At 72.7% G+C, this 57,671-nt stretch carries 37 protein-coding genes and 4 pseudogenes (1 of these 41 running past the window's edge); 13 read left to right on the forward strand and 28 right to left on the reverse strand.

Going from position 1 to position 57,671, the window contains the following annotated elements; translation table 11 throughout:
• Nucleotides 1-92 precede the first annotated feature (92 nt).
• Entirely contained in the window at nucleotides 93-1,403 is a 1,311-nt protein-coding gene (locus ABZ172_RS22650; protein WP_356885752.1) for a DUF2637 domain-containing protein, read from the reverse strand.
• A 158-nt stretch (nucleotides 1,404-1,561) separates the two neighbouring features.
• Here ABZ172_RS22650 and ABZ172_RS22655 point away from each other — a divergent pair, with 158 nt between their 5' ends.
• Together ABZ172_RS22655 and ABZ172_RS22660 are read left to right on the forward strand one after the other, a co-directional pair.
• Nucleotides 1,562-2,392: a hypothetical protein gene (locus ABZ172_RS22655; RefSeq protein ID WP_356885754.1), complete on the forward strand. Its 831-nt coding sequence runs from the start codon at nucleotides 1,562-1,564 to the stop codon at nucleotides 2,390-2,392.
• Nucleotides 2,389-2,715 (forward strand): hypothetical protein, encoded by a 327-nt coding sequence (locus tag ABZ172_RS22660; RefSeq protein ID WP_356885756.1) that lies wholly within the window; start codon nucleotides 2,389-2,391, stop codon nucleotides 2,713-2,715. Before ABZ172_RS22655 ends, ABZ172_RS22660 begins: the two co-directional genes overlap by 4 nt.
• A 370-nt stretch (nucleotides 2,716-3,085) precedes the next feature.
• On the opposite strand, the gene ABZ172_RS22665 is transcribed toward ABZ172_RS22660, so the two are convergent.
• On the reverse strand, nucleotides 3,086-3,958 hold the full coding sequence (locus tag ABZ172_RS22665) for a 2-dehydropantoate 2-reductase N-terminal domain-containing protein (protein ID WP_356885758.1): 873 nt from the start codon (nucleotides 3,956-3,958) through the stop codon (nucleotides 3,086-3,088).
• 65 nt (nucleotides 3,959-4,023) lie between these two features.
• Here ABZ172_RS22665 and ABZ172_RS22670 point away from each other — a divergent pair, with 65 nt between their 5' ends.
• Nucleotides 4,024-4,653, forward strand: a complete 630-nt coding sequence (locus tag ABZ172_RS22670) for a TetR/AcrR family transcriptional regulator (protein WP_356885760.1) — start codon at nucleotides 4,024-4,026, stop codon at nucleotides 4,651-4,653.
• 37 nt (nucleotides 4,654-4,690) lie between these two features.
• Here the strand turns inward: ABZ172_RS22670 and ABZ172_RS22675 are convergent.
• The 3 genes and pseudogenes from ABZ172_RS22675 to ABZ172_RS22685 form a co-directional block, all read right to left on the reverse strand.
• A pseudogene (locus tag ABZ172_RS22675) lies at nucleotides 4,691-4,870 on the reverse strand (hypothetical protein); the annotation flags it as partial.
• Between the two features lie 171 nt (nucleotides 4,871-5,041).
• Nucleotides 5,042-5,157: pseudogene (locus ABZ172_RS22680) on the reverse strand (TetR/AcrR family transcriptional regulator); the annotation flags it as partial.
• Between the two features lie 14 nt (nucleotides 5,158-5,171).
• A complete protein-coding gene (locus tag ABZ172_RS22685) occupies nucleotides 5,172-5,651 on the reverse strand; it encodes a CGNR zinc finger domain-containing protein (RefSeq protein WP_356885762.1) in 480 nt (159 codons plus the stop codon).
• 107 nt (nucleotides 5,652-5,758) lie between these two features.
• On the opposite strand from ABZ172_RS22685, the gene ABZ172_RS22690 reads away from it, so the two are divergent.
• The 3 genes and pseudogenes from ABZ172_RS22690 to ABZ172_RS22700 all read left to right on the forward strand — a co-directional run bounded on the left by ABZ172_RS22690 (nucleotide 5,759) and on the right by ABZ172_RS22700 (nucleotide 7,812).
• Entirely contained in the window at nucleotides 5,759-6,625 is an 867-nt protein-coding gene (locus ABZ172_RS22690; protein ID WP_356885764.1) for an alpha/beta hydrolase, read from the forward strand.
• A gap of 46 nt (nucleotides 6,626-6,671) precedes the next feature.
• Nucleotides 6,672-6,868 (forward strand): annotated as a pseudogene (locus tag ABZ172_RS22695) (transposase); the annotation flags it as partial.
• 653 nt (nucleotides 6,869-7,521) lie between these two features.
• A complete protein-coding gene (locus ABZ172_RS22700; protein WP_356885766.1) occupies nucleotides 7,522-7,812 on the forward strand; it encodes a hypothetical protein in 291 nt (96 codons plus the stop codon).
• 208 nt (nucleotides 7,813-8,020) lie between these two features.
• Here ABZ172_RS22700 and ABZ172_RS22705 read toward each other — a convergent pair whose 3' ends face one another.
• The 7 genes and pseudogenes from ABZ172_RS22705 to ABZ172_RS22735 all read right to left on the reverse strand — a co-directional run bounded on the left by ABZ172_RS22705 (nucleotide 8,021) and on the right by ABZ172_RS22735 (nucleotide 16,290).
• On the reverse strand, nucleotides 8,021-8,314 hold the full coding sequence (locus ABZ172_RS22705; protein ID WP_356885768.1) for a hypothetical protein: 294 nt from the start codon (nucleotides 8,312-8,314) through the stop codon (nucleotides 8,021-8,023).
• A gap of 59 nt (nucleotides 8,315-8,373) precedes the next feature.
• Nucleotides 8,374-9,465 (reverse strand): zinc-binding dehydrogenase, encoded by a 1,092-nt coding sequence (locus ABZ172_RS22710; RefSeq protein WP_356885770.1) that lies wholly within the window; start codon nucleotides 9,463-9,465, stop codon nucleotides 8,374-8,376.
• Between the two features lie 119 nt (nucleotides 9,466-9,584).
• Nucleotides 9,585-9,842 carry a hypothetical protein gene (locus tag ABZ172_RS22715; protein ID WP_356885772.1) on the reverse strand — a complete coding sequence of 86 codons (258 nt, stop codon included), beginning with the start codon at nucleotides 9,840-9,842 and terminating at the stop codon, nucleotides 9,585-9,587.
• Between the two features lie 947 nt (nucleotides 9,843-10,789).
• Nucleotides 10,790-11,081 (reverse strand): annotated as a pseudogene (locus ABZ172_RS22720) (class I SAM-dependent methyltransferase); the annotation flags it as partial.
• A gap of 390 nt (nucleotides 11,082-11,471) precedes the next feature.
• A complete protein-coding gene (locus ABZ172_RS22725; RefSeq protein WP_356885774.1) occupies nucleotides 11,472-12,986 on the reverse strand; it encodes an FMN-binding glutamate synthase family protein in 1,515 nt (504 codons plus the stop codon).
• Nucleotides 12,987-13,018: 32 nt separating this feature from the next.
• Nucleotides 13,019-14,890 carry an acetolactate synthase large subunit gene (locus ABZ172_RS22730; RefSeq protein ID WP_356885776.1) on the reverse strand — a complete coding sequence of 624 codons (1,872 nt, stop codon included), beginning with the start codon at nucleotides 14,888-14,890 and terminating at the stop codon, nucleotides 13,019-13,021.
• Between the two features lie 1,082 nt (nucleotides 14,891-15,972).
• Entirely contained in the window at nucleotides 15,973-16,290 is a 318-nt protein-coding gene (locus ABZ172_RS22735) for a YrhK family protein (protein WP_356885778.1), read from the reverse strand.
• A gap of 67 nt (nucleotides 16,291-16,357) precedes the next feature.
• Between ABZ172_RS22735 and ABZ172_RS22740 the strand changes: the two genes are divergently transcribed.
• On the forward strand, nucleotides 16,358-16,573 hold the full coding sequence (locus tag ABZ172_RS22740; protein WP_356885780.1) for a hypothetical protein: 216 nt from the start codon (nucleotides 16,358-16,360) through the stop codon (nucleotides 16,571-16,573).
• A 365-nt stretch (nucleotides 16,574-16,938) separates the two neighbouring features.
• Here ABZ172_RS22740 and ABZ172_RS22745 read toward each other — a convergent pair whose 3' ends face one another.
• Nucleotides 16,939-18,207 carry a cation:proton antiporter gene (locus tag ABZ172_RS22745; protein ID WP_356885782.1) on the reverse strand — a complete coding sequence of 423 codons (1,269 nt, stop codon included), beginning with the start codon at nucleotides 18,205-18,207 and terminating at the stop codon, nucleotides 16,939-16,941.
• Nucleotides 18,208-19,978: 1,771 nt separating this feature from the next.
• On the opposite strand from ABZ172_RS22745, the gene ABZ172_RS22750 reads away from it, so the two are divergent.
• Nucleotides 19,979-22,486 (forward strand): LuxR C-terminal-related transcriptional regulator, encoded by a 2,508-nt coding sequence (locus ABZ172_RS22750; RefSeq protein WP_356885784.1) that lies wholly within the window; start codon nucleotides 19,979-19,981, stop codon nucleotides 22,484-22,486.
• 387 nt (nucleotides 22,487-22,873) lie between these two features.
• Here the strand turns inward: ABZ172_RS22750 and ABZ172_RS22755 are convergent, their stop codons facing one another.
• Together ABZ172_RS22755 and ABZ172_RS22760 are read right to left on the reverse strand one after the other, a co-directional pair.
• Complete coding sequence (locus ABZ172_RS22755) at nucleotides 22,874-25,108, reverse strand: pyridoxal-phosphate dependent enzyme (protein ID WP_356885786.1); 2,235 nt, start codon at nucleotides 25,106-25,108, stop codon at nucleotides 22,874-22,876.
• A 25-nt stretch (nucleotides 25,109-25,133) separates the two neighbouring features.
• Nucleotides 25,134-25,340 (reverse strand): MbtH family protein, encoded by a 207-nt coding sequence (locus ABZ172_RS22760; RefSeq protein WP_356885788.1) that lies wholly within the window; start codon nucleotides 25,338-25,340, stop codon nucleotides 25,134-25,136.
• Nucleotides 25,341-25,665: 325 nt separating this feature from the next.
• Here ABZ172_RS22760 and ABZ172_RS22765 point away from each other — a divergent pair, with 325 nt between their 5' ends.
• The 5 genes from ABZ172_RS22765 (at nucleotide 25,666) to ABZ172_RS22785 (ending at nucleotide 34,387) form a co-directional block, all read left to right on the forward strand.
• Entirely contained in the window at nucleotides 25,666-26,292 is a 627-nt protein-coding gene (locus ABZ172_RS22765; RefSeq protein WP_356885790.1) for a TetR family transcriptional regulator, read from the forward strand.
• A gap of 122 nt (nucleotides 26,293-26,414) precedes the next feature.
• Nucleotides 26,415-29,150, forward strand: a complete 2,736-nt coding sequence (locus ABZ172_RS22770) for an AAA family ATPase (RefSeq protein WP_356885792.1) — start codon at nucleotides 26,415-26,417, stop codon at nucleotides 29,148-29,150.
• A gap of 145 nt (nucleotides 29,151-29,295) precedes the next feature.
• Entirely contained in the window at nucleotides 29,296-32,154 is a 2,859-nt protein-coding gene (locus ABZ172_RS22775) for a LuxR family transcriptional regulator (RefSeq protein WP_356885830.1), read from the forward strand.
• Between the two features lie 238 nt (nucleotides 32,155-32,392).
• A complete protein-coding gene (locus ABZ172_RS22780) occupies nucleotides 32,393-32,764 on the forward strand; it encodes a nuclear transport factor 2 family protein (protein WP_356885794.1) in 372 nt (123 codons plus the stop codon).
• A gap of 180 nt (nucleotides 32,765-32,944) precedes the next feature.
• A complete protein-coding gene (locus ABZ172_RS22785; RefSeq protein WP_356885796.1) occupies nucleotides 32,945-34,387 on the forward strand; it encodes a tryptophan 7-halogenase in 1,443 nt (480 codons plus the stop codon).
• Between the two features lie 22 nt (nucleotides 34,388-34,409).
• On the opposite strand, the gene ABZ172_RS22790 is transcribed toward ABZ172_RS22785, so the two are convergent.
• From ABZ172_RS22790 to ABZ172_RS22850, 13 genes are all read right to left on the reverse strand, one after another.
• Nucleotides 34,410-35,315, reverse strand: a complete 906-nt coding sequence (locus ABZ172_RS22790) for a kinase (protein WP_356885798.1) — start codon at nucleotides 35,313-35,315, stop codon at nucleotides 34,410-34,412.
• Complete coding sequence (locus tag ABZ172_RS22795; protein ID WP_356885800.1) at nucleotides 35,312-36,799, reverse strand: lyase family protein; 1,488 nt, start codon at nucleotides 36,797-36,799, stop codon at nucleotides 35,312-35,314. The genes ABZ172_RS22790 and ABZ172_RS22795 overlap by 4 nt, the downstream gene beginning before the upstream one ends.
• The gene (locus ABZ172_RS22800; protein ID WP_356885802.1) at nucleotides 36,790-38,418 is read right to left on the reverse strand and encodes a condensation domain-containing protein; all 1,629 of its coding nucleotides are present in this window, start codon (nucleotides 38,416-38,418) and stop codon (nucleotides 36,790-36,792) included. Before ABZ172_RS22800 ends, ABZ172_RS22795 begins: the two co-directional genes overlap by 10 nt.
• Nucleotides 38,415-41,618, reverse strand: coding sequence for an amino acid adenylation domain-containing protein (locus tag ABZ172_RS22805; RefSeq protein WP_356885804.1), 3,204 nt, complete (start codon nucleotides 41,616-41,618; stop codon nucleotides 38,415-38,417). Before ABZ172_RS22805 ends, ABZ172_RS22800 begins: the two co-directional genes overlap by 4 nt.
• Nucleotides 41,619-41,667: 49 nt before the next feature.
• Complete coding sequence (locus ABZ172_RS22810; protein WP_356885806.1) at nucleotides 41,668-42,816, reverse strand: glycine amidinotransferase; 1,149 nt, start codon at nucleotides 42,814-42,816, stop codon at nucleotides 41,668-41,670.
• Between the two features lie 58 nt (nucleotides 42,817-42,874).
• Nucleotides 42,875-44,176: a PLP-dependent aminotransferase family protein gene (locus tag ABZ172_RS22815; protein ID WP_356885808.1), complete on the reverse strand. Its 1,302-nt coding sequence runs from the start codon at nucleotides 44,174-44,176 to the stop codon at nucleotides 42,875-42,877.
• A complete protein-coding gene (gene dpgC, locus ABZ172_RS22820; protein WP_356885810.1) occupies nucleotides 44,173-45,558 on the reverse strand; it encodes a (3,5-dihydroxyphenyl)acetyl-CoA 1,2-dioxygenase DpgC in 1,386 nt (461 codons plus the stop codon). The genes ABZ172_RS22815 and dpgC overlap by 4 nt, the downstream gene beginning before the upstream one ends.
• Nucleotides 45,555-46,271, reverse strand: coding sequence for an enoyl-CoA-hydratase DpgB (gene dpgB, locus ABZ172_RS22825; RefSeq protein ID WP_356885812.1), 717 nt, complete (start codon nucleotides 46,269-46,271; stop codon nucleotides 45,555-45,557). Before dpgB ends, dpgC begins: the two co-directional genes overlap by 4 nt.
• Before the next feature lie 20 nt (nucleotides 46,272-46,291).
• Nucleotides 46,292-47,341 carry a 3,5-dihydroxyphenylacetyl-CoA synthase DpgA gene (gene dpgA / locus ABZ172_RS22830; protein ID WP_356885832.1) on the reverse strand — a complete coding sequence of 350 codons (1,050 nt, stop codon included), beginning with the start codon at nucleotides 47,339-47,341 and terminating at the stop codon, nucleotides 46,292-46,294.
• 200 nt (nucleotides 47,342-47,541) lie between these two features.
• Entirely contained in the window at nucleotides 47,542-48,441 is a 900-nt protein-coding gene (locus tag ABZ172_RS22835) for a TauD/TfdA family dioxygenase (RefSeq protein WP_356885814.1), read from the reverse strand.
• 86 nt (nucleotides 48,442-48,527) lie between these two features.
• Nucleotides 48,528-49,457: a sulfotransferase domain-containing protein gene (locus ABZ172_RS22840; protein WP_356885816.1), complete on the reverse strand. Its 930-nt coding sequence runs from the start codon at nucleotides 49,455-49,457 to the stop codon at nucleotides 48,528-48,530.
• A 90-nt stretch (nucleotides 49,458-49,547) separates the two neighbouring features.
• Nucleotides 49,548-50,759, reverse strand: coding sequence for a cytochrome P450 (locus ABZ172_RS22845; RefSeq protein ID WP_356885818.1), 1,212 nt, complete (start codon nucleotides 50,757-50,759; stop codon nucleotides 49,548-49,550).
• A gap of 44 nt (nucleotides 50,760-50,803) precedes the next feature.
• Nucleotides 50,804-57,671 carry the final stretch of a non-ribosomal peptide synthase/polyketide synthase gene (locus tag ABZ172_RS22850; RefSeq protein WP_356885820.1) on the reverse strand. 11,948 nt of this gene lie beyond the right edge of the window, so only the last 6,868 of its 18,816 coding nucleotides appear in the window; the start codon falls outside the window, past its right edge — the gene reads right to left on this strand; its stop codon occupies nucleotides 50,804-50,806.

Genomic DNA, 57,671 nt, shown 5'->3' on the forward strand with positions numbered 1-57,671 from the left:
CGGCCCCCCCCGGCCCCCCCCCCTCTCTCACCACACCCCGGGGGGGGCCCCCCCCCCCGGGGGGCCCCCCCCTCCGTCGTCCTGGCGTCGTGTCAGGGGCGGTAGCCGCCTTGGACGAGGCCGAGCGCTGCGGTGCGCAGCTCGCTCGCGGTGGTCCGGCCCACTGACAGTTCCTCCTGGATCGTGGCGAGGGGCACGGCGTCCAGCTGGGTCTCCTGGCCGGCCGGGGTCGCGGCGAGCAGCAGGCGGGCGACGCGGCGTTCGGAGCGCTCGCGGGGGGTGAGGCGGGCGTAGTCCTCGCGCTCCTGGGCGGCGACCTCGATGTGGGCGGCCTGCTCGCGGAGCTGGGCGGTGCGCAGCTCCATCTCGGCGGCCTGGTGCTCGGCCTGGGCCTGCTGGCGGCGTCGGTCGGCGCGCTGGGCGGCGGTGCGCTCCGCTTCCTGCTCGCGGCGCTCCGCCTCGGCGGTGGTGCGGGCCGCTTCCTCGCGGAGGTGTGCGGTGCGGAGCTCGGCTTCGGCGGCCTGTTCCTGGGCCTGGGCGGCGTCGCGGCGGGCGGCGGCGGCTTCCGCCGACTCCAGTGCGTCGGCCTCGGCGCGGGCCTGGCGCTCCGCCGCCGTCTTCTGGAGCTCCGCCCGGGTCCGGGCGGCCTCCGCCTCGGCCTGGGCCTGGGCGGTGGCGGCGGTCGCCTGGGCGGCGGCCGTGCCGGTGCGGGCGGCGACTTGGTGCTCTGCTTCGGCGATGTCGGCCTCGTCGGTCAGGGCGGTGATGCGGTCCCGCTTCGCCTGCTCGCGCTGGCGCTCCGCCTTGAGCCGCTCGCGCTCCGCCTCCTGCTCCGCGCGCTCCTCCGCCTCGGCTTCCCACTTCGACGGGAGGGCGAGCGCCTCCTCCACGGTGTAGCCGTGGGGCGCCATGGTGATCGGGAGGAGCTGGGTCTCGGTGGCCTTGGAGAGGGTGCCTCCGAGCTCGTGGGTGAGCCAGACCTTGTATCCGGCGAGGGCCTGCTCGCGCTCCACCATCTCCGGGTAGGAGGTCACCGCGGCGAGCCGCATGCGCCGGTAGAGGCGTCCCGTGCGGACGGGGGCGAGGACCCAGCGGTGCATGGGGATGCGGTCGCTGGCCGTGCCCTCCTTGATGCGGGCGGCGTGCATGAGCAGCCGCCGGGCCGCTTCCACGCCGAGGACGAACAGGACAGGCATCACGCCGTGGCTGAGGGCCCGCGGGGGGGCCGCCGTGAGGTTGGTTGGGTCCGTGGTGGCCCAGGTCGGATAGCGAGCGCGGCCATGCGGAGCTCGCTCGCGGTGGTCCGGCCGACCAACAGCGCCTCCTGGAGGGTGACCAGGGGCACGGTCCGTTCGCCGGCCTGACCTCGGCTCGCATTTGCCCTGGTCAGAGCCGTTCCCCAAGATTTCGCTTCGTTATTTCGAGAAAAGTTCAAATCACGGGTGACATTTCCAGGATTCGCTCGCACATACCTCGTCTACAACAAGGCGTCTCCAAACACCTTCGCGCGATGAAGAAATCGTCGAGGTTGGCAGGGGGCCAGACCGGAGGGGGTTCTGCCATGAGGGCAGAGGACGAGATCAACGAGATCGTGACCGCGAACCTGGCCGAGGACCGGGCAGCTCGGATCCGCCGCGACGCCGAGCGGATCGAGGAACTGGCCTACCACCGGTTCGAGGGGCGGGACTACAAAGTGTTCGAGGACGAGCTGTACCGGGAGGTGCAGCCGATCCTGCTCGGAATGCTCCGCAAGGGAACGCTCGCCCGGCTCGCCCAGAAGCATTCCGAGCGCCACGGGCGGGGGTTCATCGTGCACCCCGACGACCTGGCCCTGCTGAAGAGCAGCAGCGACGCGCGGGACACGGTCATGGTGGACATGGTGCTGAAGGCGCTGCAGAAGCTTCAGCGCGACCTGAAGAAGGGGCGCGGCTGGAGGGCGGACCACAACGGTCCCCGTGGGGCCAGCTGCCTGACGTCGTACTTCATCACCCTGTGCGTCTGGATGTTCCGTCGGGCGTACGTGGAGTGGGCGAAGGCCCGTGTGGAGTGGGCACGCCTGCACTCCGTCTACGACTTCACGGAGGACGCGGTGGGCATCGGCCGCCTGCTCGCCGCCACCGACTACATGGTGGAGGAAATCTTCGGCACAGCCTTCGAGGAGATCCTCGATGAGCAGACGCCGGCGACTCAGGCCGTCGTGCGGCTGACGGTCATGGGCTTCGGGGGAACGGAGATCGCCGACAAACTGAACATGCCCCACGGGACCGTGCGGAATCGGCTGACGCGCTTCAGGACGGCGCTCTACCAGGCCGCGGCCGATGGCCGTATCTGGATCCCGAGGGAACTGCACACGCGGAAGGCGCCGCGTCAGGCCGAGGAGGTTGCCGCGTGAACTGGCTGATCCGCGCGTGGACGTGGCGTGCCGTCCAGGTGCTGAAGAGTGCGTCGGTATTCGCGCGGCGCCGGTGGACGGCCGCTGATGTATGGGTCCAGGACCACCACGCGGGTGTGGGGGTCACCGTGCTCCTGGTGCTCTGCACGGCTGTGGGGCTCCTGCTGCGGTTCCGGATGGACCAGGTGACCGAACTGGCGAAGCAGTTCGCGCCGGTGTGCACCATCATCTCCATCACAGTCACCGCGATCTTCAGCTGGATCAAGTGGGTCCGGAAGCGCAGGAAGACCCGGCTGGCGACCGCAGGTGCCGCCAGGCCGTGATGAGGGGCGGAGACGCCCTGCCGCACCGTAAGACCGCTCGGCCTGCGCTCCCACCTCGGAGCGCAGGCCGAGGCTGTCCCCGGTCCTGAAGGGTTTCCAGCACATCACGGGCCTTCAGCTGTCCCTCACGGCGCCGCTCTGCGCCAGCGAGTGCCGCCTCAAGCAACGTCTCCCTGTAGTGCCGCGCTATTTGAAGGACCTGACCGCAAGAGAGGAGAAAGCCATCCCAACTCCGAGGGGCGGACGCGTTGTTGCCCAAACGGTCATGAGGTCAGCAGTTGTTGCCGTCTGCTGAGCCAGTGAAGCTGGGTTCGAGGGCTGTGGGACTAACGGTGGTGTGTGAGGTGAGGTTTTCGTCGTCATGGGTCGTTTAGCGGGCTCTCGCAGGGGCGCGGAGCTGTTCGGTCAGCTGCTCGAGTTCGGCTGCCGTGGCAGGCGAGGAGTCGTTGAGTCCGCTGTGCACGGCCGTCGGGCTCTTCAGGAAGCGCCGGAGCGCGGCCACGAGGAGTCCCTGCGGCAGAGCCCGCAACGCGGCGAACGCGCGAGGTACCGGCGGCGTCTCCATCGCGGCGAGGTTCTGCCGTATGAGGTGGAGCATGCCGCGGACCGCGTCCGGGTCGTCGGCCAGCGCTACCGGGCCGCCCGCCGCGTGGACCGCCCGACCGAGCGGCACCTCGAATGCGGCATGCGTCCTGAGCCAGGCGTCCATCCGCGGCTCGGCCTTGGCGTTGATCCCGGCGGTACGGAACGTCTCCACGATCCGTTCCAGTCGCGGGGTGGTGCGGCCGTCGGGCTCGCCGATCGGCATCGCGACCCGCCGGGTGATGAAACTGCTCTTGCGGTAGCGGATCACGTCGCCGTCCATCGTGCCGCCCGTCACGGGGAAGCCGAGTAGCACCCGTTCGTGGCCGATCGCCGCGCCCAGCGTTTCCGGTCCGGCTGCCCAGTTGAGCAGGAACAGCACATCGCCTTGGACGCCGGCGAGTGATTCCAGCACCGCGTCCACCTGGTGGGTGCGGACGAAGACGGTGATCAGGTCGTACTCGCTGCCCGGGTGCTCGATCACCGGTACCGGTACCCGCCGGACGGCTGGGGTGTCTTCCTCGGCGAGCTGCACGCCGTGCCGGCGTAAAGCGGTCAGGCGACCACCCCGGGCGAGGAGCGAGACGTCGTGGCCGGCCTCATGCATGCGGGCGGCGAACAGGCTGCCGCAAACCCCGGCGCCGTACACGAGCAGCTTCATGACAGCCTTCTTTCACTCGATTGAATCATACGTTCGTTTCATTCAAACATATGTAGAGTCCCTGTGTGGCGACCTCAGACACCCGCACCCAGCTCCTCGACGCGGCGGAGCACCTCTTCGCCGAGCACGGATACCGCGGCACCTCGGTCCGCGCGATCACTAAACTCGCCGGAGCGAACCTGGCCGCCGTCGGCTACCACTTCGGGTCGAAGGCGGAGCTGATGGCCGCGGTCGCCCGCCGCGTGATCGAGCCCATCAACGATGCCCAGTGCGCCGGGCTCGACACATTGCTCGCCCGGACCCCCGACCCGCCGGTCGGCGAACTGGTGGAGGCATTCGTGGGCCCGCTGTTCGACGAGATGTCGGCCGGCGCCGAGGGCGGCGCCCGGACGTCCCGGCTGATCGTGACGATCCTCAGCGACCCGGCCGAGGAGGCGCGCAGCTGGACCGGCCCTGGCGAGGACACGGTCCGCGAGCGCTACCTCACAGCCTTCGCGCGCGCACGGCCCGGCCTGTCGCCGGAGGAGCTGTGGTTCCGGATACGGGGGATCCTTGCCGTGGCAGCCGTCGAGCGCCTCGAGGTCCACCAGCAGCCCTCCCCGGGCTGCACGCCCCCGGCAGCGGGCGAGGCGGCCCGGCAATGGGCGATCACGTTCCTGACGGCAGCGATGAGTGCGCCACCGACCCGGACCTGACGACCCGAGACAGGCGCTGGCGGCACGGGTCAGGGGCGTTCGCCCTGTGGACGAGGGCAGTGAGGCACTGATCGGCGGCGTTCTCGTTTCGCCAGGTGATGTAGCGGCGGATCATGCTGCCCTGTTCCTTGCGGGGCGGGTGGTCGGTTCCGTCGAGGGCGAACTGACGCAGGGCCCTGAACTGGGCCTCCATGCGGTTGGGCCAGGAGCGGTGAGTGAGGTTTTGTCCATCCGATGTCTGTTTCGTTCGGTCTCGGTGTCACGCCAGTCGGGGGTGGTCTCGCGGGTGAGGCGGCGGGGCACGGGGTTGATGGCGGTCAGCTGGATCATTGGCGGCTGGATCGGTTGAGGCGGGTGACCGCGCTTCGCTGCGGCCATGGCAGTCACCTCAAGCGGTCAGGCCGGCGCTGGTCAGCCAGATGTGTTCGCACGTCGCCGAGGCGGGGTGGCGCGGGATTCCTGTGAGGCGTGGTAAAAGGTGCGCTCGATCATCCAGCGCAGGGCAGTGCGGGGCGCGGTCAGCGGGTGCGTTCGTAGTGGCGGCGTGCTTTTGCGCGGTTACCGCAGGCAGCCATTGAGCACCAGCGGGCGCGGTTGGCGCGGCTGCGGTCGAGCAGGAACAACTGGCACTCGTCGTTGGCGCAGGGGCGTAGCCGGCCGGGCATGTGCTCCTCAGTGGCGGCCCAGGCGAGGATCACCTCGACGGTCAGCCGGGCGTGTGGGGGAGTCTTGACTGTCCACTGAAGGCCATCCGAAGTGATCTCCGGGGTCTGGTTGACCCCTTTGAGCAGCGGGGTCAAGACAGTGGGCGAGTTTTCTCCGCGCACTACGTCTCGCAGGGCGTCCCGCGCCTCGCGCAGCAGCTCCAATTCCGCGAGGGTGCCTTCGCCGCCGTGCTCCCGTGCCCAGCGCCTGCCTCCGGCCGGGTCGCCGAGCGTGTCCCGTTCCTTGCCGTTGACCAGGGGCCTGCTGTTGAGCAGGTCCAGCAGCGGGCCCATGGACCTCACACTCCACTCTAACCGGATTAGATCACTTGACAGGTTAGCGCACACCATGCTTGCATGGCGAGAAACTAACCGGATCAAACATACGAAGGGGTTAGGATATGAGCTCGGTGCACCACCGGACCGCCACCGTTGACGGCCACGAGGTCTTCTACCGAGAGGCCGGCCCCGCCGACGCCCCCGCGATCGTCCTGCTGCACGGCTACCCGACCAGCTCGTTCATGTTCCGCGAGCTCATCCCGTTGCTGGCCGACAAGTACCACGTCATCGCTCCGGATCATCTCGGCTTCGGTCTCTCCGACGCACCCCTCGTAGAGGAGTTCACCTACACCTTCGAAGCCCTTGCCGACCTCACCTCCGGACTGCTCGAGCAGCTGGGTCTGGACCGCTACGCCCTGTACGTCCAGGATTACGGCGCCCCCATCGGCTGGCGACTCGCGCTCCGGCACCCGGAACGGATCACAGCCATCGTCACCCAGAATGGCAACGGCTACGAGGACGGATTCGTCGAGGCGTTCTGGACCGACGTCTGGGCCTACGGGGCGAACCCCGGTCCCGACACCGAACCCGCCGTCCGCGCCGCGCTGGGCATCGATGCCATCCGCTGGCAGTACCTACACGGTGTGCCCGACACGAGCCTGGTCAGCCCGGACACGTGGGAGCACGACGTTGCCCTCGTCTCTCGCGAGGGCAACGACAAGGTCCAGCTCGCGCTGTTCCGCGACTACCAGAACAACCGCCAGCTGTACCCGCTGCTGCACGAGTTCCTGCGCACCAGCGAGGTCCCGGTGCTCGCTGTGTGGGGCCGCAACGACGAAATCTTCGGCCCGGCCGGCGCGCAGGCCTTCGCCCGCGATGCCAAGGATGCCGAGGTGCACATGCTCAACGGTGGTCACTTCCTGCTGGAGAGTCACCTGGACGTCGTCGCGGGTTACCTGCGCGGCTTCCTCGGACGGGTGCTGGGCTAAGAGCCATCTCATTTGGCCCAAATAGGATGTCTACCGGATGCCACAGCGGCTTGGGCGCCACCGGTGGACTATCGAACGCACCATGTCCTGGCTCGCAGGCTGCCGCCGACTCCACCGACGCGCTACGAGCGCAAAGCCGAGTACTTCCTCGCCTTCACGAGCATCGTCTGCACCCTCATGTGCTACCGCAGACTCACCAGAAGATCTCTCGCAGACCCGATGCCACCCAAATCATCCCGATGAGGACAACAAAAACGCCACCTGCTCTGAGGGTGTTCACGGTGGCCGTTCCGGGGTCCACGAAATCGGAGACACGTTCAAAAAGTCCCCCCGCAAGGTTCCAGAAGTTCCCGAGAAGCGAGACCCCAAAGAACAGGATTGAGGCACCGACTAGAGTTGACAGCATCCGATCTCCTCCCCCAGCGCGATCTGATGCTCGGCTGGCAGAGCGACGAGACCGGTCACGCGACTTCGCGATACAGCAGGACATCCGACAGTAGGGGCGCCCTAGCCACTCGGCCCGGAACTGCGACCGCCCCTGCTGTGCCGGGAAGCACCGCAGATTACCGAGCAACGGCACCGCCAGATGCCCTCAGGTGTCTGCCCGTTGCCGTCGAGAGCCTAACCCAGTCCCCCAACGCCTGTATGACCCTGGACAGCTGCTGGCCAGGCCAAATGAGATGACTTGTTAGAGCAGCTGCGGCATGGATTCGCTCGCGGAACAGATAGACGGGGCCGTTGGCTGCAAGCCCGGTGCCATCCGTGATGCGCTGGAAGTACTCGTCCGCCAGTATTAGTCCGCCAGGGCCGGGTAGGTCCCCAACGCTGGCGATGTACCACCACACGCAACCCAGCGTAGGCATATTCAAAGCAGGCGGAAGTACGAGAAGGACCTTGTGGTGCCGCCCGGCTGGCGCATCACCTGCTTCTTCACCGGGAAGGGCCTCCGCAAGCGCGGCGTCGCGCACACTGCGCTCGGCGGGGCGCTGGCCGAGATCGCCCGTCAGGGCGGTGGCACGGTCGAGGGCTACCCGGAGGAGACCGACGACCGCTCAGTGTCGGGCTCGTTCCTGCACACCGGCCCTATGGCCGCCTTCGAGAACCACGGTTTCACGCGGACCCGGCTGATCTCACCCCACCGGTGGGTCGTGACGCTCAACGTCGCTCCGGCCGGAGGCAGCGACTGATCTGTGGTCTGTCGGCCGAACAGGCTCTCGTCCGATACGGCAGCGCTTTGGCCTGCGTACCTCGCCTTCGATGAGACGACCTGTGCTCCGTCAAGGTTCGGTGAGATTCCCTCAGAGTTCGATGCGACAGGACAAAAGCACGAGTGCTTCGCCACCGCACCGTCCCCCGACAGCTCCCATGCCGGGGGACGGTGCGTTTGCGTTGGTCTTAGGCGGCCCAGCCGACGGAGGAGATGTTGGTGTAGGCGTCGTAGTCGGATCCGAGGTCCTCGATGACGCTGTCCCACACGGCGTCGAGTTCGTCCACGTCGTCGTTCATCCAGGCGTCCTCGGCGCGGTCCCAGACGCCGCGGGCGTTGATGCTGCGGCTGGACAGGTCCCGCTGGTGCCTGCACTCGACCCGGGTCTGGTCGGCGGGGTCGATCTCGTTGCGGGTTTCGCGGTCGTGGTTGTTGAGCCGCTTCTTCAGGTCCCCGGCGACGCAGGTCCCAGTACGCGGCATCCAGCCGGGGCCGGTTCGGCTTCTTCCGGGATCCGCTTCGGCTTCGCCGAGGGGTCGGGTCAGGGGACCACGATCAGCTTTCCTACGTGTCCGCGCCGCGCGAGTTGTGCCTGGGCTTCGCCTACCTGTCCGAGTGGGAAGGTTGCGGCGACGACCGGTCTGACGTCGCCGCGTCGGGCAATTTCCACCAGGTGGTCGAAGATCCGCGGTGTGTGCATGGTTGAGCCCACCAGGGAGAGATCGGCCAGGTAGAGCCGACGCACGTCGATCTCGACAGCCCAGCCGTCAAGGGCACCGGCGACCACCCAGCGTCCCCCGGCTCTCAGCAGTCCGAGGCCGGGGCCGAGGACCGCGCCGGCAACGACGTCGATAACAGCGTCGTACCCCTGCGGTGCGGCCGCCGCTGCGTCGGCGAGCACCTCGCCTCGTCGCCGATCCACCACAGCGTCGGCACCAGCGCTGCGGACAGCGTCTGCCTTGTCGCCACTGCACACTGCGACGACCCGGGCCCCGCGGGAGCGGGCCAACTGGACAGCGGCAAGACCGACACCGCCCGAGGCGCCAGTGACGAGCACGGTATGGCCCTCCGATACGGCCCCGCGGTCGAGCATGCCCAGCGCGGTGCCATAGGCGATAGGCAGTGCAGCCAGTTCCACATCCGTGAGGGGCGAGTCCTGGACGGAGTGGGCTCGTGCACGCGGTACCACGACGTACTCGGCGAACCCCCCGTCCCTCTCGCTTCCGAGCACGTCGGCCGGGCGGGCGTCCGGCCCCGGGCTGTCGTACTGGGCCGGGTCCACCAGCACCCGCGTACCGACGAGTCCGGTGACGTCCTCATCGCCACAGGCAACCACAGTGCCGACCACGTCGGCTCCCTGGATGCGCGGGAAGTCGAGCGGACCGAGCCATCCCGTCCTGACATCCGGGTCCTGCGCCGCACCGTAGGAGCCTTCACGGGTCCACAGATCGGTGTTGTTGCACCCCGCCGCGTGCACCCGGACGAGCACCTCACCCGGTACCGGGCAGGGCACCGGCACCTCGCGCTCCTCAATCACGTCGAGGTCTCCGTGGCCGGTGATCACAACGGCCCTCATCGAACGAGGAACAGGCGGTGACGGTGGTCCGGACGATGACGGAGAGGTCGGTGACATGAGGACAGGGTCCCATGCAGCCCCGTCCACCTCCCGCTGCACCGGCGCTCGATGCCGGAACCGGAGGGCAAAGGCCGGCCGCCCCCGGGGCGCCGCGCCTGGCCTCGGTCAGGGGCAGCTCACCGCATCCAGTTGCGCAAGCGCGCCTGCTTGGGACCGCACGCGCCGTTGGCGAGGGACTCGTCGTAGCGCCGTTGCAGGGCGGCGTCGACCTCGGTCTTCGGCGCGTTCATGGGGGCATAGGCCCCGGAGTAGATGACGCACGATGAGCTGGAGACCGGCCACAGCACCCACGAGCCGAACGCGACGACGGCAGCCGTCACGGCGAGCACGGCTGCGACTCGGCAGCGTGGTGTGGAGAGGTGGCGGGGTATCACCAGCCGATGGTACGGAACCCCGCACCGACAGCGGACGACCGGGACCTGTGGGGCAAGCGTCACAGGTGTGGTCACCGCCGCACCCGGTCCGACGGACGAGGAGCACCCGGGGGGGCCGGAGCGCTTGCGACAGGCCGGACCGGCGCAGCGCAGCCCTGGTTCCCCGAAACCACGCCCGCCCACCAGCACCACCACCCTCACCTGGGTTCTTGCGTGGAGGCCCTAGGCGTGCCCGTCCTCGGCGGGGGGGCGTGGCCACGGAGACCACGAAGGCCGCTGTGCCGGCCGGGAATGCCCCGGTACCGTCCTGAAGAAGGTCGCCAAGCAGGGCGGGGAGCTGGTCCTGGGCCGACGGCACACTCGCACCCAGCGCCGCGCCGGCAAGGCCGACCGGCGGAACCACTCCGGCAAGCACCGAACTCATGGCCTGCACCTCCTCGCCCTGACCGACGAGAACGGGCGCCTGATCTGGATATCCGCCGCCCGCCACGACCATGTCCTGGCCCACCTGCGCGCCGCCGGGCCCCGGTTCGCCGGCCCCGGGGCGCCCGGCGGCGCGCAGGCCTCGGGATGCCGGCCGACCTCGGCTTCCGCGGCCTGGACAACGACATCCTCGACCCCGTGATCGTCACCGGCTACGCCGCCGGCCGCACCCACACGCTCACCCCAGGCGGGAAAGAAGCCAACCGCGCCCTGGCCGTCGGACGCGTGCCGGTCGAGCACGCCCTCGCCCACCTCAAGAACTGGCGACCCCTCACCAAGCTCCGCACCGACCCCGCCCAAGCGACCCGCCTCCTGCGAGCCCTGCTCGTCCTGACGAACCTCGACATCAGCCGCTGGCGGATGACCTTCGCCGCAGGCTCACGCCCACCACCAGCACGAGCACGAGCACCCCGAGGACCGGTCACACCAGCCCCTTGCCCTGCGACTTCAAGGTGGCGAAGACTCAGTGGTGGAAGGTTTGTCGCATCACCGCAGATCCAGCGCACTCGTCCACTTCCCAGTTTGGTTCGTACGACGTCACTGGATGCCTGGGCGGGATCCACACCGACAACCTCGGTCCCACGGCCGGCCAGGAGAAGTGCGCACACTCCTGTGCCGCAACCGATGCCCGGTACTCGTTGCGCCTCGAACTGGCCTGCCGCCTGCCGTCTGCAGATATGCGTTGAGGTCGCTGCGGTCGGGGTCGAGCCGATCGCAGATCGCGGCGAGTCCCGGGACCGCCTCGAAAGGGAGTATCTGCTCGGGCCGAGCGCTGCATACGTTCGGCCGCACGGCTGACGGCTGCTTCGCACATCCACGTCTGTCCTCGCTGCGGGACTGGGGGGGGGCGGGGCTCCCCCGTCACCGCGCGCCGGGCGTCGCCCGCAGCATCATCCGGTTCACGGTGCACGTGATCCCGGACCCCGAGCACCCGGACGCCGCCGACACCCTGGAGGCGATGTGCGATGAGCACCTGGTGCCCGCGCACGCGGTGCACTGCGCACCCGGTGCGCACCGAGTCCGTCCGGTGTGCACGGCGATGCGCACCACCGTCCATTCGGTGCGCTCCACTCGGTGGGCGTGCTGCGCAGGGCACGACGGTTGGAGACAGGTGGCCGGTGGGAGACAGGTGGCCGAGTAGCTGGCTCAGGTGGTGAGCAGTTCGGTGATCTCATGGGCGAGCTCCGGGCCGAGCGAGCCCCAGCCGTCCTTGTAGCCGTACACACTCCCCAGGCTGCGGGCGTCGTGGTCGCCGTTCAGGATGTCTATGTCGGAGGGGGTGATGAGCGACGGGTGGGCGACACCGACGGCGCCCGAGACCTTCAGCAGCTCCCTGCGCAGGGTGCGCAGGTACATCGCGGCCCGGATGCCCTTGGACGGCGCGTCGATGCCGCGCGCCAGCCACGGGTCCTGGGTGGCGACGCCGGTGGGGCACTTACCGGTGTGGCACTTCTGGGCCTGGATGCAGCCGATGGACAGCATCGCCTCACGGCCCACGTTGATCATGTCGGCGCCGAGGGCGAACGCGACGACGGCGCTCTCGGGCAGGCCGAGCTTGCCGGAGCCGATGAAGGTGATGTCGTCGGTCAGGCCCCGCTCGGCGAACACGCCGTAGACGCGGGAGAAGCCCATGCGGAACGGCAGGGACACCGAGTCGGCGAAGATCAGGGGAGCCGCCCCGGTGCCGCCCTCGCCGCCGTCGACGGTCACGAAGTCGACCCCCCGCTCGCCCCGCTCCATCAGGGTGGCGAGTTCCTCCCAGAAGTCCATCTCCCCGATGGCGCTCTTGATCCCGACCGGCAATCCGGTCTCGGTGGCCAGCAGTTCCACGAAGTCGAGCATCGAGTCCACGTCGTGGAACGCGGTGTGCCGAGACGGCGAAGCGCAGTCCTCGCCTGCGGGGATGTCGCGGATCCCGGCAATCTCGTCGGTCACCTTTGCGCCCGGCAGCATGCCGCCGAGCCCCGGCTTCGCGCCCTGCGAGAGCTTGATCTCGATCGCCTTGACGGGCGCGCCCGCGACCGTGGACTTGAGCTTGTCGAGGTTGAACGTCCCGTCCTCGTTGCGGCAGCCGAAGTACGACGTACCGATCTGCAGGACGAGGTCCCCGCCGTTGAGGTGGTAGGGCGACAGGCCGCCCTCGCCGGTGTTCTGCATCGCCCCGGCCAGCGCCGCACCCTTGTTCAGCGCCGCGACGGCCGCGCCGGACAGCGAGCCGAAGCTCATCGCCGAGATGTTGATGACGCTCGCCGGGCGGAACGCCTGCGCGCGGCCGCGCGGTCCGCCGAGCACCTTGGCCGAGGGCAACGCCGCCTGCGGGTCGCTCAGATCGGGCAGCGCACCGGCGAACGTACGCTGCTTCACGTAGGCATGACCCTGCTCGTGCTCGATGTCGTTGTCGGTACCGAACCCGAAGTAGTTGTTCTCCCCCTTCGCCGACGCGTAGATCCAGCTGCGCTGGTCACGGCTGAAGGGACGCTCCTCGTCGTTGGACGCCACGATGTACTGCCGTAGCTCGGGGCCGATCGTCTCCAGCACATACCTGGCGTGTCCCACCAGGGGGAAGTTCCTCAGCAGCGCGTGTTTCTTCTGCACGAGGTCGCGGGCGGCCACCAGCGCCAACCCCGTGGCGGCTGCCGCGCCTATGCTCCGAGCACGCATGACAGAAGTTCCTCTCCTCGACCGGCCGGGCCTCACGGTGGCCGTCTACCCCGCGCCGCGGAAATGCCACGCGATGCCGCAGACCGGATGCACCACCCCTGCGGGAAGCCGCGGCGCGCCGCGGAAATGCCACGCGATAACGCAGACCCGAGGCACCGCCCCTGCGGGAAGCCGCGGCGCGGCCCTCGCGCAGGGGGGCGGGGCGCGCCGCGGGCGGGCCAGAGCGCCGAGTCGAGGTGCCCGAGGTGCTCGATGAGGTTCATGTTCTCGGCGTAGTCCACCGGGCAGTTGATGATCGACACGCCCGGGTCCGCCAGTGCCTCACGGAGCGTCGGCAGCAGGTCCCCGGCGGACTCGATGTGGTAGCCCTTCGCGCCGAAGCTGCGGGCGTACTGGACGATGTCCGGGTTCCCGAAGTCGGTGTTGGAGTGTTCCCCGACCTCCAGGTCCATCTTCCACTTGATGAGCCCGTAGCCGTTGTCCTCCCAGATCAGCACGGTCAGCGGGATGTTCTCGCGAACCGCCGTCTCGATCTCCTGGGAATGCATGAGGAACGAGCCGTCGCCGACCGCCGCCAGCACCTTCGTCTGCGGCCTGGCGAGCTGGACCGCGAGCGCGCCGGGCAGCGAGAAGCCCATGGTGGACAAGCCGTTGGAGATGAGGCAGGTGTTCGGCGCGTACGTCGGGTAGAGCCGGGCCATCCACATCTTCAGCGCGCCGGTGTCGACCAGCACGATGTCATCGCGACCGAGCGCGGCGCGGGTGTCGGCGATGACACGCTGCGGAGCGAGCGGATAGCGCTCGTCCGCGGCGCCCCGCTCGAGTTCCCCGGCCAGCAGCGTGCGGGCGGCCGCGGTGTCCTCGTCGTCGACGCTCCAGCGCAGGCCGTCGAGTCCGGTGGCAAGGGCGTCGAGAGAAGCGGAGATGTCACCGATGATGCCGACATCGACCGAGTAGCTGTCGTCCACCTCCGCCGGGACGCGGTGGATATGGACGATCTTCTTGTCACCGTCCGGGTTCATCCGGGACGGGTCGAACTCCTGCAGTTCATAGCCGACGGCGATGACGACGTCGGCCTCCTCGAACCCGAAGTTGGTGTAGTCGCGCCGCATGAAGCCGAACGTGCCGGTCGCGCACGGGTGGTCGTCGGGCAGGACCCCCTTACCGTGGAAGGTGGTCGCCGTCGACACGTCGAGTGCGGTGGCGAACGCCGCCAGCGACTCCTCGGCCCCGCCGCGCGCCGCGCCGTGCCCGGCGAGGATCACCGGCCGGCGGGCCTCCCGCAGCAGCTCCACAGCCCGCTCGATCTGCTTAGGAGACGGCGCCTCGGGCTGCACGACGTCCCTGCGCAGCGGGCGCAGGCCCGAGCCGTCCGCCGCCTCGTCGACATCCTCGGGCACGGCGAGGTAGACGGCACCGGGCCGCTCGGACTCCGCGGTCTTGAACGCGCGCCGCACCATCTCGGGAATGGCCTGGACAGCCGGGACCTGCGCCGACCACTTCGTGACCGGAGCGAACATGCTCACCAGGTCCACGAACTGGTGAGACTCCTTGTAGTTACGCTCCTTACCGACCTGCGCGGTAATCGCCACGACGGGCGTGCTGTTCGTCATGGCGTCAGCGACGCCCAGCATCAGATTGATCGCGCCGGGCCCCAGCGTCGCGGACATCACACCCGCCGAACCGGTGAGCCGGCCGTACATCTCCGCCATGAAAGACGCGGCCTGCTCGTGCCGGGTCAGGACATAGCGGATCTTCTCCGAGCGGGCGAGTGCGTTGGTGAAACGGATATTCTCCTCACCGGGAACACCGAACACCACCTCGACGCCCTCGTTCTCCAGACAGCGAACCAGAAGTTCGGCCGCTCCGTCGGGGGTCTGCTTCCGGTCCTCGGCGTCACTCACGCTGATCGTGTCCTCTCCTGATGTTCAGCCGCGCCGACGAGCGGGCCGGTCAGCCGCCTACCCCGGCCGGCCGGACGGACGCCTGCGGGCCCGGGCTACGAGAAACTCAGTTCGACCCGGGGGCGCGCCGTCCGGGCCTTCGGTGACAGCTCGTTCCTCGACTCCCCCACTCCTCGCACGCCCTCGCCACCACACGGCGGACCACCGACTCCTCCCGGCCGGACCCCCGCACCGCCACGTCGTGCTCCCGCTCCCCGTGACCGGCACCCTGCCCCACTCCGAGACCGCCACGTCCCCCTTCTCCGACACACTCCGCGACCACACCCCCACACGGACAACCACACATAACCCACAACCCAACCCTGAAAACCGCCCACGTTGCCCCACAACCCAGCCCCGAAGACCGCCCACGTTGCCCCACAACCCAGCCCCGAAGACCGCCCACGTTGCCCCACAACCCAGCCCCGAAGACGCCGCAGTGGCGTGACCAGGGCCGTTCGAATCCACTACCGAACACAGCAGAACAAAGCCAACGCAGCAGCACCCGCAGCGTGGAAGCAGGTCATCACCTGCGGGAAAAGGCTGCCGCCCGCATCGACGGACCGGAACACCCCGTCAACCCCGGACAGCCCCACGTCCGGCAAAGACGAAATCAACTCGTCCCCCGGTGCGGCCGATCAACGCGGCCTGCCCGCCCGCGGCGTGGCAGCCCGGGCGGCAGGCCGCCACGGCTTCGACCGCGAGGTGCAGAGGCGGCGCCCCACTGCCGCACACGGGGTCAACGGCTTGAAACAGCGTAGCGGGATGGCCATCCCGCTACGAGAAGACATCAGCCATCTACCTGGCCGGACCGCACACCGCTGGCGTACCCCTCCGGTCTGCCAGGTGATCCAAGCGAACGACGCAGGCTGTCTCCCGGACGTCCGCTGCGTGGGCCGTATGAGCCCCCTGGCGGTGAGACATCCGCGGCCCGGGCACAGGGGCAAAGGCACAAACCGGAGGGTGCCGGTGCGCCGGGGTGTCTGCCCGCGCGGGTCGTCGTGACCGAGCGGCATTCCGTGCACGCGGGCCCGAGCGAACCCTCAGTAGTCCTGTGAGCTGTCGCTGGACGGGGCAGCCACCGATCGGGACCACAGCGCCCGGGAGCGGACGCGCTGCAGGTGCAGGTGGCGGGTGAGACGGATCGCGGGCCGGACGAGCAGCTCGATGCTGCCGATGAGGAAGCACCATGTGCCCGCGGTGGTCCACTGCTCGGAGAAGAACATGATGCTGCCGGTGACGAACCAGATCGCGATGAGAGCGTCGTTGGCGATACTGGCCACTTCGTAACGTCGTTTGATGACGAGTTCTTCGCGACCCACATGGATGACCAGGGGCGCGCTGTCCGGAGCGTTCTTCATACCTCCACGTTACGGAAGCCGTGCGGAACTCGGCGGTAAGCCGCGGGGTAGCTGTGGCGGGCATATCGTGCGCCTCGGAGCCTGCTGGGGCCAGCGGCTCGGCGACGTCGTGGAGCCCCTGGCCGGGCTGACCCGCTTCCCCGGCCCCTGCGACTCGCCCCCGGACACCTCGCCGCTGCACATCGTCGTCCTGGCTCCCGGTGCGGCAGTGGCGCGGCGGCGTAACCAGGCTCGTGAGAAGGCCCTGGCCACCATCGCGCAGACCGGTCGGTCCCAGCAATGACCGCCAGGTGGTGCGAGGCATCCGAGGGACACCCACAGACCGGCCGGCACCGTCGTCGCCCATGACTGCGGCCGGTCCTCCGCCAGCGCCTTCATCAGCTGTTCCGCTGCACCGTCGGCCACACCCCGGGGACCCGCCCCACAACCTGAAGCGCTCCCCGGCTGACACGCGTACTCGACTTCCGGGCCTCTTTCATCAACAGCCCGTGACACGACCACGAGTGAGTCCTGTCGGTTCGAGACGCCACACTCCGCACGCAGCCGGCCGGCACCGCGGCCTGGCGTCTGCGCCTGGGGAGCGGGACGAAGGTCCGCTCGATGACACGGTCAGGGCCCGTCCGAAGACGCGTCCACGGCCTGGACGATCTATCGGCCGGCATCGCGTGCCGGATCGTCGTGCGGAACCGAGGCAGGCGGGGTCATCCTCGGGTCACGGCCGGCCACACGTGTGAGTACCGGAGCGGTGGCCGCTGTCGTGATGACGGCCATGACGACCAGCAGAGCGAACAACTGCTCCGATATCACACCGATCTGACGGCCGATGGCGAGCACGACGAGCTCGGTCAAACCCCGGCAGTTCATCAGCGTCCCGACCGCCGCCGACCAACGCCAGTCCGCACCGGACAGCCGCGCAGCGCCGGCCGCCCCGCCCCACTTCCCGATGACAGCGACCGCCAGGATCGCCGCTCCCCACCCCCACTGCCCGGCCTGCAGCGTCGAGAAGTCGGTGTGCAGGCCCATGTCGACGAAGAACAGCGGCAGCAGGAGCGGCAGGACGACGGCGCGCAGGCGAGCGGCGCCCCGCTCGACGGCAGGTATTCCGCGGGGCACGGCCGTTCCGAACAGGAAGGCACCGAACGCCGGGTGCACGCCTGCCTCATCGGTCGTGAAAGCACTGAGACACAGTCCGGCGAACAGCAGAGCCAGGACCAGATCCTCAGAGGTACGAGCGGCCCACCGGAGCAGCGCGAGCAGCGCGGGGCGCAGCAGGGTGAGAGCGCCGGCGAACGCGCCGGTCAGGGCGAGGGCGGTCAGGGCCGACAGGACGGTGCCGGACGTGGACAGGGCCACGACGGCGGTGAGCAGGCACCAGGCGAGGGCGTCGTCCACGGCGGCGCAGGCCAGCGCGAACGCCCCCAGACGCGTGCCTTGCAGACCGCGGTCGGAAAGGATCCGTGCGAGGACCGGAAACGCGGTGATGCTCAGGGCGACAGCGACGAACAAGGTGAACGGCAGCCGACCGACCCCCGGGGGCGCGAGATGCGGGTACAGGGCCGAGGCCAGCGCCGCCCCGAGGGCCATGGGGATCAAGACGCCACTGACACTGACGGCGGCCACCGCACCGCGGGTGGCCGCCAGAGAGCGCAGATCGAGCTCCAGACCGATGACGAAGAGGAACGCGAGGAGGGCGAGATCACCCAGGGTGGACGTGATGGGCAGGACCGAGGGCGGCAGGAGGTGCTGCTGGACGCTGGGAGCGAGCCAACCGAGCAGGGAGGGACCGAGCAGGATCCCGGCCAGGATCTCGCCGATGACCGGCGGCTGGCCCAGCAGTCCGACAGCGCGGCCACCGGCCTGGCAGACCAGGACGACGACCGGGAGAGCGAGAAGTAGTGGCAGCAGCGGGTCGGACACGGCAGCTCCAGGAGTCGGGGCACAGGAACGTGGCGGGGGCCGGGAGTGTGGCGGGGGCCGGAATACGGCGAGGGCCGAGGGCGGGAATGTGGTGGGGGCGGGGCAGGGTGCTCGAAGGGGACTGAGAGGAGCGGCGTGGGTCGGCGCCGGTGTGGTGGAACGCGGGAAGTCGGAACCCGTGGGAAGTGAGCCCTCTCTTCCCATGAGGGCCGTCCACCCGCGGGGTGGGGCACACGGCGTGCGGGCGTGCGATCGCACGGCGGCGGACGGCCCGCGTGCGAGTCGTACTCGGACGGTTCCGGCGACGCGGCGAGCCTGCGTGCCGGGCCTCGGGAGGCGGACGGGGCTTCGGGACGGCGGGTCCGCCCCGGGGAGTGGTCGTTGACGAGGGCGGTGCCCCGGGCACAGCAAGGGCTCGCCGGTCCTGATGATGTGAGGGGTGGGCCTGCCTGAGGGCTCGCTGACGAGAGCGGTGGTGTGGGGAGGGGTGGTCGCCGAGGGAGGGCAGCAGCTACAGGGCGCTGCGACCGGGCAGTTGCGGTCCGGGGCGACGGTGCCTCGCGTACCGGCCGCTCGGTCATTCGGTGCCCTGTACGGGTTCCCGCGCGCCGAGCGCGTTCTCCGTACAGCACGGTTCTTGCTTCTTGGCCGGGTCCCGAGTCCCCACTCAGCCGGACCGTGCGCAGTGGTTCTCCATTCCCGCCCCATGGATGCTGATCGTTCACCGGCTTCCCGTCAAGGGCCGATCTCACGGGCGGTACGAGAAAACGTCCCGGGGTCACTCTGCGATGGCCCGGTCGAGCATCCTCCGGACCGGCTGTGGGCTGCCGCGCGGCGTACGGAGATTCCTCCCCGTCGCGGCCGAGCGGGACCCCGGCCCGGAATCCCGCCGGGGTGTGGGTGCGGCTCACCTGGTGCACGAGGCGGGCGGGGCGAGGTGCCGGGGCGTCTCCGCAGATGCTTCATGCAGGTGCCGCTGCGCGCGGAATCCGTCGTCGCGAGATCCGGACTCCGTTGCTTCCGGGTGGTTTTCGGCGTCTCCCGGACACGCTTCACGGCGTCGAAACGGAGCGGATCCGGCGCACGATTCCGGGGGAACGGATCTGCGCCGATCGGGGTGCGCACGGAAATCCTCGGCAGTCGGTGCGGAAACATTTCCTGAAACAGACGTGAAACGGACCGGGGTGACCTGATAAACGGGCGCCGCACACCACCGAACCCCCGGACCACAGTCTTTTGGGGCGTGTAAGGAATTGCTTGACCCGCGGAGGCGCCCATTCCTAGGGTCTGAAGCAATCACGCGGTACGCAGGGGACGCCCCACGCCGAGCATTCGTCCCCGCGCCACCCCCACACATCTGAGCGCAGAAAGACGGTACCGGGCAGTGATCACCCGTATGGCAGAAAATCCGGACGCTACAGGCCGGGCGCCGAGACGCTTCGGCGGGTCAGCCGGCGGCTGACCGGGCCGGACACGGCGACCGGAGGCGGGCGATCCCCCCGTCGGCTCGTCCTCTCCCCTGGGCCGCCTCACCCCTGGACCGGCCCCGGGAGAACATCCCGGACCACCCCTGAAACACGCCCGAATCACGCATCGAACCCCGGGTGTTCACTCTCTCGCCCGCGACGCCTCTCGCCACTCCCCCACTTCTCTCAACGAGCGTCTTTCCCCTTCCGGTGCCCACCGGCACTTTTCCGTTTCCACGAAGCGGACTGAATTTTCCGTATTCAGCACGTCACTGCACCCGCCGACACCATGAAAGGTGTGTGCCATGTCCACCCCCACGACTGTCACGTGCGACACCTGCGGCACCTCACTGGCCCTGACCAAGCAGTCCCGTACCTCGCAGCCCCGAGCCCGCTACTGTTCCAACGCCTGTCGCCAGCGCTCGTACCGGCTGCGGCAGAAGTCCGGCGGCGTGGAAGCCGGGCTGAGCAGCGAGCTTCTGACCCAACTGAGCAGTTTCGTCGGCCGCACCGACGAGCTGGTCGAGCTGACCCGCCTGCTGCACGAGGTGCGGCTGCTGACGCTGACCGGGCCGGCCGGCGCGGGCAAGTCCCGGCTGGCGCTGGAAGTGGCCGGGCAGGAGGCGCGCGGCCGCCGGAGCGAGGTCGCGGTCGTACGGCTCGGTGCGGTCACCGGCACCGACGCGGTGCGCCGGCGGATCCTCGACGCTCTGGGCGACGAGCACGAAGAGAGCCCGGTCGCGCCCCCGGCCCGGGACCGGCTGCTCGTCCTCGACGACTGCGACCACGTGCTGTACACCTGCGGCACGGTGCTGACCGAACTGCTGCCCGGACGGCCCCGGCTGAGTGTGCTCGCCACCAGCAGGGAGCCGCTGTGCCTGCCCGGCGAGTCGGTGTTCTCCGTGCCCGGCCTGGCGCTGAGCGATCCGGAGTCCGTCAACTCGCTCGCCGACGGGCTGCGGTCGGACGCGGTCACGCTCTTCATGGACCGGGCGCGCGCGGTCGCCCCGGACTTCCGGCTCACCCGGGAGAACGCCGCGGACGTGGCGGAGATCTGCGCACGCCTGGACGGACTTCCGCTGCCGATCGAGATGGCCGCGCGGCTGATCCGGGTCTTTCCGCCCGCGGAGATCCGCTCCCGGCTGCACGACCGGCTGGCGCTCCTGACGAACGGCTGGCGGCTCGCCGACGACCGCCACCAGAGTCTGCGCGCCTCGTTGGAGTGGGGGTACGAGCTCCTCAGCCCGGTGGAGCAGGCCCTGCTGCGCCGGCTGTCGGTCCTGCCGGGCGGATTCGGGCCGGACGCGGCCACGGCGGTCACGGCGGGCGTCCCGGCGGCGACGGCCGCGCTGCCGGAGCTGCTCGTCTCCCTGGAGTCGAAGTCCGTCATCGCTCCGCCCCGGGAAGCCGGCGGCGGCTCCGCCCGGTTCCGGCTGCTGGAGTCCACGCGGTGTTTCGGGCAGGAGCGGCTCGTCGCCGAGGACGAGGACGCGGCGGCGTACGAGTGCTTGGTCAGCTGGCTGACATCGTTGTCCCAGCCGCTGCGGACCGAGGCGGTGGTGCCGGCCGCGACCCTGGACCGGCTGACCGAGGAACGCGTCAACCTCGCGCACGCCGTACGGCGCCTGGGACGGGGTTCCGACGAACGCCAGTTGCTCCTGGTCGCGGCGCTGGCCGCGGTGGAGGGGGCGCGGGGCCGGGGTTCCGAGGTGGCCGTGCTCGTGGACCGGGCCCTGGAGCGGACCGGGCCGCACTCCGAGTACCGCGTTCTCGCGCTGGAGGCGGCTGCCACGACCGGCCGGGGCGCGGGACACGGCGGAGCGGCGCGCCGGATGGACCAGGCCGTCCGGGAGGAGCGCCTGCGGGGCCGTTCACCGTTGCTGGGCCGGCTGCTGCTGGTACGGGGGATCCTGCACCAGGTGCGCGACGAGCACCGGCCGTCGGCCGACGACCTGGAGGAAGCGCTGGAGATCGGGCTCCGCCACGGGCACGACGTCCTGGTGGCCCTGAGCCGGGGTGCGCTCGCCCGGCACCGGCTGGAGAGCGGGGACCCTGCCGGTACGGAACGCGAGCTCGGTCTGGCCCTGCCGGTACTCCGTGACGGGGCGGCCCCGCAGTGGCTGAGCGCCGTGCTGTCGACCGCCGGTGCGTTCGCGCTGGAGAAGGGCGATCTGAAGCAGGCGGAGGAGCACTTCGCTGAGGCACTGCGATGTCGTGCGTACCCGCACGTGGACGCCGCGCGGGCGATGGAGGGACTGGCCCTGGTGGCGGCCCGCGGTTACCGGTACGACCGGGGAGTCCGGCTGCTCGGTGCGGCCGAGCGGGTGCGGGACGGCGGATTCCCGGAGAGCGGCTGGTGGCGGCGGCGTGTCGGGGAGGCGCGCGACACCGCGCTGCGGGCGCTGCCCGTGGGCCGGGCCGATGCCTGGCTGGAGGCGGGCCGTGCGATGCCCTGGCGGCAGGCGCTGTGCCTGGCGCTCGGTGACGAGCCCGCGGGGTCCCGGGGCGAGAGGGCCGCGCATCCGCTGAGCAGGCGGGAGCAGGACGTGGCTGCCCTGGTGGTGGAGGGGCTGACGAACCGCCAGATAGCGGCGCGGATCCATGTGTCGGTGCGCACGGTGGAGACGCACATCCGCCATATCCGGACCACGCTGGGGCTGCGGTCCCGGGCGCACATCGCGGCGTGGGCGGCGCAGCAGGCGGATCTCCCGGCGGCGGCTCCGGCTGTTCGCCGGATACCTGATGCCCGGGATGCGGTGAGGGGGGTCCGGGGCGGGGGCCGGGGCGTCCGGCCGGAGTTGCGGGGCGCGTAGCGGCTGCGGGCACGGGTGGTGGCGCGCCGCGGGGAGGGTGCGGTCCGGTGGGATCCGGTCCGGTGGGATCCGGTCCGCGGCCGCCCGCGGTGCGCCGGACCCGTGACCGCGGCCGGCGTCATAGGCCGCGCTCCGTCCTGCCGTCCCTGTGTCCGTGCGAACCGGCCTCGGTCCGGTGGTTCGTCGTGGCGAGCGCCCCGGCGCTGTTCTCCGGACGGACCCGGTGCACGGCCGTCCGAGAGTGCCGGACCCGTGGTGGCCTCCGGCGTCTTCGGTCGCGCCCATGATCTGCCGTCCCCGCCCGGGCGCGTAAGACGCGGCGTCCGGGCCGGGGGCTCGGCGGACGGGGCGGGGGCGGAGACAGGACGCCCGGCCGTCCGGCCGGTCTCAGGGTTCCGGTGCGGTCTCCACCCGGATCAGTGCCGTCGCCGTGTCCAGGGCCGTCTCGACCTCCTGGGGTGTCGAGCCGACGGCGATGACGTGGCCGAGCCGGTCGTAGGCGTCCTGGGGCGGGCGGACCGCGCGGCCGGGGACCGCGGTGGTGACGACGGATGCGACGCCGGGGACACGGGCGGCCGCAGCGGTCCCGCTGATGCCGGTCAGGCGTCCTGGGTGCGGCGCGGTCACGAACCTCAGTCCGGCGTGCCGGGCCCGGTCCGCGGTCAGGGCGAGGGGCCGGCCGGTGACGGCGCGGAGCTGCTGGTCCAGCAGGTCGACGCCGGTCGCGGCACGGACCAGTTCGGGGATCATGCCGCCGGCCAGGCGTCCGTTGATCTCGATCACGACGGGCCCCTGCGGGGTGAGTCTGATCTCGATGTGGGCGGGGCCGAGCTCGAAGCCGATCGCCTTGAGCGCCTGGCGCGCGCACTCGGCCAGTGCGGCCTCGGCGGTGCCGGGCAGTCCGGCGGGGAAGAGGTGGCCGGTCTCGACGAAGTGCGGCAGGGCGGTGGCGGTCCGCCGGGTGACGCCGACGCACACGGCCTCGCCGTCGGCGCAGAACATCTCCACGCTGTACTCGGGGGCGTCCACGTACTCCTCGACGAGTGCCCTGCCCGCCCGTGCCTGTCCCCTGACGTTCTCGGTGGCGGCGAGGATGTGCGCGGCCTGCGCGCGGGCGCTCGCCGCGTCGGCGCACCAGCGCACGTCCTGCGAGCCCGAGCCGTCCGCCGGTTTGACCACGCAGGGCAGTCCGACGCGGGCGACGGCCGCCGCGACGGCGTCGGCGCCGTCCACGACGACGTGGGCGGGTTGCGGCACGCCGGCCGCGTGCAGGGCGGCGCGGGTGAGGGATTTGTCGCGGCAGAGCTCCGCGGTACCCGTGGCGTGTCCCGGCCGTCCCAAGGCCCGGGCCAGGGCTGCCGTGTGGGTGAGGTAGAAGTCGCTCGTGGTGGTGACTCCGGCGACGGTGCGTCCCGCGGCGGCCGAGTCGGCGGCGGCGCGGAGGGCTGCCTCGTCCTCGGTGTCGCAGAGGACGGCGGGGCAGCCGGTTTCTGCGAGTCCGGGGTAGCGGGCGGGGTCCTTGGTGAGGAGGACGGGGGCGAGGCCGAGGCGGGTCGCGGTACGCAGCGCCAGCATGCCGGTTCCGGTGGTGTTGGACTCGACGAAGAGCAGGACCGGGCGGTCCCGGCGCGGAATCGCCGCGCGGGACCAGGTGTGGACGGTGGTGCCGAAGGGGACCTCGGCGGGTGCGGTGGCGATCGGGCCCTCGGGCCGGTGCCGGTAGACGGTGTCGGTGTAGCGGTCGCCGCGGTCCGGCATGATGCCCACGATCCGGGTGCCGGGCGCGGCGCGGGAGGCGAGGTGGGTGAGGACGCGGTAGACGGAGCCGGACGTGTTGCCGGCGAAGATCTTCTGTTCCCGGGCGAGGCTCCGGGTCGCGTCGAAGGCCTCGTCGTCGGAGAGCCAGTGGATCTCGTCGAAGAGCCGGTGGTCGATGTTGTCGGGGTGGAGGCTGTTGCCGAGGCCGCTCTGTCTGCGGGTGGCGATGTCGGGCTGGCCGAACAGCACGCTGCCGACGCAGTCGACGCCGACCACCTTCAGGTCGGGCAGGTGCTCCAGGAGCGCGGCGGAGGTGCCGCAGAGCGAGCCGCCGCTGCCGACCGAGCCGACCAGGACGTCGACGGTGCCGAGGTCGGCGAGGAGTTCGTCGGCGAGGGTGCGGTAGGCGGCCGGGTTCTGCGGGTTGCTGTACTGCTGCGGCCACCAGGCGCCCGGCAGGTCGCGCATCAGGTCCGTGAGGCGTTCGAGGCGGGCGCTCTGCCAGCCCTGGGCGGTCATGGCTTCGACGACGTGCACGCTGCAGCCCATCGCCTCCAGTTTGGCGAGGGTCACGGGGTCGATGCGCGGGTCGGTGACGATGTGCACGGGGTGCCCGAGGTAGGTGCCGACCAGGGCGACGCCGAGGGCCATGGTGCCGGAGGAGCTCTCCACGATGGGGGCGCCCTCCCGGAGCTCGCCGGTGCGGCGGGCCTCCAGGATGACGCGGCGGGCGACGCGGTCCTTCATGGCGTAGGGGTTGAGCAGTTCGAGTTTGGCGTAGACCTCGACGTCCTCGGGGGCGTCCACCCGCAGCCGGACGGCCGGGGTGTTTCCGATGGCGTCGACGAGGGTGTCGTGTCGCATGCGGGCTCCTCGGGGTGTGCCGCGGTCAGCCTTCCATGGCCTCGATCAGGCTCCTGGGCCGCAGGTCGGTCCAGTTCGCCTCGATGTGGTTCATGCACGCCTCGCGGCTGTCCTCGTCGTGGGCGACGGTCCAGCCGTCCGGGACCTCCGCGAACGCGGGCCACAGCGAGTGCTGCCCCTCCTCGTTGACGAGGACCAGGAAGGTGGCGTCCGGGTCGTCGAACGGGTTCATCCGTCCCACCGCCCTTTCCGTGTCGTCGCGCGGTGGCCGGTCCACCGCAGCGCCGTCATCCTCACCGCGCGCGCCGGGACGGTCCTCGGTGGGATCCACCGTTACGGCGGCGCGGGGGCGTCCGACCCGTGACGCCCCTGCTAGAACTGGGTCCCGTGTCACGGGAGTTCTCACCGTGAGGGCCGCCGGGGCACGGGGGTGCACGGCGACGCGGCACCCCGGTCCGGCACCCGGGAGGTGCAGGTTCCTCCCGCTCCGCCGCACGGCCCGTCGGCGTACGGGCCGGTACAGGTCATGCGCCCGTCACCACCCTTGTGAGGACACGATGTACAGGGAACCGCCGGCCCGGCCCGTGCACGGGCGCACCTTCACCCAGGACGCACGGAGGGCACAGATCGTCGAGGCCACGATCGAGACGCTGGCCGAGATCGGTTACACACGGACCTCGTTCACGGCGATCTGCCGGCACGCAAATCTCAGCAGTACGGGCCTGATCTCCTACCATTTCGCGGGGAAGCCCCAGCTGCTGCGGGAGGTCACGCGGACCATCGTGGAGAAGGCGGGGACGCTGCGGGCCTGCCGGGTCGCGCAGGAGACGACGTACCGCGGGAAGCTGGCCGCGTACATCTCCTCGCACTTCGACTTCATGGCGGCCTTCCCGGCGCACGCCAGGGCGCTCACCGAGATCGCCGAGCTGGTCCGGGAGGGACCGGCGCCCGGCCTCGACGACGTCGCACGCAGCGCCCTGTCGGTGGAGGGACTGGTGGTGCTGCTGGAGGAGGGCTGCCGTGCGGGCGAGTTCCGGGTCTCCGACCCGGCGGTGCTGGCGCTGGCGGTGCACGGGGCGATCGACAACGTGGTCCGCCACCACGAGCTGTTCGCGGTGGCCGATCTGGACCGTCTGGCGCGGGAGCTGACGGACATCTTCACACGGTGCACACTGTCCCCGTAGTGGTCCGCCGCCGTGAGCGGCACGGTGACGGGCGGCTCGGGGTCCGTCGCCCGGCGGTCCCGGGACGGGTAGGAGTGCGTACGGCGACGGCCGCCGGGCCGCTCGGGAACAGGACGGCACTGGTGCTTCTGGAACGCGAGACCGAGCTGGCGGCGGCCACTGTCCGCCTGGGACGGGCCGCGGCGGGACAGGGGGCTCTGGTCCTGGTCGAGGGGCCGCTCGGCGTGGGCAGGTCGTCGTTCCTGGAGGCCCTCGCGCAGCGGGCGGGCGCGGAACGGTTCCGGGTGCTCAGGGCGCAGGCGTCCCGTTCGGAACGGTGGCTGGCGGGCGGGGTCGCCGACCAGCTGGTGGAGTCCGCGCGCTGCGGCCGGGCGACGGCGGAGGCCTGCGACGGGCCGGGGGCGCGGGAGGACGCGCACGGCGGGCCGGCCGGCGGGCGGGTGCCGCTGGGGACCGTGCTGGAGGCGCTGCCGGGTGAGGACGGGGTGCTGGTCCTGGTCGACGACCTGCACTGGTGCGACGCGGAGTCTCTGGCCGAGCTCGCGGGAAGCGTGTCCGGGCGGCACCGGCGGGGCGTCGTGTTCGCCCTCTCGCTGCCGTCCGGTGTGGTGCCGGACGGTGGCTCGGTGCTGCGGGGGCTGGTGGACGCGGCGGACGTCAGGATCGGGCTGCGTGCCTTGGGTCCGGGGTCGGTGCGCCGCCTGGTGGACGCGGCGCTGGGCGGCCGTGCGGACGAGGAGTTCGTGGAGGCCGTGCGGGAGCGGTCCGCCGGCAGTCCGCTGCTGCTGCGGTCCCTGCTGGACGAGGCGTACTCCCGGGGCCTGGAACCGCGGGCCGTGAACGCGGAGCTCGCGCGGGCGCTCCGCTCGGACCCCCTGTGCCAGTACCTGTCGGTGTTCCTGCGGTCCCGGCCCGGCGCGGTGCGCCGGGCCGTGCACGCGCTGTGCGTCCTGGGCGGCGACGTGGACCGGCGGGTCTCGGCGCGGCTCGCGGGCCTGGACGCGCCCGGGTACGCGAAGGCGGCCGGTGCGCTGGACCTCTGGGGGCTGGGCCGTCCCGGGGCCGCGGGATCGGGCACGCTGCTGTGGGACGCGCTGGCGGACGGCATTCCGGCGGACGAGCTCACCGTGCTGCGCAACCGCGCGGCGGTGCTGCTGCACCGGGCGGGCCATCCGGTGGAGGCCGCGGCCGGGCAGCTCCTGGCGGTGCAGACGCTGCGGGCTCCGCAGGCGGTACGGATCCTGCGGGCCGCCGCCGGGAGCGCCCTGGCGCGGGGGGCGCCGCGTGACGCGGCCCGGTATCTGCGCCAGGCGCTGCTGGACGGCTCGTGCACCGGGCTGCTCCGGGCCCGGGTGCTGGCCGATCTGGTCGCGGCGGAACGGCAGTTCGCGACGGTCGCCGCGCTGCGGCACGTGGTCGAGGCGCTGCCGTTGTTCGACTCCGCCCGCGACCGTGCCGCGGTCGCGGTGCAGCTGGGGCCGTTGCTGTACCGGCCGGCGGAGTCCGGTATCGCCGTCCTCACGCAGGACCTGGCGGCGCAGTTGCGGAGCGCGGGCACGGGCGACGCCGCCACGGCCGAACTCGCGCTGCGTCTGGAGGCCCGCCACTACGCCCTGGGCGACCAGGATCCCGTGATCCTGCCGGCCGCCCTGCGCAGGCTCGACGAACTGGGGCCGCGGCCGCCGGTGCGGACGCAGGGGGAACGGGAACTGCTCGCCGCGCTGGTCCACGTCGCGTTCGTCACCAACAACGCGTCGGCCGGGCGCGTGGCGGACCTGGGGGGTCCGCTGCTGGCCCTGGAGCCGCCCGATCCGCGGCACGCCCACACGCCCCTGCCGCTGCTGGTGAACGCCCTGGCCGCGGCGGAGCGCACCGAGGTGACGGTCCGCTGGCTGGACGCGGTGGGCCGGCGCGTCGACCCCCGGGGTGCGGGGGCGGAGGCGGCCGTGCTGCGGGCGGAGCGCGCGTTGGTGGCGCTCTCCCACGGCCGGACGGCCGAGGCCCGGCGGACCGTCGTCCGGCCGGGTGCCGGCCCGGACCCGGAGGCCAACGCCCTTCCGGCGATCTGCTCCGCGATCCTCGCCATCGTCACCCTGCACAGCGGCGAGCCGGAGCTGGCGGAGGAGTTCCTCACCGCCGATCCGTCCCAGCTCCAGGACCAGTACCACGCCGCCCTGCTGCACATGGCGCGCGGTCTGCTCGCGGCCCGGCGCCGGCGGGACCTGATCGCCCTCCACCACTTCCGTACGGCGGGTGAGCGGCTGGAGCGGATCGGCTGGACGAATCCGGCGGTGCTGCCCTGGTCCTCGCGGGCCGCGCTGCTGCACCACCGGCTCGGGGACCAGGAGCGGGCGCTGGCCGCCGCGCTCGCCGAGGTGGAGCGGGCCCGCCGCTGGGGCGCCCCGTCCGTCGTGGGGCGGGCGCTGGTGGCTCTGGGCCGGGTGACGCCGGGCCGGCGCGGCACGGGGCTGCTGGCGGAGGCGGTGGCCGTGCTGGAGGAGTCGACGAACCTCGGTGAGCTGTGCCGGGCGCTGTACGCCTACGGCAGCCGGGAGGGCGTGGACGGGAGGCGGGCCGCGGAGGCCCTGGAACGGGCGCACGCGCTGTCGGTGGCCTGCGGTGCGGACCGGGTGACCCGGCGGATCCGGGCGCAGATCGGCCGGAGTCCCGCCGTCCCGGAGCTCACCCCGTCCGAGGTGCGGGTCGCCCGGCTGGCCGCGGACGGTCTGCGCAACGCGGACATCGCGCAGCGGCTCCAGGTGTCGAAGCGGATGATCGAGAGGTACCTGACCAACGCGTACCGCAAGCTGGACATCAGCGGGCGCGACGCGCTGCCGCCGAACATCGGGACGGAGTGAGGGGCGCACCGAACCCCGGACCACAGTGTTTTCGCACCGGGCAGATGTTTGCTTGACCGCACAGGATTCCGCTTCCTACCATCGACGTTCCACTCGATCATGGTGAGTACAGGGCCGGGGGGCACGCCCTGGAGAGGCGGTCGGTATCGCTACGTCGGGCGCCCGCGACCAGGAACCGGCGGCCGGAGCGGCCTGCCCGCAGCTCGTCGAACGCGAACGTGAGACGGCCGTACTGCGCGAACTCGTCCGGCGGACGGCCTCGGGGCGGACCGGTCTGGTCGTCGTCAAGGGGCCGGGCGGCATCGGCAGGACGGCGCTCCTGCGCGTCCTCGCGCAGGAGGCGCGGCGCCGGGGCCTGCGCGTGGTGGAGACGCCGGGGGCCCGGGTGCGGATGCTCCGCTTCGGCGCTCAGGACGCCGCGGGTGCCGACGGCCGGGCTCTGGCGCGGGTAGGCCGGTCCGGGGCCGCGGCCGGGCAGGTCCGGGTGCCGCCCGCCTCCCCCGCCGTCGTCGCGTCGCCGCACGGTCCGCTCCTCACGTACCGGCAGGTGGTGGGTTCCGCCACGGCGACGCGTCCGACGCTGCTGGCGATCGACGACGCCGACCGGGCGGACCTGGAGTCGGTCAGGGCGCTCGTCCGGATGCTGCGCACCCGGCACGACCTGCCGGTCCTGCTGGCCCTGGGCTGGCGCGACGGCGAGGAGCCGGCGGTGCCCCTGGAGTGGGTGACCCGCTCGATGCTGGAGGTCGTCCGGCCCCGGCCGCTGACCGGTGCGGGCATCGGCACGCTCGTGCGCCGGCTGACGGACGGCACCGTGGAGGCCGGGTTCCAGGCGGACTGTCTGGCCGCGACCAGCGGCATCCCCTCGTTGGTGACGGGTCTGGTCGCCGGGCTGCGCGAGTTGGGCCTGCCGCTGACGCGTGCCGGACTGGAGGCGGCGGGCGGCGAGGACATCCCGGTGTTCGGTGCCCGGGCGAGGCGCCTGCTGCACGGCCAGTCCCCCGTCGCCGTGCGGGCCGCGCAGGCGGTGGCCGTGCTGGGCGGGGGGACGCCCACCACGACCGGGGCCGGTCTCGCCCGGGTGGAGACGACCGCGTTCACCCGTTCCCTCCGCCGTCTGGAGGCGGTCGGGCTGGCCCGGGCCTCCGGTCCGGAGGCCTGGTCCCTCGCGCACCCCGCCGTCCGCACCGCGGTCCTGACGGGCACGCCGCCCCGGATCCGCACGGATCTGCACGGCCGCGCCGCCCGGCTGCTGCACGACAGCGGAGCGCCGGCCGACACCATCGCCGGGCATCTGCTCGGGTCTCCGGCGGTGGCGCGCACGTCGTGGGCGCGCACGGTGCTGCGGGAGGCGGCCGGCACGGCGATGCTCCACGGGGCGGCCGAGCGCGCCGTGGAGCTGCTGAGGTCCTGTGTCCCGCCCGGCCACGAGGACGCCTGCGACCCGGTCCTGGTGATGGAGCTGGGGGTCGCCGAGAGCCGGGTGGACCCGGAGGCCTGTATCGGGCACCTGACGTCCGTGCTCGGCCGCCTGACCGATCCCGGTCTGCGTCTGCCGGCGCTCAGCGCGCTCGTCGGCGCCCTGACCCGCACCGGCCGGACGGGACGCGCGGCGGCGCTGCTGGCCGCCCAGGACACCGGTTCGCCGTCCGGCAGGGCCCGTCTCCAGCTGCTGGAGGCGGACATGCTGATCGCCGCGACGGACAGTCTCGGCGCCTGCGCGAGCCTTCTGGAAACGGTCTCGCTGGGCCTGGACCTGCCCGGTGCGACCCCGGAGGAGCGGGCCCTGCTGGCCGGCCGCGCCTTCATCGCGACGAGCCGGACGGAGCGCGTCCCCCAGGCCCTGGCCGCGGCGCGCCGGGTGCTGGGCGCGGCCACGCCGATCACGGACTCCCCGGTCACCCTGGCCGCCGCGGCGGCCACGCTGACGTACGGGGACCGGCCAGCCGACGCGGCCCACGTCTACCAGCAGCTCCTGGAGGGCACCGACGGCGTGCCCGAGCGGTTGCGGGCCGGTCTGCTGGCCCTGGACGGCGAGGCCGCCCAGCGGCTGGGGCGCCTGGACGACGCGCTGCGGACCACGGCGGAGGCCCTGGGCCCGGCGCCCGGCCCGCGGTTCTCGCATCACCAGGCGCTGGCGCTGGCGGTCCGGCTGCACGCCCTGCTCGACCGGGGCGACGCGGCGGCGGCCCGGGACCTGGCCGCCGCGGTGCCGCCGGAGGCGGTCGACGACGCCTGGCAGTGGAACGAGTTCCTCGGCGCCCGCGGGCGCCTGCGGCTGGTCCTCGGCGAACCGGGTGCCGCCGTCGCGGACCTGGCGGAGTGCGGCCGCCGGCAGGACCTGTGGCAGCGGACGAACCCGGCGGTCTCGCCGTGGTGGTACTGGGCCGGACACGCCCACCTGGCCGTCGGCGACCGCGCGGAGGCGGGCCGGCTCGCCACCCGGGCGCTGGATCTGGCCCACGCCTGCGGCCTCCCCGTCGCCGTGGGCAGCGCGCTGGAGCTGCTGGCCTCGGCGGGCGACGGGCCGGGGCGGCTCCAGCTGTTCGGGGACGCCGAGAGCGTGCTGGAACACGCCGGTGCCCCGCTGGCGCTGGCGCGGGCCCGGGTGGCCCGCGGGCGTGCGCTGCTGCGGGCCGGGCACACCGGCCAGGCCCGGACGGTGCTGCGGCCGGGGTGGCAGGAGGCCCACACCCTCGGGGCCCGCACGCTCCACGACGAGGCGCACGCGCTGCTGCTGGACGCGGGGGCCCGGCCGCGGCGCCCGGCGGCCCGCGGACGGGGCGAACTCACCCGCAGCGAGAAGCAGGTCGCGCGGCTGGCGGCGACCGGCCGGACCAATCTGCAGATCGCGGAGGTGCTCTTCGTGACGCGCCGCACGGTGGAGGTCCACCTCACCTCCGTCTACCGCAAGCTCGGCCTCTCGGGGCGCAAGGAGCTGAGCGGCGCGCTGGGGCGTGCACGGTCCGGCGACGCCCCGCCGCGCCACGTGCCGGAGGTCTGAGGGCCGGACAGGGACGGGTTCCGGCCCTCGCTGACAGATTTTTCTTTCCCGCCGCCCTGCCCGAACGGGGTCGGGCGTGCTTACTCTTGGAGGAGTCGCGGAGCCGGGCCGTTCGCCTGTTGCCCGCCGGGTCCGTCCCCGCAGCGGGGGCGGGGCCCCTCTCCTCCCCCACCCTCGCGTCAGCCGGCTCCCCGTCGCGCGGAGCGCTGACCGTCCCTCTCGACCGGAAGGAAACGGCATGACCGCTTTCGAGGTGGAGCAGATCACCGAACGAGTGCACCGCTACTACGCGTTGGTCGACGGCGGTGACGTGCCGGGCGTCGTCGGGCTCTTCTCCGACCGCGCGGTCTACGAGCGGCCGGGCTACGCCCCGATCGTCGGGCGGGAGGGGCTCGACGCCTTCTACCGCGGCCGGCGGGTCATCGACCGAGGGAGCCACACGGTGCTCAGGCTGGTGGTCGGGCCCCAGGACGCCGCCGTGGAGGGTGAGTTCCGCGGGACGCTGAAGGACGGCAGCGAGGTGGACCTGCGGTTCGCCGACTTCTTCCGGTTCGACGACGACCTGCTCGTCGAGGTGCGCAACACCTACTTCTTCGCCGCGCTGGTGTGAGTGCGGGCCGCCGCCCCCGTGCAGGCGCCGGTGAGCGGGGGCCGCCGCCCGGTGTAACGGTGGCTCATACCGATGCCGCGCCGGTCGCGGCCCACGAGGATTCCGTGCGGACGACCGCGTCATGGTCGCCGCCGGCCGCTCACGTCGGCCGGTTCCCGCCCCTCGGTCGGAAGGCCCCGTATGACCAGTACCGGCGATTCGGAATCGGCGGAGTCGTTCGACGTGATCGTCGTCGGAGGCGGCCCCGCGGGGTCGTCGGCCGCGACGTTCGTGGCCATGCAGGGCCACCGGGTCCTGCTCCTGGAGAAGGAGAGTTTCCCCCGGCACCAGATCGGTGAGTCCCTGCTGCCGTCGACGGTGCACGGGATCTGCGCGCTCCTCGGCGTCTCCGACGAGCTGCACGCCGCCGGGTTCACCAAGAAGCGCGGCGGCACGTTCCGCTGGGGTTCGAACTCCGAACCGTGGAGCTTCGACTTCGCACTGTCCGAGAAGTTCGCGGGCCCCACCTCGTACGCCTACCAGGTCGAACGCATGAAGTTCGACCAGCTGCTCCTCGACAACGCCCGGCGCAAGGGCGTCACGGTCCGGGAACGCTCCGCGGTCCGCGACGTCCTGGAGGAGGACGGCCGGGTGTGCGGGGTGTGTTACGAGGACGAGGACGGCGCCGAGCGGGAGGTGCGCTCCCGGTTCGTCATCGACGCCTCCGGCAACCAGAGCCGTCTGCAGGGCCGGATCGGCGGTCAGCGCCGCTACTCGGAGTTCTTCCAGAACATCGCCCTCTACGGGTACTTCGAGGGCGGGAAGCGGTCTCCCGCGCCGAACAGCGGCAACATCACGTGCGTGGCCTTCGAGTCGGGGTGGTTCTGGTACATCCCGCTGACCGACACGCTCACCTCGGTGGGCGCGGTGGTCCGCAAGGAGTGCGCGGACCGGATCCGGGGCGACCGCGACCGGGCGCTGGCCGCGCTGATCGCCGACTGCCCCCTCGTCTCCGACTACCTGTCCGAGGCCGAACGGGTCACCACCGGGCCGTACGGCGAGGTCCGCGTGCGCAAGGACTACTCCTACCTGCACGACGCGTTCTGGCGTCCGGGGATGACGCTGGTGGGCGACTCGGTGGGCTTCATCGACCCGCTGTTCTCCTCCGGCGTGCACCTGGCCACGTTCAGCGCCCTGCTCGCCGCGCGGTCCGTCAACACGGTGCTCCGCGGCGACCTGGACGAGGAGGAGTGCTTCCGGGAGTACGCGGCCCGGTACCGCAAGGAGTACCAGACCTTCCACGACTTCCTCGTCAGCTTCTACGACGTGACCCGGGACGAGCAGCAGTACTTCAGCGACGCCCGGCGCGTCACACGGGACCCCTCCCCCGGCGCGCAGGCGTTCGTCGGCCTGGTGGGCGGCGGTGCCTCGGACGACACGGCGCTGACCTCCGAGTCCTACCGGGACCGGCGCAAGGAGGATCTGCACCGGCAGTCACGTGACGTCCACTGGGAGGGGCACCGCATCCAGATGCAGGCCGCCTTCGGTGAGCCGGCCGACGAGGGGCCGGCCGTCGAGGACGGGCTGGTCGTCGCCAAGGACGGCATGCACTGGGCGAGGGACCCGGAGTCCGCTGCGGTGTGAGGGGCGCGGCCCTGCTGTCCGTCTACCGCTCCGCCGCGGCCGAGCGGTAGACGGACAGGGTGCCCGGGAGCGCCGCGCAGGCGGCGCGCGCGGCATCGAGCTGCTCCGGGTGCCCGGCGGCGCCCGCGTCCAGCAGCAGGCCGAGCATGGTGCCGCTGTGGGTGCACACCACGCCGGGTGCGCCGATGCGCCGGGCGATGCGGATCATGGCGTCGAGGTTGCGTCTGGGCAGCCGGTGCTGGTTGAGGACCGCGCTGCGCGTGGTGACGGCTCCGACGGCGTGCAGGTCGGCGGCGCGGACGGCGAGGGCCAGGTCGTGGACGAGCCGCGCGTACTCGTCGCGCGCGCCGGGCGGGACGTGCGGGGAGCGGCGGTTGTGGGAGACCGTGTCGAGCTGCCCGCCCTCGTCGACGGCCACGACGGTGACGGGGGGCAGCGCGCCGAGGAGGGCGCGGAGCCGGACCGCGCGGTGTTCGAAGACGACGATGCCGGGGTGCATGACCCCGTCGGTGGGTTCGACGGGGCGCAGCCAGTCCTCGACGGCGGCCGGTGAGGTGTCGAGACCGAGGACGGCGCCGACGCCGCGGGCCGTGGCGACCAGGTCGGCGGAGGAGCTGGCGAGGCCCTTGCCGACGAGCAGGTCGCTGTCGAGCAGGAGGGTGCCTCCGCCGCCGGCTCCGTGGGTGTCGAGCATGGTCCGGGCCAGCGCCAGCGACTTGGTCTTGTGCGCGGGGTAGACGTGCAGCGGGCCGTGCGGGTCGTAGCGGAACCGGGCGCGGCTGCCGAGGCTGATGGGGAGGGTCACGAGGAAGGCCGTGCCGTCGGGCAGGACGCCCTGGAGGAGTTCACCGAAGGTGCCGCAGGCGGCGCCGGTGCCCTCGTCGATGTCGACGGCCGTCCGGCGGGCGGCCGCCGGCGGCCCGTTCACGCGTTTTCACCCACGGTCACGGGGGTGTCGAGCCTCCGGGCCGCCGCGGTCCGGCGGGCGGCGCGGCGTGCCCACTCGGTGTCGAGCCGGCCGAGCTCGCGTTCCTCGTCGGCGAGCAGCTCCGCGACCCGGTCCGGGTGGGCGGAGCCCGCCGAGCGTTTGGCGCGCAGGCCCCGGTCGATGTCGAAGGACTCGGCGAGCAGGGTGCCGGCCGGTTCCGCCGCGTGGCCGGACTCGGCGGCGCAGGCCCGGAGCAGGTCCGCGTCGGGGCGGTCGGCGCGCAGGCCCTGGTCGACGGCGCGTCGGACGTAGCGTCCGGCGATGATCTGGGCGGTGCGCCAGGGGATGCCGCAGTCCAGGGTGAGGCGGTTGGCGAGGGTGAAGCCGCCGAGGTGGTCGTCGGCGCATGCGGCGCGCATCCGGTCGGTGCGGTAGGTGAGGCCGCCTACGACGGTGTGGGTCAGCCGCAGTAGGGAGCGCATGGCCGTGGTCTGGGTGTGCAGGTGGATGCCGGTCTCCTTGGACACCTCGACGGTGTTGCTGTACGGGGTGTTGCGCTGTCCGGCGGTGAGGTCGGCGGAGCGGCCGACGACCTGGGCGCAGCGGCCGCGGATGCGTTCGAGGACGGGGAAGTTGCGTTTCTGCGGCATGGCTGCGGAGATCCCGGCGAGGTCGTCGGGCAGGTCGAGGAATCCGAAGCCGCTGCCGCCCCAGGTCATGAGGTCGGTGGTGAAACGGCTGAGGACGGCGGCGTGGCCGGCGAGGTCCGACGCCATGGCGCTGGTCCAGGTGCGGGAGGCGACGCCGACCAGTGCGTGCGGCTGGGGGCGGGCGAAGCCGAGGTGTGCGGCGAGCAGGTCGCGGTCCCAGGGGAGTTCCTGTCCGGCCATGGCGCCGGAGCCGAGGGGGCAGGCGTCCGTCTCGTCGTAGGTGTGGAGCATGCGGCGCAGTGTGCCGCAGGTCTCGGCGGCGAGTGCGGCGAGGTGGTAGCCGGGGGTGATGATCTGGGCGGCCTGGCCGTGGGTGTAGCCGGGCATGGGTGTGGTGGTGTGACGGGCGGCGAGGGCGGTGACGGCCCGGCCGAGGTCCAGGAGGTCGGCCGCGACGGCGGCGAAGTCGGTGCGGGCGGCCATGAGCTGGGCGCAGACCTGGGCGTCGTTGCGGCTGCGGTCGACGTGCCAGGCGGCGAACGGAGGGGTGGGGCCGGACTGTACGTGGTGTTCCAGGGCGAAGGAGATGTCGGACATGTTCCGCCGGGGGTCGGCGCGTATCGCGTCGGCGTCGAGCGAGCCGAGGCGGGCGTCGAGGGCGGCCGCTCCGGGGGCGTCGACCAGCCCCATCCGCAGGTACTCGCGGAGCAGGGCCCGTTCGACGGCCACGTAGTGGGGCAGCAGGTGTGCGGCTTCGTGGGCGAACTGCGGGGCGAGCACCTCCTCGTTCCACACGTCGCTCGGTGTGCCGTCGATCCGGCCGGTCACCGCCATGCTGTCCTCCCGGGAGGGGTGCGTTTCAGTGCGGTGGCGAGTCCGGCCACCGTCGGGTCGGCGAAGAAGGTCCGCAGGGTGGGGCCGCCTCCGTGCTGCGGGGCGAGGCGGGCGAGGAGGCGCAGGGCCTGGAGCGAGTGGCCGCCGGCGGTGAAGAAGTCCTCATGCACGTCGACGGTGCCGGTGCCGAGCAGGGTCCGCCAGACGGCCGCGACCCGTTCCTCGGCCGCGTCGCGCGGGCCGGTCGGCGCGGGCGGCGCGGTGGGGGCGGGCCGGGGGGTGCGCCGGGGGGCGGTGGCGGGGAGCAGTGCGGAGAGGGGGGTGGCGGGCGCGTCGAGGAGGGCCGAGAGCAGCCGGAGGTAGTCGGCGAGGAGCGTGTCGGCGGTGGAGCGGTCGAAGAGGGCGGCGTCGTAGACGAGGCGGACGCCGGGGCCGGCGACGTCGAGGAGGAGGTCCTCCTCGCAGGAGGCGACGGGCGGGCCGAGATCGCCGGCCGTGGTGTGGTTGAAGGCGAGCTGGTAGAGGGGCGGCACGCCGGGCAGGCGGGGTGCCGGGAGGAGTTCGACGAGGTGCTGGAAGGGGATGTCGTACGGTTCGTCGGCGCGGACGGCGGTGGTGGTGCGGCGGACGAGTTCGGTGCCGTCGGGGTCGCCCGAGAGGTCCGTCCGCAGGACGCGCATGTTGACGAAGGTGCCGATCATGGAGCGGGTCGCGGGGTCCTCGCGCCCTGCGACGGGCAGGCCGACGGCGAGGTCGTCGGCGCCGGAGTGGTGGTGGAGCAGCGCCGTCCAGGCGGCGAGGAACAGCATCACGGGCCGGGTGCCGTGGTGGCGGGCGGCGCGGGCCAGGGGGGTGGTGACACCGGCGGGCAGGGCGGTGCGCACCTCGGCTCCGGCGAAGGTGCGGGCCGGTGGACGGGGCCGGTCCAGCGGGACGGTGTGCACGGGCGGCAGTCCGGCCAGCCGGGTCCGCCAGTGGGCGGCGGCCGGGGCTCCGCCTTCGGTGCCGGCCCGGGCGCGTTCGCGCCGTGCGTGGGTGCCGTAGCCGAAGGGCAGCCGGGGCAGGCGGGGGGCGCGTCCTTCCTCGGCGGCGGCGCAGAGTTCGGTGAGTTCGGCGTGCATGTTGAGGCCGGACGCGGTGTCGTACACGGTGTGGTGGGCGGCGAGGACCACGGCCCAGGAGCCCTCCCCCAGGTCCAGGACGGCGGCGCGCCACTGGGGCGCCCGGTGCGGGTCGAACGCGCGGGCCAGCCGGGCGCGCAGGGCACGGCGTTCCTCGGCGCGGGCCCCGGGGTCGTGCGTGCTCAGGTCGAGCACGTCGATCTGCGGCTGCGGGTGGGGGTGCACCTCCTGGCGGAGCCGTCCGTCCACGAGGCGCAGGACGGTGCGCAGGGGTTCGTGCCGGTCCATGACGACGTGCAGGGCGTGCACGAGGTCGTCGGCGGTCACGGACGCGTGCAGGGGGAACTCGTCGACGGCGCAGTAGGTCGGCGGATCGTGCGCCAGGCGGGAGGCCAGCCAGGCGCGTTCCTGGGCGTGGGTCGCCGGTGCGGTGACCGGTCCGGCCGGGGCGCCGGGGGTGGCCGGGCCGTCGTGGACGGTGGGTCCGGGACGCGTCACGAGGGTGCGCCGTCGTCGAGCGGCAGGACGTGGCCGGGCAGTCGTACCGGGTCGCCGAGGACCACGGCGATCTCCCGGTCGCCCGCGTAGGGTTCGCGGGCGTGGGCGGTGCGGATGTTGTCGACGAGGAGTACGTCGCCCTCCTGCCAGGGCTCGCCCACGGTGAACCGGTCGTAGACGGCGTTGATCCGCTCGACCGTGTCGGCGGTGACGGGGGTGCCGTCGCCGGCCGCGGTGTCGAAGGGCAGGCCGTCGGGGCCGTACACGTCGGTGAGGTAGTCGCGGACGGCGGGTTCGAGGGTGCGGCCGTTGAGGAAGGCGATCTGGTTGAACCAGCCGGGTACTTGAGTGCGGGGGTGGGCCACGACGGCGGCGCGGCGCTGACGGGTGACCAGCCTGCCGTCGGGGAGCCAGGTGTGGTCGACGGCGGCCCGGGCGCAGTAGGCGTCGACCGCGCTCCGGTCGGTGCTGCCGAACGCCTCGGGCCAGGAGAGGCCGACGTCGTGGTAGGCGCGGCGCAGCAGCCAGCCGTGCTCGGCGAAGGGGGCGGTCAGGCCGGGCGGGAGGGCGGCGAGGACCTGTTGGGAGTCGGCGACGGTGGTGCGTCCGCCGGTGGGTGCGGTGAGGCACGCGAAGAGCAGGGTGCCGGGGACGGTGGCGGCGTGGCTCAGCTCGTGGTGCATGCACATCGGGTCCTCGGCGGGCCAGTGGCTGCCGGAGTACACGCCGGGGACCAGGGCGGTGCGGGGCGCGAAGCCCTCCCGTTCGGTCAGGGGCGCGATGCCGAGCGCGGCGGCGACGCGCGCGACGTCGGCGGGGGTGCGGGCGCCGACGCCGCGGAGCATGACGGCGCCGGACGCGGCGAGGGTGTCCAGCGCCGCGGCGCGGTGCGCGGTGGCGCGGGCGGCGGGGTCGGGGTCTGCGGTGCGGGCGTCGAGGACCGGGAGGGGGGCCGGGCTCCCGGCGGCGCGGGCGGGAGCCGTCGTGGGCGCGGGGCGGGTCGCGGGGGTCTCCGGGGGCGGCGCGGACCGGCTGTCCAGCAGGGCGGCGACGTCGGCGACCGTCGGGGTGTCGCGGAGTTCGGCGACGGTGACGGCGCGTTCGAGCTCGATGGCGAGACGGATCGCGGAGAGCGAGGTCCCGCCGAGGTCGGTGAAGCGGCTGTCGCGTCCGATGCGTTCCTCCGGCACGCGCAGCAGCCGGGACCAGGCGGCGGCGACCCGGCGTTCGGTGGCGGTGGCGGGCTCCCCGGTGGTGCCGGCCTCCCGGAGGTGCGCGCCGTCGCGGGCGCGTGCGGTGAGGGCCTTCTTGTCGATCTTGCCGTTGCCGGACAGCGGGAGGGCGAGGACGTGGTGGAGGCGGGGCGGCACCATGTAAGGGGGCAGGTGGGTGCCGAGGATCCGTGCGGTCTCCTCCGGGCCGGGGGCGTCCTCGCCCGTGTAGTGGGCGACGAGCTGGGGGTCGTCGTCGGTGCCCCCGACGACGACCGCGCCGTCGCGTACCCCGGGGACCTGGAGCAGCCGGTCCTCGATCTCGCCGATCTCGATGCGGAATCCGCTGATCTTGACCTGGGCGTCGCGCCGGCCGAGGTACTCCAGCTCCCCGGAGGGGAGCCGGCGGCCGAAGTCACCGGAGCGGTAGAGGCGTTCGCCGGGGCGGAGGGGGTCGGGGCGGTAGACGGCGGCCGTGCGGTCGGGGTCGTTGACGTAGCCGCGGCCGACGCAGACGCCGGCGATGACGATCTCGCCGGGGGCGCCGTCGGGGACGAGGTGGAGCTGTTCGTCCATGACGTAGACGCGGCAGTTGCGGATGGTGTCGCCGAGCGGCACGGAGCGGTGGCCGGGAACGGCACGCATGACGCCGTGGTGGGAGTCGTCGCTCACCTCGGTGAGCCCGTAGCAGTTGACGAGGGGGACGCCGGGGAACCTCTCGAACCAGCGGCGGACCAGTTCCTTCTTGAGCGCCTCGCCGGTGACGGCCATGACCCGGACGTGCGGGAGGGCGGCGCGGTCGTGGGCGGCCTCGGCGAGGACGAGTTCGAGGTAGGTGGGGACGAGCTGGAGCACCTGGACGCGGTGGTGGTTGACGAGGTCCACGAAGCGGCCCACGTCGAGCACGGCCTCCTGTTCGACCAGCAGCACCCGGCCGCCGACGAGGAAGGGCGAGACGAGCTGCCACAGGGAGATGTCGAAGCACTGCGGTGCGGTCTGTCCGACGGTGTCGCCCTCCTGGACGCCGAGGTCCTCGATCTTGGCGTACAGGTGGTTGAGGAAGCCGTCGTGCTCGCACATGGCGCCCTTGGGCTCGCCGGTCGACCCCGAGGTGAAGTACACGTAGGCCAGTTGGCCGCCGGACACGGCGACGCCGGGGTCGTGCGTGGGTCCGTCGCCGTGGACGAGGTCTCCGACGTCCGTCCGGCGGACCGCGGTGAGGCCGTCCAGGGCCTCGTCGAGTGACGGCACCCGCGGGTCGGCGAGCACCCGGCGGCACGCGGCGCGGGTGAGGGTACGCGCGATGCGCGAGGCGGGGAATCCGGGCTCCAGGGGCAGGTAGCAGCCGCCCGCCTTGAACACGCCGAGCACCGCGGCGGGCCACTGGGCGTGGCGTTCGGTGACGACGGCCACCACGTCCTCCGGGGCCAGACCGTCGCGCAGCAGGGCCCAGGCGATCCGGTTGGCGTCCTCGTTGAGTTCGCGGTAGGTGCGGGTGGTGGTGCCGTGCACGACGGCGACGGCGTCGGGGTGACGCCGGACGCGTTCCTCGAAGAGCTCGTGGAAGCGGCGGCCGGGCAGCGGGCGGACGGGGCCGGCGCCGCGTGCGACGACGGCCTCGGCCTCCTCGGGCGCCAGGAGGCCGTGGCGGGTGTGCGGCTGGTCGGGGTCCTCCGACATCAGCTGCAGCGCGCGCCGTTCGTGGCGGGCGAGCCGCTCGGCGGTCGTGCCGGCCGTCGCCGACGCGTTCGCCCAGGCCTCCTCCGCCCCGGCGCGCCCCTCGTCGGTGCCCACCCGGCGCACCAGGTCGCGCCAGGAGGGGCCGGGAAGGGCGGTGCCGAGCAGCACCGAGGCGACCTTCAGCCGTGCGGCGAGCCGTACCGAGGCCGGGTCCGTGCCGCAGGCCCGGGCGAGGGCCTCGGCGGCGTCCTCCGGACGGGCCGGCGTCACCGGCCGCCCGGCGAGCGGGTCGGGTGCTGTTTCGCGCATCGGGTCGCTCCTGCTGATCGGTGAGCCGGTGTACGGAGTGGCGGGACGCTCAGGCCAGGTAGTCCTCGGCGCCGCCGGTGCGCACCGTGTCGAGGGTGAAGCAGTGGAAGCCGCCGCCGAAGAGGCGCCGGTGCCGGTGCCGGACGGGGACCACGGTGAAGCCGTGCTTCTCCAGGGTGGCCACGAGGGTCGTGCAGGCGTCGTTGACCATGACGGTGTTCTCGTCGACGGAGAGCACGTTGAGGTCGATGTAGGGGCTGGCGGGGATCGGGTCGTCGTTCTCGTACTGCGGGTAGTCGTCGACGCCGGGCGGGGGCGGGATCACGACGTCCCAGCCGCGCAGGGCCTCGGGGAGGTAGTCGACGACGCCCGGGTCGCGCAGCAGCAGGGTGCCGGGGCGCAGCGGGACGACGACGGAGTCGATGTGGCTCTGGGTCAGCCGGTCCATGCGGTGCACGCGGAACCGGCCGTCGAGGTGGCGGCGCAGCCAGTCGAGGGCCAGGACGTGGTTGGCGTTGGAGACGTTGACGATCAGGTCGCGGCCGAGCCTGAGGCAGTTGGCCGCGTCGATCATCGGCTCCGGGCCCACGTCGAGGGGCGAGGCCTCCGGGTCGAGGGGGACCTCGATGTTCGGGGCCGCGTGGGCGACGTTGGCGGGGTCGAAGGAGTGGTCGGTCATCATCGGGCGCGGCATGGTCGTCCAGCGGGCGCCGTTGCGGAAGTACTCCAGGAAGACCGGCTTGAGGAACTGCGTCTCGAAGTAGCGGTCGTGCAGCATGGGCGGGGTCTCGATGATCTCGTCGCCCATGATCAGGGTGTTGTCGCGCAGGTTCAGCGGCGGTGTGACCGTGGCCTCGAAGGCGGGGGTGGCGACCCGGGTCGTCCCCCGGGGCGGCTGCAGGGGCCGGTGCACCGTGACGCCGAGCGCGGTGAGCTGTGCGGCGATGCCTTCGACGTCCTCGACGAGCTCGCCGAGGAAGTGCTCCTTCTGCGCGAGGCGGTGGGGCGTGTTGCGGTTGCGGCGTTCCTCCCCGTCGCGCCAGGTGGAGAGGGAGGGGTAGTAGCCGCGGGCCCCGGAGAGGTTGTCGCTGATGAACATGTCGAACGACATGTCGCGCACCCGGTCGAGATAGCCGTCCGCCGAGCCGAGGACGACCTCCTTCAGGGGGGTGAAGTCGTCGTAACTGTTCAGGCGCATCGGCGGGAGCCTTTCGTGGGGCGTTGGGGGGTGACGGCCCGGGTGCGGTGACCGCGCGTCATCCTGCGGCCTCCTGGGCGAGGAAGGCCGCGAGGCGCCGGACGCCGGTCTCGATCCGGTCGGGCTCCAGGTAGCTGCACGAGAGCCGGATCTGCCGGTCTCCGCGGTCGGTGAGGGAGAACTGCCGCATCGGTGCCCACAGCACGCCGTACCGGGACGCCGAGACCTCCAGGAGGGCGTCGTCGGCGGGTACGGGCAGCTCGACGCGGACGAAGAAGCCGCCGGCCGGCCGGTGCCAGGAGACCCCGGGCGGCATGCCGTCGGCCAGGTGCCGGTCCAGCGCGTCGGTCAGCCGGGCGAGGCTGTCCCGGTAGCGTGCGGCCTTGCGGCGGGCCAGTGCCCGCAGGGAGCCGCCGTGTTCGAGGAGCAGACCGCCGACGACGGCCTGGGACAGCGGCGGGGTGTTGATGGTGACCATGGTCTTGAGTTCGGCGAGTTCCCGGGCGAGCGACCGTTCGCCGTCGCGGTGGCCGACACGCTGGTCGGCGACGGCGTAGCCGACCCGGGCGCCGGGGAACCCGACCTTGGCGAAGGTGCCGAGGTGGACGACGCGGCGTCGGGTGTCCAGGGCCTTGAGGCCGGGCAGGGCGTCGTCCTCGGCGGCGGTGAAGCCGTAGGTGTTGTCCTCGACGAGGAGCAGGTCCTCGCGCTCGGCGAGGTCGAGCAGGGCGTGCCGTGCGGCGAGCGGCATGCGGGCGCCGCCGGGGTTGGAGAAGTCGGGGGCGACGTAGCAGGCGCGGATCCGGCGGCCTTCGGCGCGGGCCTGCCGGCAGCGGGCGGCGAGGTGGACGGCGTCGAGTCCGGACGGGCCCTCGCGGACGTCGGCCACGGGGATGTCGAGGAGCCGTGCGGCCCCGACGATGCCGGGGTAGCACGGGTCGGCCACGGCGAGCAGGTCGCCGGTGTCCCGGTACAGCGCCCGCAGGGTGAGCAGCATGGCCTCCTGGGCGCCCACGGTGATCACGACGTCGTCCGGTGCGGCGTCGATGCCCTGGTCGGTGCGCAGGGCGTCGGTCACCAGGTCGTTGATGAGGCCCTGGGCGGGTCCGTACGCGTAGAGCGTGCGCTCGGCCCGGGCCGGGTCGAAGCCCCGGGCGGTGCGCAGGTGGGTGAGGAAGCGCTCGGTCAGGGCGTGCGGGTCCAGGCCCTGGACGAAGTCGGGGTGCGGCGCGCCGGGGGCGAAGGAGATGGCGTCGGGGTGGCGGTCCATCACCTCGTTGAGGAAGCTGATGGCGCCGAGCACCGGGTCCTGGAGGGAGCCGTGCAGGTCGGCCGCGTAGAGGTCGGGGGCGTCGTTCATGTGCGGCTCCCCCGGGCGGCGCGCCGCCGTTCGCGCTCCTGCCAGCGGCGTTCGACCTTGTCGAGGACGTCGGGGGCGTAGGCGCGTTCCGCCTGGGCGAGGGCGAACTCGGCGAGGTAGGCGCGGAAGTGGTCGAGGGGTTCCTCGGCGAGGGCGAGCATGCGCCGGTTGGCGGGGACCGCGGGTGCGGAGAGGGCCGCCACGGCGCGTTCCACGGCTTCGTCCATGCGGTCGGCGGGCACGACCTCGTCGAAGACGGTGGCGGCCTCGGGGTCGGTGGTGGCGATCCGGCGTCCGCCGAGCACGACCTGCCGGGCGAGGCGCGCTCCGGTCTGGCGGGTGAGCCGGAGGTTGCCGGCACCGGGCACGATGCCCTCCTCGGCGGCGGGCAGGCCGGCGTAGGCGCCCTCCTCGGCGATGACGTGGTCGAGGGCGAGCAGGAGTTGCATGCCGCCGCCGATGGCGAAGGTGTCGACGGCGCCGATCCACGGCTTGGTGACGCCGCGTTCGCCGCCGGCGCCGGGGGCCGGGTCGGTCAGCAGGCCGTGGAGGAGCTTGTTGACGTAGCCGAGTTCGCGGCCGAGGAGGAAGCCGACCAGCGGGATCCGGCCGTCGCGCAGGTCGGTGAGGTCGACGCCGGCGCTGAAGACGCGGCGCCCCCGGTGTGCGGGGTGGTCGGTGACGCCGCCGCGCAGGACGCCGACGCGGACCGTGTCGTCGAGCAGGACGAGGTCGACGGCGGTGTCGAGGTCGGTGATGAGCCGGGTGTTCTCGGCGTTGAGCCGGCGGGGGTTGCGGAACTCGACGTGGGCGGCGGTGCCGCGGCGTTCGACGTGGACGGTGTCGAGGGCGACGCGGCCGTCCGCGCGGAAGCCGTCCAGGAGTTCCAGGGCGCGCGGGACGGGTCGGAGCATCGTCTCCACGAGGTGCGGGCCGGCGACGGGTGAGCGCAGCACGGCGCCGCAGAAGCGGCCCTGGTCGATCTCCCGGCCTTCCTTCTCGGCCTGGACGTGGCGGCGTTCGGCGGCCATCTGTTCGCGGGTGGGGACCAGTCCGGGTACCAGGTCCGCGGCGGCGTCCACCAGTTCCGGCAGGCGCGGGCGGCGGGTCAGCCCGTCGGTGAGCAGGCCGTAGACGGTGTCGGTGTGCCGGGCGAGGAAGTCCCGCCGTACGCCGCGCACGTCGGCGTGCGCGGTCGCGGCGCGGGTCCGCTCGTCCGGGGATCTGGCCGGGACCGGCGGGAGGGCGGCGAGGACCCGTTCGGCGGCGGCGGCGTGCTCCGCGAGGCGGCGGGCGTCGTGGTCGAAGCGGCTGCCGGGGGCGCGGGGCGGGGCTTCGGGGTGTGCCGGGGCGGGTGCCCCGGTGGACGGGCGGGTGGTCATCGGGCCGCCTCCGGGTGTTCCGGGCCGCTGTCGGAGAGGCGTCTCAGCTCGCGGTCGCAGGCTGCCAGGTGGACGCCGAGCGCGTCGTCGTACTCGGCGGAGGCGGCCTCCTCCAGGAGCCGCCGCCGGATGCGGGTCTCCCGGTCGGAGAGCCTGCCGCGCAGCACGGCCGCGGTGTGGACGGCCTCGGTGAGGTCCTCGCTGACCTGGTCGACGATGCCGAGTTCCGTGGCGTCGTGGAGTTCGATGGCCGAGTCCCACAGCACGATGCGGCGGGCGCGGGCCAGCCCGATGTGCTGCACGAGCCGGTAGAGGGTCATGCCGGGCCAGAAGTGCCCCGCGTTGACCGGCAGCAGCAGGCTGAGGCCGGGGCCCGCGATCCGGTAGTCCGCGGCGAGCAGCAGGTCGAGCACCGGTCCGCCGCACGTGCCCTCGACGGCGGCGATGATGACGTGGTCGAGCTGCTCCATCCGGCGCAGGGCCCGCTCCCAGCGCTTGACCTCCTGGATGGACACCGCGCCGGGCCACTCCCGGGGCTGGAGCGGTGCCGGGGTGAACCGCAGCACCACGACCGCCCGTTCGCGCAGTCCCCCGGCCTGTTCGCAGACCTCGTCCAGGGCCGCGGTCAGCGCGGGCAGCGGGCTGCCGCCGTCCAGCCGGACCAGGATGCCCAGTTCCTCGGGCAGTCCCGTCCGGTCGGGTCCGGTCTTCACGGTCGCACCAGCTCCTTTCCTCACCAGCGCACCAGGGCCGTCTCGATGGTCGAGCCCGGCCCCATCGTCATCAGGACTCCGAGGTCGCCCGCCACGGCTGACCTCTCGTCGCGCAACCGCTCGTAGGAGAACAGGAACGATCCGCTGGAGAGGTTGCCGTGGTCGCGCAGCACCCCGGTGGTGTGCCGCACGTCGTGCCGGGACAGTTCGAGGTTCACCCGGATCGCGTCGATGACCTTCTTGCCGCCGGAGTGCACCACCCAGTGGGCGATGTCCCCGGTGCGCAGTCCGGTGCCGTCGAGGAGGCGGGAGACCGCGGTCTCGGCGTGGGCGCCGACGACGTAGGGCACGTCGGCGTCGAGGTAGAAGCTGAATTTGCCGTGCACGTCGTCCCAGTCGTAGCGCATCGCGGCGACGGCCTCGGGGATGATGTGGCTGGTGAATCTCAGCAGCTCGGGACCGGACGGCGGCGCTCCGTCGCCGGGGTCGGCGGGGGCCCGGACGGCGACGGCGGCCGAGCCGTCCCCGAAGAGGCTGTTGACCACCGAGGAGCGCATGGTGCCGTCGAAGACGTAGGCGGCGGAGCAGGCCTCGACGCAGACCATGAGGGCGAGTTCGCCGGGGTGGCCGCCGGCCCAGCCCGCGACGGCGTTGAGGGCGTTGAGCCCGGCGTTGCACCCCATCCCGACGACGTCGAGGCGCTGGCAGGAGGGGTGGATGCCGAGGTCCCTGATGAGCAGCGCGGACAGGCCGGGGGTGAGCAGTCCGGTGGAGGTGACGCAGCACAGGTAGCGGATGTCGGCGAGCTCCGCGCCGGCGTCGGCCAGGCAGCGTTCGACGGCGTCGCGGCCCATCCGCAGCCCGGTCTCGGTGTGTTTGCGCAGCAGGTCGCCCTGGGACTCCTGGACCGGTTTCCCGTCGGGGCCGATCGGGGGCAGGCTCAGGTTGCGGCGCTCGATGTTGCCGCCGAGGAAGACGGAGCGGATGCGCCGGTCGGTGATGCCGAAGGTGTCGAGGACCTCCCGCTGGGTGTACGAGACGGGCGGCACCGCGGTGCCGACCCCGACCAGTCCCGGGGTGCCGGCGGCTGTCCGCTCCGGCGGGCGCCCGGGGGCCCGGTCGGCCGGCTGCTGGGTTCCGCGCACGTCTTCCTCCGTGGGGCGCGTGGTGGGGTGGCGGTGGCCGAGGGGGTCCGGGGCACCGCACAGCTGCTCGGCGTCGTCCTGGGACGGCGCCGTCGTGGCCGGGCGGGCCCGGCCGGGCGGCTCGTTCAGTAGCCGACCTTGGCGTTGATGCGGCGCGGGTAGTACCGCTCGTCGCCGTTGCGCCGGTACTCGGGCCGGCGCGGGGTGTCGCTCGACGGCAGGTCACCGTTGACGGTGACGCGCTGGCCGCGGCGGTGTTCCTGGTAGTCGTTGATGGCGATGTGCTGGGTGACGCGGTTGTCCCAGAGGGCGACGGTGTGCGGGTCCCAGCGGTGCCGGAGGGTGAAGGCCGGCTGCTCGGAGTGCTCGAACAGGTGCTGCAGGACGGTGTCGCTCTCCTGCCGGGTGAGCTGCGGGATGTGCGAGGTCCACATCCGGGTGACGTAGAGCGACTTGCGTCCGGTGACCGGGTGGACGCGCACGACGGGGTGTTCGGCGGACATCTCGACGACCGGCGGGATCTTCAGGACGTGGACGGCGGTGAGCCCGTCGAGCATCGCGCGAAAGGGCTCGGAGAGCGTCTCGTACGCCCGGTACTGGTTGCTCCACATGGTGTCGCCGCCGGCGGAGGGGGTGTCGATGAGGTGCAGGATCGACGCGATCGGCGGGCTGGGGCTGAAGCTGACGTCGATGTGCCACTCGTCGGCCTTGCCGCCCTTGTCGGGCTGGATCACCGTGATCTCGGGGTGGCCTTCGAGCTTGGGCAGGAAGGGGTGGACCTCGACCTCGCCGAGGCGCCGGCCGAACGCCACGTGTCCCTCGGGGGTCAGGTTCTGCTGGTCCGGGAAGAACAGCACGAGGTGTTCGAGCATCAGCTCGTGGACGCGGTCGAACTGGGCGTCGGTGAGGGCGTCGAGGTCGATCCCGCGGACCTCGGCGCCGAGGGCGCCGGAGACGCGGCGGACGTCGATGCCGTCGGCGGGCGGGGTGGCGGGGGCGGCCTGCGGTGCTGCGGACGTGGTCACAGCGGGGTCTCCTTCGAGGGGCGGGGGGGCGGGGCGGCGCGTCGGCGGGCAGCCGTGCGGGGGCGGGGGCCCTGCGTCGGCGGGGGTCAGGGGCGGGCGCCCGCCGTTCCGCCGTGCAGCCAGTCCAGGAACTGCGCGGGGGCGAGGGCGCCGACCCGCTCGTGGTAGGCGTCGAGGTCCGCCTCGGTGAGGACGTCGCGGGCGCCCCCGGAGCGTCCGGCCCGGAAGAACTTCACGGGGTCGGTGAGGATCTCCTTGTCCGGCGCCAGCCGGGCGGCCCGGCCCTTCATCTCGTCGAAGGTCGCCGCCCGTACCAGGTCCGGCATGACGGCCTCGTCCACGGTGATGCCCAGCCACTCGGCCAGCGCCGACATCTGGCCGGCGAGGTCGGTGCGCAGGTCGTCGTAGTGCATCAGCCGGACGTTCGGCTCCGCGCGCCGGTTCCAGGCGTCGAGCGGGTGGTGGAGCTCGGCGGCGGCCACGTCCTGTTCCCAGGCGTCCGACGCGCCGGCGCGGCACCAGTTGAGCAGGTACTCGCGGGGCGGCGGCAGGGTGAGGGAGGCCGGTCCCTCGTACTCGCCGGAGTCCTCGCTGTTGAAGGCGTGCAGCCACTCGGCGCGGACGTTGGAGGCCTGGTGGTACATCGACAGGGCCCGGTCGAGCGGGTGCCGGGCGACGACGAGGTAGCTGACGCGCGGATCGAGCGGGAGTCCGTCGAGCGGGACGTGCGTCTTCAGGACACGCCGGTGCTCCTGCGCCGCGAGCTGCGCGTACATCTGGTCCTGCGGGGTGAAGAGCTGGTCCAGCCACGGCGACAGGGTCGACAGCGGTGCGGGGAGTTCGGGGGTCCGGAAGACGAGCAGCGCGCACATCATCTGCACCCAGGTGGTGCCGGACTTCGCCGGGCTGCTGACGACGATGTCGCCCTCGCGCAGCGGGAAGTCGTCCCAGCGGGCGCTGTCCTGTTGCGGTGACTTGTACCGGCGCGGCACGGGGTTCAGAGTCTGTTCAGCCATGGCGACATCCCTCACAGGGGAACGGAGAGGCAGCGGGTCCGGTCACAATCTGCCGTGGCGGTCCGCGCACGGCATCCACGTTCGCCACAGTTACGCGTCCCAGGTGACCGGGAGGCTCTTCACGCCGTAGACGTCCGCGATCTCCGCCTCGGGGCGCAGGGCGATCTCCTCGGCGGGCACGGCGAGGCGGAGGGTGGGGAAGCGGTTCACCAGGGCGGGGAACGCCACCTTCATCTGGACGCGGGCCAGCTGCTGGCCCAGGCACTGGTGGATGCCGTGTCCGAAGGCGATGTGGGCACCCTCCTGGCGTCGCAGGTCGAGCACATGGGGGTCGGTGAAGCGGTCGGGGTCGCGGTTGGCGGTGTTGTAGGACAGGATCAGCGAGGTCCCGGCCCTGACGGTGCGGCCGCCGAGTTCCACGTCCTCCAGGGCCGTGCGCATGAAGGTCTTGCCGACGCTCAGGTAGCGCAGCAGTTCCTCGACGGCCCGGTCGGCGAGTGCGGGGTCGGCGCGCAGGGCGGCGAACTGCTCGGGGTGGCGCAGCAGCGCGAAGGTCCCGAGACCGATCATGTGCATCGTGGTGTCGAGTCCGGCGGCGAGCAGGAAGAGCGACATGCCGACCAGTTCCTCGTCGGTGAGGTCGCTGTCGGTGAGCTCGCTGAGCACGTCGTCGGTGGGGCGGGTGCGTTTGGCTGCCACCAGTGCGCCGAGGTGGGTGCGGGTCGCGTGGTAGGCGGCGATGAGGTCGTCGCGGTCGGACTCCAGATCGCGGAAGGCGTCGACCTGTTCCTGGAAGGCGGCGCGTTCGTCGTGCGGGACCCCCAGCAGTTCGCAGATGGTGACGGCGGGGATGGGTTTGGCGTACGCGGTCACCAGGTCGGTGGGACCGCCGGCCCGTTCCATGGCGTCCAGGTGTTCGGCGGTGATCTCCTCGACGCGTTCGGTGAGCAGCCGCATGCGCCGCACGGTGAACTTGCCCATCAGCGGCTTGCGGTAGCGGCCGTGGCGGGGTTCGTCCATGAAGAGGAACTCGCCCGGGGGCGCCGGTTCGAGCTCGACGTCGCCGTGGTCGACGGTCGGGTGGCGCAGGAGCTCCCACCGTGAGCTGAACCGCCGGTCGGCCAGCACCGACCTGACGAGGTCGTATCCGGTGACCAGCCAGCCGTCCACGCCGCCGGGGAAGACGTAGCGGCTGATGGGGCCGTGCCGGCGGGCTTCGAGCAGTTCGGCCGGCGGGTCGAAGGGCCGGTCGGGCCGGCGCTGCGTCGGCATGGTGGTGACGGTGTACAGGGGGTCGCCCACGGCCATCCTCGTCTCGCAGTGGCGTGCTGTCCGCCGGTCCGGGGTCACGCCGGGTCCGGGCGGGTGTCGGTCGGTTGCAGTGCGGCCGCGGCGAGGTCCCAGATCCGCCGGACGACGTCCGGGTTCAGGAGCATCTCGCGGTGGGCGCAGTCGAGCGTGTGCTCGCGTACCTCGCCGGAGACGAACGGCCGCCAGAGTGCGGCCTTCGGCTCGGAGTCGGCGGAGATCAGCAGCAGGGTGCCGGACGTCCTGCGGGTCCGGTGCGCCAGGAGGACGCGGGTGTTGTTTCGGACGATGCGGAGGTATGCCTCGTGCTCCGCGCCGGTGAGCGCGCCGGCCACCGTCTCCTCCTGCACGGCGAAGCCCGCCCGCTGCTCGGCGGTGACGGGGCCGTCCACCGGGCTGGCGTCCAGCAGGATCAGGGCGGCCACCTCCTCCCCCTCGTCCTGGAGCAGGGCCGCCATCTCCTGGACGACGTTGCCGCCGAAGGACCAGCCGAGCAGGTGGTAGGGGCCGGTGGGCTGGACGGCGCGGATCTGCGCGACGTAGTCGGCTGCCATCCGGGACAGCGAGTCGGGCAGGTCGTCCCCGCCGGTGTCCATGCCGCGGGGGCGCAGCGCGTAGAGCGGCTGGTCCCCGGGGGCGGCGTCGGCGAGCCAGCCGTACTCCCAGCCGAGACCCAGCACGGTGTGGGCGCAGAAGAGCGGGGGCCGTCCGCCGGAGGACCGCATGGGCACGAGGACGTCGGTGGTCCCCTGCCGTCCCTCGCGGGCGATCCAGGCGAGCAGGCCGGCGGCGGTGGGGGCCTCGAACACGGCGCGGACGGGGATGTCGGCGCCGATGACGGCCCTGATGCGGTTGACGAGGCGTACGGCGAGCAGGGAGTGGCCGCCGAGGTCGAAGAAGCTCGCGTCGGCGCCGACCGGGGAGATGCCGAGGACCTGCTCGAAGACGGAGCAGAGCAGCTGTTCGCGGAGTGTGGCGGGGCTGCGGCCGGCGAGGGCGGTGTGGTCGGGGGCGGGCAGGGCGGCGCGGTCCAGCTTGCCGTTGGGGGTGAGCGGCAGGGTGTCCAGCGGGATCAGCACCGGTGGCACGAGGTGTTCCGGGAGCCGGTCGCCCAGGTGCTCCCTGACCTGTGCGACCAGGGCCGCCCGGTCGTCGGCGGCGCCGGGGACCGGTACGAGGTAGCCGGCCAGGGCGGGTTCGCCGTCGGGGCCCTCCCGGGTGACGACGGCCGCCTGGGCGACCTGCGGGTGTCCGGCCAGGGTCGCCTCGATCTCGCCCGGTTCGATGCGGAAGCCGCGGATCTTCACCTGGTCGTCGGCGCGGTCGAGGAATTCCAGCCGGCCCCGGGAGGTCCACCGCACGATGTCGCCGGTGCGGTACATCCGGGTGCCCGCGAGGCCGAACGGGCAGGCCACGAAGCGCTCCGCGGTGAGCACCGGCCGGCCCAGGTAGCCGCGGGCCAGGCCGTCGCCGGCGACGTACAGCTCGCCGGGCGTGCCGGGGGGCACAGGGAGCAGGCCGTCGTCGAGGACGTACGCCCGGGTGTTGTCCAGGGGGCGGCCGATGGGCACGGTGCCGCCGTCCGGGTCCTCGTCGCAGGGCCAGGCGGTGACGGCGACGGACGCCTCGGTGGGGCCGTAGAGGTTGTGCAGCGGCACGCCCAGGGTCGCGCGGAAGCGGTCGCGCAGGGCGGCCGGGAGGACTTCGCCGAGGCAGAGGACGGTCCGCAGGCCGGTGCAGCGTCCGGCGGCGCCGCTGTCGAGGAACGCCCGCAGCACGGAGGGGACGAACTGGGCGACGGTCACTCCTTCCCGCTCGACGAGTCCGGCGAGGTACCCGGGGTCGGCATGCGCGCCGGGGCCGCTCAGGACCACCGCGGCGCCGTTCAGGAGGGGCCAGAAGATCTCCCACACGGAGGCGTCGAATCCGAACGACGCCCGCTGGAGCATCCGGTCGGTGGGTTCGAGGCGGTACTCCTTCTGCATCCAGGCCAGTTGGTTGACGACGCCGTGGTGCGGGACGGTGACGCCCTTCGGGGTGCCGGTGGAGCCGGAGGTGTACATCACGTACGCCGGGTGGTGCGGGCGCAGCGGCGTCGCACGGTCGGCGTCGGTCACCGCCCCGGGTGTCCGCGCGTCGTGGGGCCCGTCGGCAGCGGGTCCGTCGAGGTCGATCCACCGGGCGGGGGCTTCCGTGTCCGTGCCGCGGAGCCGCTCGGTGGTCCGCACGGTGCTCAGGACGAGGACCGGGGAGGCGTCGCCGAGGACGAGGTCGGTGCGGCGGCGCGGCTGGCCGGGGTCGACGGGCAGGTAGGCGGCGCCGGTCTTGACGACGGCCAGGAGCGCGACGATCTGGTCCACCGACCGGTCGAGGGCCACGCCGACCAGGGTCTCCGGCGCGGCTCCGAGGCCGATGAGGTGCCGGGCGAGGTGGTCGGAGCGCTCGTCGAGCTCGGCGTAGGTGACCCGGGTGCCGTCGAGGACCAGGGCGACGGCGTGGGGGGTGCGCGCGGCCTGCCGGACGAAGAGCCCGGCGAGGGTGTCGTCGGGGCGGGGGGCGGCGGTGTCGTTCCACTCCTGGAGCACGCGCCGGCGTTCGGCGTCGTCGAGGAGGCCGACGCGGGCCACCGGCAGGGTGGGATCGGCGGCGACCGTCTCCAGGACCCGTACGAGCCGGGCCGCCAGCGTCTCCGCGGTGGAGCGGTCGAAGAGTTCGGCCGCGAAGACGACCTCCCCGTCGAGTCCGGCGGGCGCGCCGGTCTCGTCGAAGCTCTCCCGGACCTCGAAGTCCAGGTCGAAACGGGCCGTCAGGGTCCCGGCCGCCTCCTCGTGCACCTGCACACCGGGCAGGCTGAGCGTGCCCCGGTGGTTGTTCTGTACCGCGAGCATCACCTGGAACAGCGGGTTGCGGGCCATGGACCGGGCCGGGGCCAGGTCCTCCACGAGCCGCTCGAAGGGCACGTCCTGGTGCTCGAAGGCGTCCAGGCCCGCGGTGCGCACCCGGTCGAGCAGTTCGAGGAAGTCGGGGTCGCCCGACAGGTCGGTGCGCAGCACGAGGGTGCCCGCGAAGAAGCCGACGAGGTCGTCGAGGGCCTGGTCGGTGCGTCCGGCGACGGGGCTTCCCACGACGATGTCCCGGCCGGCGCCGCTCTTCGACAGCAGGACGGCGACCGCCGCGTGCAGCAGCATGAACATGGTGACGCCCTGTCCGAGCGCCAGCTCGGCCAGCCGTGCGTGCAGGGGCGCCGGGACGTGCAGGGGCACCAGTCCGGCCCGGTGGTCCGAGACCGCGGGGCGGGGCCGGTCGACGGGGAGGGCGAGTTCCTGGGGGGCGCCGTGGAGCCGGTCCTTCCAGTGGGCGACCTGGGCGGCGAGCACACTGTCGGGGTCGTTCACGTCGCCGAGGAAATCCCGCTGCCACAGGGTGTGGTCGGCGTACTGCACGGGCAGCGGCTCCCACTGCGGGGCCCGTCCGGCGGCGCGTGCCCGGTAGGCCTGCGACAGGTCCCGCCAGAGGGGGCCCATCGACCAGCCGTCGGCGGCGATGTGGTGGACGGTCAGGGCGAACGCCCAGGCGCCGGGGCGCAGTGAGAACAGTGCGGTCCGCAGCGGCGGTTCGGCGGCCAGGTCGAAGGTGTGGGAGGCGAGCGCGTCGAGCCGTCCGGCCAGTTCCTCCTCGGTGACGGCGGTGACCGGCAGGTCCACGGCCGCCTCGGCGGCGGGCAGGACGTGCTGGCAGGGTTCGTCGTCGACGAGGGGGAAGGTGGTGCGCAGGCTCTCGTGCCGGGCGACGACGTCGGTCAGGGCCGTGCGCAGGAGTTCCGGATCGAGGTCGCCGGAGAGCCGCAGGACGAGGCAGATGTTGTAGAGGTGGTTGGGTCCTTCGATGCGGTCCACGAACCATAGGCGGCTCTGTCCGTAGGACAGCGGCAGGACGGGCGGGCGGGGCATCGGGACGACGGCCGGGCGGGCGCGGCTCCCGTCCCGGGTCAGCCGGCGGGCGAGGCCGGAGACGGTCGGGTGCTCGAAGACGGTGGCCACGGAGGTCTCGGCACCCAGGACGGTGCGGATGCGGCTGACCAGGCGTACGGCGAGCAGGGAGTGCCCGCCCAGGGCGAAGAAGTCGTCGTCGATGCCGACGCGGGGCAGGCGCAGCACGTCGGCGAAGACGACGCCGAGCAGTTCCTCGTAGGGGGTGGCCGGGCCGCGTCCGAGGCTGACGGCTGCCATGGGGTCGGGGGTGGGCAGGCCGGCCCGGTCGACCTTGCCGTTCGGGGTGAGCGGCAGGCGGTCCAGGACGGTCACGTGCGGCGGCACCAGGTGGTCCGGCAGCCGCTCGGCGACGAACTCCCGGATGCTGTCCGCCAGTGCGCGGCCGGTGACGGCAGGGTCGGCCGGTGCGGCGTAGGCGGCGAGGCGCTTGTCGCCGGGGGTGTCCTCACGGACCAGGACGACGGCCTGGGCGACGTCGGGGTGGGCGGAGACGGCCGCCTCGACCTCGCCGGGCTCGACGCGGAAGCCGCCGATCTTGGCCTGGTCGTCGGCGCGCCCGACGAACTCCAGCACGCCGTCGTCCCGCCACCGCACCAGGTCGCCGGTGCGGTACATCCGGGCGCCGCCGTCCTCGAACGGGCAGGCCGTGAAGCGTTCGGCGGTCAGTCCGGGGCGGTGCGCGTAGCCGCGGGCGAGTCCGTCGCCGGCGATGTACAGCTCGCCGGGCACGCCCACCGGGACGGGTTGCAGGGCGGGGTCGAGGACGTAGCCGCGGGTGCGGGCCAGGGGGCGGCCCAGCGGGACGGCCCGGCCGCTGTCGACGTCCTCGCGGGTGACGGGGTGGGTGTGGGTGTAGGTGATGCTCTCGGTGGGTCCGTAGCCGTTCATCAGCCGGGTGCCGGGCAGGGTGCCGAGCAGCGTGCGGCAGTGCTCGACGGAGAGTGCCTCGCCTCCGGTCAGGACGGAGCGGACCCCGCGCAGTGCTTCGACGTCGAGGTCGATCACCTGGTGCAGCAGTCCGGTGGGCAGCAGGGCGACGGTGACCCGGTGCCGGGCGAGGAAGTCGCGGATCACGTCGACGGACGGGGAGCCCGCGGGCCCCACGGCGAGGGTGGCCCCGTTGAGCAGGGTGGCCCAGATGTCGAAGGTGGTGGAGTCGAAGGAGACGGACCCGAGGTGGGAGACGACGTCCCCGGCCCGTACATCGGCGTAGTCGGCGGGGCGGACGAGGCGGTCGACGGCGCGGTGGGTGGCGACGACGCCCTTGGGGGTGCCGGTGGAGCCGGAGGTGTAGATGGTGTAGGCGGCGGAGTCCAGGTGCGGCGGTGTGGCGGGGGGTACGGCGTCCTCGGCGGCCACCGCGTCCCGGGTCCGCGGGTCGTCGAGGACGATGCGGGGCGGGTCCTCGCTGGTCCCGGGCAGCCGCTCCTCGACGGCGGTGGTGGTGAGGAGGGCGACGGGGGCGGCGTCGCGCAGCATCAGTTCGATGCGGGCGGCGGGGTAGCCGACGTCGACGGGGAGGTAGGAGCCGCCGGTCTTCAGGACGGCGAGGAGCGCGACGATCGTCTCCGGGGAGCGTTCCATGGCGACGGCGACGAGCCGGCCGGGGCCGGCGCCGTGCCGGGTGAGGTGGCGGGCGAGCCGGTCGGAGGCGGCGTCGAGGTCGGCGTAGGTCATCCGCGCGCCGTCGGCGACGAGGGCGGGGGTGTGCGGGGTGCGGGCGGCCTGGGCGCGGAAGTGTCCGGGCACGGTGTCGGCCGGTGCGGCCCGTTCGGTGCTGTTCCACCCGGTGAGGACGCGGTGGTGTTCGGCGGGGTCGAGCAGGGGGATGTCACGGACCCGGGCTGCGGGGTCGGCGACGACGGCGTCCAGGACGAGCAGGAGGCGTTCGACGAGGGACTCGACGGTCGTGCGGTCGAAGAGGTCGGCGGCGTAGGTGATCCCGCCGTCGATGCCGGCGGGGCGGCCGTCGTCGTCGAACCGCTCGGCGACGTGCAGGTCGAGGTCGAACTTGGCGCGGCCCAGCTCGGTCGGGAGGGCCTCGACGCCGAGGCCCGGCAGGTCGACGGAGGCGCTGGGCGCGTTCTGCACGGCGAGCAGCACCTGGAAGAGGGGGTGGCGGGCGCGGGACCGGGTGGGGGCCAGTTCCTCCACCAGCCGTTCGAAGGGTACGTCCTGGTTCCCGAGGGCGCCCAGTGCGGATTTGCGGACCCGGGCGAGGACCTCGGTGAAGGTGGGGTCGCCGGTGAGGTCGGTGCGCAGCACCAGGGTGTTGACGAAGAAGCCGATGAGGTCGTCGGCGGCCTCGTCGGTGCGGCCTGCGACGGGGCTGCCGATGGGGATGTCGCGGCCGGCGCCGAGGCGGGAGAGCAGGACGGCGAGCGCGGCCTGCCACACCATGAAGGTGGTGGCTCCCTGGGCGACGGCGAGTTCCGTCAGCCGTGCGTGCAGGCGGGCCGGTGCGGCCATCGGGACCCAGCCGCCCTCGCGGCTCGCGACGGCGGGCCGCGGCCGGTCGGTGGGCAGGGTCAGTTCCTCGGGGCTGCCGCTCAGCGCGTCCCGCCAGAAGGCGGCCTGCCGGCCGAGGACGCTGTCGGGGTCGTCGCCGTCGCCGAGCAGTTCCCGCTGCCACAGGGTGTGGTCGGCGTACTGCACGGGCAGCGGGTCCCAGCCGGGTGCGTGGCCGGCCCGGCGGGCGGTGTAGGCGGTGGACAGGTCGCGCAGCAGCGGGACCATCGACCAGCCGTCGGCGACGATGTGGTGGGTGACCAGGACCAGGACGGCCTCGTCGGTGTCCGGTCCGTCCACGTCGAGGAGGGTGGCCCGCACGGGCGGCCCCGCGGTGAGGTCGAAGACGTGCCCGGCGGCCTCGGTGATCCGGGCGTCCAGGTCCGCGCGGCCGACGGTCTCGACG

Source organism: Streptomyces sp. NPDC006296 (genome assembly GCF_040613235.1).
GTDB lineage: Bacteria > Actinomycetota > Actinomycetes > Streptomycetales > Streptomycetaceae > Streptomyces.

What these genes read in the sequence shown, in the direction of transcription:
- ABZ172_RS22795 (WP_356885800.1), bottom strand. Translation starts at nt 36,799, where the DNA reads ATGGCGGTGACCGGCCGGATCGACGGCACACCGAGCGACGTGTGGAAC.
- ABZ172_RS22655 (WP_356885754.1), top strand. Translation starts at nt 1,562, where the DNA reads ATGAGGGCAGAGGACGAGATCAACGAGATCGTGACCGCGAACCTGGCC.
- ABZ172_RS22710 (WP_356885770.1), bottom strand. Translation starts at nt 9,465, where the DNA reads ATGTCACCGACCTCTCCGTCATCGTCCGGACCACCGTCACCGCCTGTT.
- ABZ172_RS22665 (WP_356885758.1), bottom strand. Translation starts at nt 3,958, where the DNA reads ATGAAGCTGCTCGTGTACGGCGCCGGGGTTTGCGGCAGCCTGTTCGCC.
- ABZ172_RS22760 (WP_356885788.1), bottom strand. Translation starts at nt 25,340, where the DNA reads ATGAACCCGTTCGACGACCCGGACGCCACCTTCCTGGTCCTCGTCAAC.
- ABZ172_RS22705 (WP_356885768.1), bottom strand. Translation starts at nt 8,314, where the DNA reads ATGCCGCGTACTGGGACCTGCGTCGCCGGGGACCTGAAGAAGCGGCTC.
- ABZ172_RS22785 (WP_356885796.1), top strand. Translation starts at nt 32,945, where the DNA reads ATGACCAGTACCGGCGATTCGGAATCGGCGGAGTCGTTCGACGTGATC.
- ABZ172_RS22765 (WP_356885790.1), top strand. Translation starts at nt 25,666, where the DNA reads ATGTACAGGGAACCGCCGGCCCGGCCCGTGCACGGGCGCACCTTCACC.
- ABZ172_RS22815 (WP_356885808.1), bottom strand. Translation starts at nt 44,176, where the DNA reads ATGAACGACGCCCCCGACCTCTACGCGGCCGACCTGCACGGCTCCCTC.
- ABZ172_RS22805 (WP_356885804.1), bottom strand. Translation starts at nt 41,618, where the DNA reads ATGCGCGAAACAGCACCCGACCCGCTCGCCGGGCGGCCGGTGACGCCG.
- ABZ172_RS22755 (WP_356885786.1), bottom strand. Translation starts at nt 25,108, where the DNA reads ATGCGACACGACACCCTCGTCGACGCCATCGGAAACACCCCGGCCGTC.
- ABZ172_RS22685 (WP_356885762.1), bottom strand. Translation starts at nt 5,651, where the DNA reads ATGGGCCCGCTGCTGGACCTGCTCAACAGCAGGCCCCTGGTCAACGGC.
- ABZ172_RS22735 (WP_356885778.1), bottom strand. Translation starts at nt 16,290, where the DNA reads ATGAAGAACGCTCCGGACAGCGCGCCCCTGGTCATCCATGTGGGTCGC.
- ABZ172_RS22750 (WP_356885784.1), top strand. Translation starts at nt 19,979, where the DNA reads ATGTCCACCCCCACGACTGTCACGTGCGACACCTGCGGCACCTCACTG.
- ABZ172_RS22690 (WP_356885764.1), top strand. Translation starts at nt 5,759, where the DNA reads ATGAGCTCGGTGCACCACCGGACCGCCACCGTTGACGGCCACGAGGTC.
- ABZ172_RS22780 (WP_356885794.1), top strand. Translation starts at nt 32,393, where the DNA reads ATGACCGCTTTCGAGGTGGAGCAGATCACCGAACGAGTGCACCGCTAC.
- ABZ172_RS22725 (WP_356885774.1), bottom strand. Translation starts at nt 12,986, where the DNA reads ATGCGTGCTCGGAGCATAGGCGCGGCAGCCGCCACGGGGTTGGCGCTG.
- dpgC (WP_356885810.1), bottom strand. Translation starts at nt 45,558, where the DNA reads ATGACCACCCGCCCGTCCACCGGGGCACCCGCCCCGGCACACCCCGAA.
- ABZ172_RS22840 (WP_356885816.1), bottom strand. Translation starts at nt 49,457, where the DNA reads ATGGCTGAACAGACTCTGAACCCCGTGCCGCGCCGGTACAAGTCACCG.
- ABZ172_RS22810 (WP_356885806.1), bottom strand. Translation starts at nt 42,816, where the DNA reads ATGCGCCTGAACAGTTACGACGACTTCACCCCCCTGAAGGAGGTCGTC.